The 40,673-nt window shown below is 67.2% G+C and carries 41 protein-coding genes; 17 read left to right on the forward strand and 24 right to left on the reverse strand.

Features of this window, described 5'->3' with window-relative positions; genetic code table 11:
- The 4 genes from TF1_RS13365 to TF1_RS13380 all read right to left on the reverse strand — a co-directional run.
- On the reverse strand, window positions 1–731 hold a 731-nt coding region (locus TF1_RS13365; RefSeq protein ID WP_156482507.1), incomplete at its 3' end, for an aminotransferase class III-fold pyridoxal phosphate-dependent enzyme.
- Window positions 728–1,531: a daptide-type RiPP biosynthesis methyltransferase gene (gene mpaM, locus TF1_RS13370; protein WP_011290652.1), complete on the reverse strand. Its 804-nt coding sequence runs from the start codon at window positions 1,529–1,531 to the stop codon at window positions 728–730. The genes TF1_RS13365 and mpaM, both read right to left, overlap by 4 nt.
- Window positions 1,531–2,634 carry a daptide biosynthesis RiPP recognition protein gene (mpaB, locus tag TF1_RS13375; RefSeq protein ID WP_227480981.1) on the reverse strand — a complete coding sequence of 368 codons (1,104 nt, stop codon included), beginning with the start codon at window positions 2,632–2,634 and terminating at the stop codon, window positions 1,531–1,533. The genes mpaM and mpaB overlap by 1 nt, the downstream gene beginning before the upstream one ends.
- Complete coding sequence (locus TF1_RS13380; RefSeq protein WP_011290650.1) at window positions 2,631–3,593, reverse strand: LLM class flavin-dependent oxidoreductase; 963 nt, start codon at window positions 3,591–3,593, stop codon at window positions 2,631–2,633. The genes mpaB and TF1_RS13380 overlap by 4 nt, the downstream gene beginning before the upstream one ends.
- A gap of 336 nt (window positions 3,594–3,929) precedes the next feature.
- Here TF1_RS13380 and TF1_RS13385 point away from each other — a divergent pair, with 336 nt between their 5' ends.
- Entirely contained in the window at window positions 3,930–4,493 is a 564-nt protein-coding gene (locus TF1_RS13385; protein ID WP_011290649.1) for a hypothetical protein, read from the forward strand.
- Between the two features lie 254 nt (window positions 4,494–4,747).
- Here the strand turns inward: TF1_RS13385 and TF1_RS13390 are convergent, their stop codons facing one another.
- The 6 genes from TF1_RS13390 to dnaK all read right to left on the reverse strand — a co-directional run bounded on the left by TF1_RS13390 (window position 4,748) and on the right by dnaK (window position 12,279).
- Window positions 4,748–4,942, reverse strand: a complete 195-nt coding sequence (locus tag TF1_RS13390; RefSeq protein ID WP_011290648.1) for a hypothetical protein — start codon at window positions 4,940–4,942, stop codon at window positions 4,748–4,750.
- A gap of 283 nt (window positions 4,943–5,225) precedes the next feature.
- Window positions 5,226–7,829, reverse strand: a complete 2,604-nt coding sequence (gene clpB, locus TF1_RS13395) for an ATP-dependent chaperone ClpB (protein ID WP_011290647.1) — start codon at window positions 7,827–7,829, stop codon at window positions 5,226–5,228.
- Window positions 7,830–7,925: 96 nt separating this feature from the next.
- Entirely contained in the window at window positions 7,926–8,369 is a 444-nt protein-coding gene (locus TF1_RS13400; RefSeq protein ID WP_011290646.1) for a heat shock protein transcriptional repressor HspR, read from the reverse strand.
- Between the two features lie 5 nt (window positions 8,370–8,374).
- A complete protein-coding gene (dnaJ, locus tag TF1_RS13405; protein WP_016188055.1) occupies window positions 8,375–9,511 on the reverse strand; it encodes a molecular chaperone DnaJ in 1,137 nt (378 codons plus the stop codon).
- 98 nt (window positions 9,512–9,609) lie between these two features.
- Entirely contained in the window at window positions 9,610–10,404 is a 795-nt protein-coding gene (gene grpE, locus TF1_RS13410; RefSeq protein WP_011290644.1) for a nucleotide exchange factor GrpE, read from the reverse strand.
- Between the two features lie 33 nt (window positions 10,405–10,437).
- On the reverse strand, window positions 10,438–12,279 hold the full coding sequence (dnaK, locus tag TF1_RS13415; RefSeq protein ID WP_011290643.1) for a molecular chaperone DnaK: 1,842 nt from the start codon (window positions 12,277–12,279) through the stop codon (window positions 10,438–10,440).
- Between the two features lie 440 nt (window positions 12,280–12,719).
- Here dnaK and TF1_RS13420 point away from each other — a divergent pair, with 440 nt between their 5' ends.
- Complete coding sequence (locus tag TF1_RS13420) at window positions 12,720–14,870, forward strand: (Fe-S)-binding protein (RefSeq protein WP_016188054.1); 2,151 nt, start codon at window positions 12,720–12,722, stop codon at window positions 14,868–14,870.
- A gap of 438 nt (window positions 14,871–15,308) precedes the next feature.
- Here the strand turns inward: TF1_RS13420 and TF1_RS13425 are convergent, their stop codons facing one another.
- Both TF1_RS13425 and TF1_RS13430 read right to left on the reverse strand, forming a co-directional pair.
- Entirely contained in the window at window positions 15,309–15,533 is a 225-nt protein-coding gene (locus TF1_RS13425; protein WP_011290641.1) for a hypothetical protein, read from the reverse strand.
- Window positions 15,534–17,169: 1,636 nt separating this feature from the next.
- On the reverse strand, window positions 17,170–17,709 hold the full coding sequence (locus tag TF1_RS13430; protein WP_061783939.1) for a gamma carbonic anhydrase family protein: 540 nt from the start codon (window positions 17,707–17,709) through the stop codon (window positions 17,170–17,172).
- A 339-nt stretch (window positions 17,710–18,048) separates the two neighbouring features.
- On the opposite strand from TF1_RS13430, the gene TF1_RS13435 reads away from it, so the two are divergent.
- Window positions 18,049–19,215: a hypothetical protein gene (locus TF1_RS13435; RefSeq protein ID WP_011290639.1), complete on the forward strand. Its 1,167-nt coding sequence runs from the start codon at window positions 18,049–18,051 to the stop codon at window positions 19,213–19,215.
- Between the two features lie 74 nt (window positions 19,216–19,289).
- Here the strand turns inward: TF1_RS13435 and TF1_RS13440 are convergent, their stop codons facing one another.
- Window positions 19,290–19,739: a GNAT family N-acetyltransferase gene (locus TF1_RS13440; RefSeq protein WP_016188052.1), complete on the reverse strand. Its 450-nt coding sequence runs from the start codon at window positions 19,737–19,739 to the stop codon at window positions 19,290–19,292.
- An 891-nt stretch (window positions 19,740–20,630) separates the two neighbouring features.
- Here TF1_RS13440 and TF1_RS13445 point away from each other — a divergent pair.
- The 3 genes from TF1_RS13445 to TF1_RS13455 all read left to right on the forward strand — a co-directional run bounded on the left by TF1_RS13445 (window position 20,631) and on the right by TF1_RS13455 (window position 23,028).
- Entirely contained in the window at window positions 20,631–21,209 is a 579-nt protein-coding gene (locus TF1_RS13445; RefSeq protein ID WP_016188051.1) for a C40 family peptidase, read from the forward strand.
- A 162-nt stretch (window positions 21,210–21,371) separates the two neighbouring features.
- Complete coding sequence (locus TF1_RS13450) at window positions 21,372–22,391, forward strand: sugar kinase (protein ID WP_011290636.1); 1,020 nt, start codon at window positions 21,372–21,374, stop codon at window positions 22,389–22,391.
- 4 nt (window positions 22,392–22,395) lie between these two features.
- Window positions 22,396–23,028: a bifunctional 4-hydroxy-2-oxoglutarate aldolase/2-dehydro-3-deoxy-phosphogluconate aldolase gene (locus TF1_RS13455; RefSeq protein WP_011290635.1), complete on the forward strand. Its 633-nt coding sequence runs from the start codon at window positions 22,396–22,398 to the stop codon at window positions 23,026–23,028.
- Here the strand turns inward: TF1_RS13455 and TF1_RS13460 are convergent.
- The gene (locus TF1_RS13460; RefSeq protein WP_016188049.1) at window positions 23,025–23,387 is read right to left on the reverse strand and encodes a hypothetical protein; all 363 of its coding nucleotides are present in this window, start codon (window positions 23,385–23,387) and stop codon (window positions 23,025–23,027) included. The two genes, TF1_RS13455 and TF1_RS13460, sit on opposite strands and share 4 nt — an antisense overlap.
- A gap of 241 nt (window positions 23,388–23,628) precedes the next feature.
- Between TF1_RS13460 and TF1_RS13465 the strand changes: the two genes are divergently transcribed.
- Entirely contained in the window at window positions 23,629–23,916 is a 288-nt protein-coding gene (locus TF1_RS13465; protein ID WP_016188048.1) for a DUF6412 domain-containing protein, read from the forward strand.
- A 108-nt stretch (window positions 23,917–24,024) separates the two neighbouring features.
- On the forward strand, window positions 24,025–24,750 hold the full coding sequence (locus TF1_RS13470; RefSeq protein ID WP_011290632.1) for a YidC/Oxa1 family membrane protein insertase: 726 nt from the start codon (window positions 24,025–24,027) through the stop codon (window positions 24,748–24,750).
- Window positions 24,751–24,805: 55 nt separating this feature from the next.
- On the opposite strand, the gene TF1_RS13475 is transcribed toward TF1_RS13470, so the two are convergent.
- Both TF1_RS13475 and TF1_RS13480 read right to left on the reverse strand, forming a co-directional pair.
- A complete protein-coding gene (locus TF1_RS13475) occupies window positions 24,806–26,566 on the reverse strand; it encodes a BCCT family transporter (RefSeq protein ID WP_169803324.1) in 1,761 nt (586 codons plus the stop codon).
- A 116-nt stretch (window positions 26,567–26,682) separates the two neighbouring features.
- The gene (locus TF1_RS13480) at window positions 26,683–27,435 is read right to left on the reverse strand and encodes a 3'-5' exonuclease (RefSeq protein ID WP_011290630.1); all 753 of its coding nucleotides are present in this window, start codon (window positions 27,433–27,435) and stop codon (window positions 26,683–26,685) included.
- Between the two features lie 124 nt (window positions 27,436–27,559).
- Between TF1_RS13480 and TF1_RS13485 the strand changes: the two genes are divergently transcribed.
- Window positions 27,560–27,778 carry a hypothetical protein gene (locus tag TF1_RS13485; protein WP_016188046.1) on the forward strand — a complete coding sequence of 73 codons (219 nt, stop codon included), beginning with the start codon at window positions 27,560–27,562 and terminating at the stop codon, window positions 27,776–27,778.
- 89 nt (window positions 27,779–27,867) lie between these two features.
- Here TF1_RS13485 and TF1_RS13490 read toward each other — a convergent pair whose 3' ends face one another.
- The 4 genes from TF1_RS13490 to TF1_RS13505 form a co-directional block, all read right to left on the reverse strand.
- Window positions 27,868–29,208 (reverse strand): dihydrolipoamide acetyltransferase family protein, encoded by a 1,341-nt coding sequence (locus TF1_RS13490; RefSeq protein ID WP_016188045.1) that lies wholly within the window; start codon window positions 29,206–29,208, stop codon window positions 27,868–27,870.
- Window positions 29,209–29,218: 10 nt separating this feature from the next.
- Window positions 29,219–30,202 (reverse strand): alpha-ketoacid dehydrogenase subunit beta, encoded by a 984-nt coding sequence (locus TF1_RS13495; RefSeq protein ID WP_011290628.1) that lies wholly within the window; start codon window positions 30,200–30,202, stop codon window positions 29,219–29,221.
- Window positions 30,199–31,311: a pyruvate dehydrogenase (acetyl-transferring) E1 component subunit alpha gene (gene pdhA, locus TF1_RS13500; RefSeq protein WP_016188044.1), complete on the reverse strand. Its 1,113-nt coding sequence runs from the start codon at window positions 31,309–31,311 to the stop codon at window positions 30,199–30,201. Before pdhA ends, TF1_RS13495 begins: the two co-directional genes overlap by 4 nt.
- Window positions 31,312–31,683: 372 nt before the next feature.
- The gene (locus TF1_RS13505; protein WP_011290626.1) at window positions 31,684–32,283 is read right to left on the reverse strand and encodes a sigma-70 family RNA polymerase sigma factor; all 600 of its coding nucleotides are present in this window, start codon (window positions 32,281–32,283) and stop codon (window positions 31,684–31,686) included.
- A 452-nt stretch (window positions 32,284–32,735) separates the two neighbouring features.
- On the opposite strand from TF1_RS13505, the gene purS reads away from it, so the two are divergent.
- The 6 genes from purS to TF1_RS13535 all read left to right on the forward strand — a co-directional run bounded on the left by purS (window position 32,736) and on the right by TF1_RS13535 (window position 36,488).
- A complete protein-coding gene (purS, locus tag TF1_RS13510) occupies window positions 32,736–32,978 on the forward strand; it encodes a phosphoribosylformylglycinamidine synthase subunit PurS (protein WP_011290625.1) in 243 nt (80 codons plus the stop codon).
- Between the two features lie 109 nt (window positions 32,979–33,087).
- On the forward strand, window positions 33,088–33,531 hold the full coding sequence (locus TF1_RS13515) for an ATP-binding protein (RefSeq protein WP_082797717.1): 444 nt from the start codon (window positions 33,088–33,090) through the stop codon (window positions 33,529–33,531).
- 84 nt (window positions 33,532–33,615) lie between these two features.
- Complete coding sequence (locus TF1_RS13520; RefSeq protein ID WP_016188042.1) at window positions 33,616–34,443, forward strand: SDR family NAD(P)-dependent oxidoreductase; 828 nt, start codon at window positions 33,616–33,618, stop codon at window positions 34,441–34,443.
- A gap of 121 nt (window positions 34,444–34,564) precedes the next feature.
- Complete coding sequence (locus TF1_RS13525) at window positions 34,565–34,828, forward strand: phosphoribosyl-ATP diphosphatase (protein ID WP_011290622.1); 264 nt, start codon at window positions 34,565–34,567, stop codon at window positions 34,826–34,828.
- An 82-nt stretch (window positions 34,829–34,910) separates the two neighbouring features.
- The gene (hisG, locus tag TF1_RS13530) at window positions 34,911–35,765 is read left to right on the forward strand and encodes an ATP phosphoribosyltransferase (protein WP_011290621.1); all 855 of its coding nucleotides are present in this window, start codon (window positions 34,911–34,913) and stop codon (window positions 35,763–35,765) included.
- 6 nt (window positions 35,766–35,771) lie between these two features.
- Window positions 35,772–36,488, forward strand: coding sequence for a spermine/spermidine synthase domain-containing protein (locus TF1_RS13535; RefSeq protein WP_061783941.1), 717 nt, complete (start codon window positions 35,772–35,774; stop codon window positions 36,486–36,488).
- Between the two features lie 109 nt (window positions 36,489–36,597).
- Here the strand turns inward: TF1_RS13535 and trxA are convergent, their stop codons facing one another.
- Window positions 36,598–36,978: a thioredoxin gene (trxA, locus tag TF1_RS13540; RefSeq protein ID WP_016188041.1), complete on the reverse strand. Its 381-nt coding sequence runs from the start codon at window positions 36,976–36,978 to the stop codon at window positions 36,598–36,600.
- Between the two features lie 202 nt (window positions 36,979–37,180).
- On the opposite strand from trxA, the gene TF1_RS13545 reads away from it, so the two are divergent.
- Both TF1_RS13545 and TF1_RS13550 read left to right on the forward strand, forming a co-directional pair.
- Window positions 37,181–37,555, forward strand: coding sequence for a YidH family protein (locus tag TF1_RS13545; RefSeq protein ID WP_011290618.1), 375 nt, complete (start codon window positions 37,181–37,183; stop codon window positions 37,553–37,555).
- A complete protein-coding gene (locus TF1_RS13550) occupies window positions 37,552–37,905 on the forward strand; it encodes a DUF202 domain-containing protein (RefSeq protein ID WP_011290617.1) in 354 nt (117 codons plus the stop codon). The genes TF1_RS13545 and TF1_RS13550 overlap by 4 nt, the downstream gene beginning before the upstream one ends.
- A 48-nt stretch (window positions 37,906–37,953) precedes the next feature.
- Here the strand turns inward: TF1_RS13550 and TF1_RS13555 are convergent, their stop codons facing one another.
- The 3 genes from TF1_RS13555 to TF1_RS13565 form a co-directional block, all read right to left on the reverse strand.
- On the reverse strand, window positions 37,954–38,913 hold the full coding sequence (locus TF1_RS13555) for an NAD-dependent epimerase/dehydratase family protein (protein WP_011290616.1): 960 nt from the start codon (window positions 38,911–38,913) through the stop codon (window positions 37,954–37,956).
- 82 nt (window positions 38,914–38,995) lie between these two features.
- A complete protein-coding gene (locus tag TF1_RS13560) occupies window positions 38,996–39,709 on the reverse strand; it encodes a PIG-L deacetylase family protein (protein ID WP_011290615.1) in 714 nt (237 codons plus the stop codon).
- 93 nt (window positions 39,710–39,802) lie between these two features.
- The gene (locus tag TF1_RS13565) at window positions 39,803–40,510 is read right to left on the reverse strand and encodes a WbqC family protein (RefSeq protein ID WP_038043096.1); all 708 of its coding nucleotides are present in this window, start codon (window positions 40,508–40,510) and stop codon (window positions 39,803–39,805) included.
- Window positions 40,511–40,673 lie beyond the last annotated feature (163 nt).

The raw sequence follows: 40,673 nt of genomic DNA on the forward strand, positions 1-40,673 counted from the left end.
GCAAAGAAGCTGCCGGTCCGGCCGAACCCGGTGGCCACCTCGTCGGCGATGAGGAGGAAGCCGTGCTCGGCACGCAGCCGCAGGAGTTCCGCCACGTACTCGTCAGTGAGGGGGATCGTTCCCGTGCCTACGACCGGTTCGACGACCACGGCGGCGATCTGCTTGGCGGCGCGGGAGACCAGGGCGTTCAGTTCAGCGGTGTCGTTGGGCCGCACGTGGCGGACCAGCCGCTGGTCGACCCCGTAGAGCCGCTGCCCCAGGTCTTCGCCGGTGAGCGCGAAGCCGCCGAAGGTGAGGCCGTGGTAGCTGCCTCGCAGGCTGACGACGAGGGAGCGGCGGGTGCGGCCGAGGAGAGCGTGGTAGTGCCGGGCCACTTTCATGGCCGCGTCGTTGGCGGCGCCACCGGAGGAGGAGAACAGGACCCGGGAGTAGTGCTCGGGTCCGCTCACCTCGATCAGGTCGGCGGCGGCGCGGCGGGCGTAGACGTTCTCGTACCGGAAGGCGCTCAGGTAGGAGGCGTCGTGGAGGGCTTGGGCTACTGCTTGCGCGATCGCCGGGTTCCCGTAGCCGAGGTTGGCGTTCCACAGCCCGCTCGCCCCGCACAGCAGTTCGCGTCCGTCGGCGAAGCGCACCCGGTGGCCGCGGGCGGAGACCGCGCAGATGCTGTCGTCTCCGTGGGCGCTCGGCGGCAGCAGGTAGGGCCAGAGCGCGGTGCTGGTGGTGTGGCTCATCGCTGGATCTCCGCTTCGATCAGGGTCACCCGGTGCCGGCCTGCGTCTTCGAGCGGCGTGCGCCGCTGCTGGACGGTGAACCCGGCCTGGGTGAGCTCGGCGGCAAGGCGGTCTGGGGGGAGCACCCGGACGTGGCCGGTGCACACGGGCACTGGGCCGTCGGGCAGCTCGCTGGGGAGCACGGTGATGGTGCGGACGTCGGCACCGGCGGGCCAGTGTTCGTAGAGGCGGTAGGCGGTCCCGCTGGCCCCGGTTGCGGTGATCTCGACTTCCTCTTCGGGGGAGTCCGCGCCTCGGTCGAGGGTGGTGAGGAAGAACCGTCCGCCGTCGGCGAGGTGTTCGGCGACGCAGCGGTACAGTCCGGCGCGGCCCGCCCGGTCCAGCAGCGAGATCGAGGTGGTGCCGAGGACGATGACGGCGTAGCGGCGGGGGAGCCGGAAGTCCGCCATGTCGGCTTGGACCACCGTGCAGCGTTCCCGCAGGTGGGCGGGGGCGCGGTCGAGTTGCTGCCGGAGCAGCGCCAGCATGTCCGCGGACAGGTCCAACGCGGTGACCTCGCGGCCCAGGGCCAGGAGGGGCAGGGTGATCCGCCCCGATCCGGCGGCGAGGTCCAGCACCGGGCCCGGGTGGGGGCGGACCAGTCCAACCAGGTGGCGGACTTCGCCGGTGTCGCGGAGGGACATGTCGTGGTAGATGGGGGCCCCGTGCGGCCCGTACAGGTCGCACAGGCGGGCGCGGTCGCCGAGTTCGGCTACGAGCTGCCCGGCCCGGCCAGGGGGCAGGAGGGTGGTTGCAGCCATCACACAGCCACCTCCGATCCGATTCCGGTCAAGGTCACGCCGGATTCGGTGAAGAAGCGGTCCACGGCGGCCAGGCTGCGGGGCGACGCGTATTCGCTCGCCTGCTCTGCCGACCCGGTGACCAGGAGGGCTTCTACTGCTGTGGCGGCGGCCAGGTTGACCTGGAAGGTGCGTCCGCTGGCGGGTTCGTAGACGTATCCGCTCTCGTCGTTCCAGAACAGCAGGGGCGTGGCAGCGTCAGCCGAGTCGGGGTGGTGGTCGAGGGCGGGGTTGAGCCGCTGGCCGAACCCGGAGACGCGGAGTCCGACGATTTCGCGGGTGGCGAGCATCCGCAGGCCGTCGACAGCGGCCAGGTAGCGGCCGAGCCAGGGGCGGGCGAGCAGTTCCCGTGTGCGGTCTGCCTCGGGAAGGACGGCTCCGAGGCAGACCGCACACGGTGCGGTGCTTGCCGCGTTGCGCCGGTCCCAGTTCGCTCGCAGGGAGGCGAGCGTGTCGCCGACACGTCCGAGGCTGCAGCCACCGATCGAGGTGGAGATTTCGCCTTCGGCGTTGACGTAGAGGCGTAGCTGAGGACCGTCGACTCCCGGGCCTGCTCCCAGCCCGGGGAGGTCTGCGATGCGGACTGCGGGCACGACAGCGATGTCGGGAAAGACGCCTTCTTCGCGGGCCCGGTCGGCGTCGGCGAGGAAGAGTTCCAGGTCGTCGGGCCCGGTCACCCGGACCAGGGTCGGACCGAGGACCGACATGAACGGGCTGGTGGCGTAGTCCTGGGTTTGGAGGAAGAAGTCGTAGCCGATGGACATCTCGGCGTTGGGTTCGTCGAGCGTGCCCGCGAAGCCGACGACGCGGGAGGGGTCTGCTCCGTGCCCTTCGGGGGCGAGCACGACGGTGTTGTCGCCGACGAGGTCGGTGTCCAGGAGGTCTGCGAGGTGGGCCGGGTCGGCCACCACGATGGTCGAGCAGGAGTCCTGGTTGGCGGGGCCGACCTCGAACTGGCCGGTGCTCCAGGACATCAGGTGCCGCTTGATCCGCCGCAACTCGGTCTTGTCCATCATCGTGTTTCCCGTCGCTGTCGTGGGGTGGGTCGTCTGTGGGGTGGTCATCGCGTTACCGCCGCGAGGATCTGCTTGAGGTCGTCCATGGCTGCCTGGTGGCCGCACGCCTTGTACACGCCGGTCACGTTGAGGACGACCTCGTCCACGCCGGCTTCGCGGTAGCGGTCGAGTTCGGCGCAGACGGTGTCCAGGTCGCCGCTGACGAAGGCCCCGCCTTTGATCAGGGCGCGGGCGGCGTCCTGCGGGCTGCTGCCGTGGACGTGGACTCCGGCGCGGCGCAGCATGTCGAGGTAGTGGGGTCCTTGCAGGTGCGCGGCGTTGCTGGCGAGAGCTACCTCGGCGGGATCGGTGCCGGGCCGCTCCAAGGCCACCGGGACGATCGCGGTGACGGTCGGTGCGGGACGTCCGGCCTCCACCGCGCTCTTGCGGATGGCGGGCAGGAGGGTGTCCCTGATGTAGGCGGCGGGAGTGAGCCAGGTGATCGCCACGTCGGCGAGTTCTCCGGCGACTCCGGCCATTCCCGGCCGCAGCACGCCGAGGCCGAGCTTGACCTCGGGAGCTGCCGCGGGGGGCAGTTGGGCGTGGACGGTGAAGTATTCGCCGTCGAGCCGGACCACTTTCCCGGAGAGGAGAGCGCGGACCGCGGTGAGGTATTCGCGTGCCGCGGTCAGCGGACTGCGGTAGGGGGCGCCCAGGATGCCCTGCTGGAGGCTGCGCGCTCCCGGTCCGAAGCCGGCGATGGCGGGGTGCCCGGTGGCCATGGCCAGGGATCGGGCTTGGAGGGCCGCCTCGTAGGGGTGGCGGAAGGGCATCAGGGTGACGCCTAATCCGGCGGGGACGCGGAAGCCTGCCCCGGCCGCGTAGGCGAATCCCTGGTGGGGTTCGATCAGCAGGGCCTGCCCTTGCCACAGGCGCTCCGCACGGGTCCAGTTCACCAGCGCGGCGTAGGGCAGCAGTTGCTCCGGGCGGCGTGGGAGGAACGGGACGAGTACCGAATAGTCGGTCATGCGAGGCTCCTTGGTGTGGGCGGGCTGCCATAGCCCCGGGTTTCGTGGATCCGGCTGTGTGCCGTCTCCGGTGGACGGCACTGAATCTGTCAGTCGGCGATCGCCCGGGCTTCACACCGCTGTCGCACCCGCAGAATTTTTTGCTTTTCTCCGTTGTGCCAGGTCAAAGGGGGACTATCCGGGCGATGTCCTGTGGGGCTGGTGGTGCAGGCGGGAGTGATAGCCCGTGGATAGGCAGTGGATGCTGCTGCGCGGCACCGTGGTCCGTGGAGCCGACTTCGAGTGGCCTTCGCCGGGGCTGTGTCCCGGCGGCTTCCACGGATGCGAGGTGTGACGATGAACGATGCACGCGTAGTGGAGACGCTTGGCGGATGCCGGGTGGACGGGGTCCCGGTACGGCACGGCCGGGCGTTGGAGCTCGTGGCGGTGCTGGCGTTGGCGAAGGGGTCGGCGCCGCGGGACTGGCTGCTGTCCACTCTGTTCGAAGGCGACCCCGCCCCGTCGAGTTTGCCGACGCTGGCGCTGCGGGCCCGCAAACTCGGCATCGACGTGCGCTACGACCGCGACCGCTGCTGCTATCTGCTGGCGGGTGAGGTGCGCTGCGACGTTGTCGAAGTGCTGGAGCTGGTGGAAGAGGGCCGGCTGGCTGAGGCGGTCGCCCGTTACCGGGGGCCGTTCCTGCCGAAAAGCTACAGCCCGTTCGCGGTGCAGATGCGGGCGAGTCTGGAGGAGCGGCTGGTCCGCGCGGCTCTGCTCAGCGACGATGTCGCGTTGATGGCGTCGGTGGACCGGGTGGTCAAGCACCCGGAGCTCAGCCAGGAGCTGGTGCGCCGGGGAGGCGACGCCGTGGTGGTCTCGCTCAGCCGGTCGTGGCTGGCCGGTCTCGAAGCCGCGATCTAGGGGGGATGGCTGTGACGGCGCGGAGCCGTCCCCTACGCCGCGAGGGCGGCCGGAGTGCTCCGGCCGCCCTCGCGGCGTAGGGACTGGTGAAGGAAGCGGACGGTTTTTTCGGAAATCTGGAAAAGACTTCGGCCACTCAGGTCCGCGGCGTGATCTTGTTCCGGGTTCTCGGCATTGCTGAGTACGGCCGCTTCCTGCAGAAAGGGATTCCGCGGGATCCAGTGGCTGGAGTCCGCGAAGGCTCCGCTGTGCGCTCAGGCGCGTCCGGCCTTCTTATTGGACGCCATCTGGTAGACGGCCCATCCGACAATGATCACGGTCAGCACGAGGACGACGATTTTGACGGTGTCGCCGAAAAAGAGACCGGCAACACCGTTGGCCACGGCAACAAAGCCGAGGAGACCTGCGAGGTTGGTGTTGTTGTGGTGCCAGGAACCGTTCTTCGCCATCACTATCCCCTTCGTATCACTCCGGCGTTCTCACAACAGAAAAGACTGTATTCAATTTATCACTTTCCGTGTCCTTGCAGAGATATGTCCGATGATCCCCTGAAAATGGGTTTTCGGCCCCATCCGAAGGAAAATGCGACGTCACAGCTATTTCGGATTCCTTGGCGCCGAATATCTCCCCTGCACAAACCGCGCCGCGGTGGGCCGTTCTGGAAACCGGGGCAGAAAAAACAACCGGGGGCGGTGACAACGGCATGTCACCGCCCCCGGTTACGGTCACCGCTTATGCGGCGGACGCGGGCTCCTTCACCGGACCCACTGTCAACGAATCCTTGGACTCGTCCACATCCACCCGGACTGTGTCGCCCTCAACGAGGTTGCCCGCCAGCAGTTCCCGGGCCAGCGGGTCGCCGATCGCGGTCTGCACCAGCCGCCGCAGCGGACGCGCACCGTAGACCGGGTCGTAGCCGGCCAGCGCCAGCCACTCGCGGGCAGCCGGAGTGACCTCCAGCTTGAGCCTCCGGTCCGCCAGCCGCCGGGCCAGCCGATCCACCTGCAGGTCGACGATCTTGGTCAGGTCGTCGGTGGACAGCGCGTCGAACACGATCACGTCGTCCAACCGGTTCAAGAACTCCGGTTTGAAGGTGTTCCGCACCACCTGCATGACCTTCTCGTGCCGCTGGGCGTCGTCCAGCGTGGGGTCGATGAGGAACTGCGACCCCAGGTTGGAGGTCAGGATCAGCAGCGTGTTGCGGAAGTCCACCTGGCGGCCCTGCCCGTCGGTGAGCCGCCCGTCGTCCAAGACCTGCAGCAGGGTGTCGAAGACCTCGATGTGGGCCTTCTCCACCTCGTCGAGCAGCACCACCGTGTAGGGGCGCCGCCGCACCGCCTCGGTGAGCTGGCCGCCCTCCTCGTAGCCGACGTAGCCGGGGGGCGCACCGACCAGCCGGGCCACCGAGTGCTTCTCGGAGTACTCGCTCATGTCGAGGCGCACAATCGCGCGCTCGTCGTCGAACAGGAACTCGGCGAGCGCCTTCGCCAGCTCCGTCTTACCCACGCCGGTGGGGCCGAGGAACAGGAAGGAGCCGGTCGGCCGGTCAGGGTCGGAGATCCCCGCGCGGGCCCGCCGCACCGCATCGGAGACGGCGGCCACAGCGCGCCGCTGCCCGATCAGGCGCTTTCCGATCTCCTCCTCCATCCGGAGCAGCTTGGCGCTCTCCCCCTCCATGAGCCGCCCCACGGGGATACCGGTCCACGACGACACCACATCGGCCACGTCGTCGGCGCCGACCTCCTCCTTGACCATGGTGGCGTGCTCGGCCGAGTCTTCCTCGGAGAGAGCCTCCTCCAACTGCCGCTCCAGTTGCGGGATCTCCCCGTACATCAACCGGGAGGCTTCCTCGAAGTCGCCGTCGCGCTGGGCGCGTTCGGCCTGGCCCCGCAGCTCATCCAGCTTCTCCTTGAGCTCACCGACCCGGTTGAGCCCGGCCTTCTCCTGCTCCCAGCGGGCGATGAGCGCATTGAGCTGCTCCTCCTTGTCGGCGAGGTCGGCGCGCAGCCGTTCCAGCCGCTGCTTGGAGGCGGCGTCGGACTCCTTGCTCAACGCCATCTCCTCCATCTTGAGCCGGTCGACCACGCGCTGCAGTTCGTCGATCTCCACCGGCTGGGAGTCGATCTCCATGCGCAGCCGGGACGCTGCCTCGTCGATCAAGTCGATGGCCTTGTCCGGCAGGAACCGGGCAGTGATGTACCGATCGGACAGGGTCGCCGCCGCCACCAGCGCCGAGTCGGCGATCTGCACCTTGTGGTGCGCCTCGTAACGGCCCTTGAGGCCGCGCAGGATCGCGATCGTGTCGGCCGCGGACGGCTCGTTCACCATCACCTGCTGGAACCGCCGCTCCAGCGCCGGGTCCTTCTCGATGCGTTCGCGGTACTCGTCGAGCGTGGTCGCCCCGACCATGCGCAGTTCGCCTCGGGCCAGCATGGGCTTGAGCATGTTGCCCGCGTCCATCGCCCCCTCGGCCGCACCCGCGCCGACCACGGTGTGCAGCTCGTCGATGAACGTGATGATCTGCCCTTCGCTCTGCTTGATCTCGTTGAGGACCGCTTTGAGCCGCTCCTCGAACTCGCCCCGGTACTTGGCACCCGCCACCATCGCGGGCAAGTCCAGCGAGATCAGCCGCTTGTCGCGCAGCGACTCGGGGACGTCGCCGGCGACAATACGCTGGGCGAGGCCCTCGACCACCGCGGTCTTGCCGACACCCGGTTCACCAATGAGCACCGGGTTGTTCTTGGTGCGCCGGGACAGCACCTGGATCACCCTGCGGATCTCCGCGTCTCTGCCGATAACCGGGTCCAGTTTGCCTTCGCGGGCCCGCTGGGTGAGGTCCACCCCGTACTTCTCGAGCGCCTGGTAGGTGTCTTCCGGGGTCTCCGAAGTGACACGGGCGCTGCCCCGCACCCGGCTGAACGCGTCCAGCAGCGCTTCCGGTGTCGCGCCTGCCTCCCGCAGCAGGGTGGCTGCCGTCCCCCCGTCCGCGGCCAGCCCGACCAGCAGGTGCTCGGTGGAGACGTACTCGTCCTCCATTTGCTTGGCGCGCTGGGCCGCCGTGTTCAGCGAAATGATGAGCTGCCGGGAGCTCGCCGGCGCGTTGACCGTACTCCCCGACGCGCGAGGCAGTCGGGCGATCTCCTCTTCCACCTTGGTGCTGAGCCTGCCTGGATCGGCCCCCACCTCTTTGAGCAGGGGCCGGACGACTCCTTCAGCCTGGCCGATCAGGGCAGACAGCAGGTGCACCGGTTCGACCTGGGGGTTACCGTCCGCGGTTGCCCTCCGGATTGCCGCGGACAACGCCTCCTGACTCTTCCTGGTGAGCTTATAATCCATGTCTCGCCGCCCCCTTCAAGGCACAGAACAGGTAAGACGAATGCGCTGCCCCGCCGGAGGCTCGAAGGAGCCCGGGGCCGGGGCGGCCCAGGGCTACTACTGCGACTCGGGGGGCTGGGTCGTGGTGCGGTTGAAAATAGTGATGCGAGTGCGGTGGACCGGGAGCAGTTCGCCGCCACTCCGGGATGAGGAGGAGTGGTCGCTGCTGGCCCGCCGGGCCGCCACCGCGGAGCGGGCTGCGTTCAGCTCGTTGTGCAAGTGGAAGATGTGCTCGCGCAGCTCCGCCACCTCGCGTTGCAGTTCGAGGATGCGTTTGATCCCGGCGAGGTTGATGCCCTCCTCCTGGGAGAGCCGCTGCACCTCGCGGAGCATCTGGATGTCGCGCATCGAGTACCGTCGGCCACGGCCCGGCGTCCGCCCCGGACGCACGAGCCCGAGCCGGTCGTATTGCCGCAGAGTCTGCGGGTGGAGCCCCGACAGTTCTGCCGCAACCGAAATGACGTAGACGGGAGTGTCCTCGCCGAACGTGGCGTCGTTCATGGTTCTCACGCCCCCTTCGCCCGGGCTTCCAGATCGGCGCGCGGGTTGTGGTCGGCTGTGGCGGCCTGGAATCGCTGCAACGCCTCCCGCGCCTCACTGTTGAGATTCTGCGGTACCGCCACCTCAACGGTCACTAGCAAGTCTCCAGTTGTGCCGTCCCGCCGGGTAGCCCCCTTGCCGCGGACCCGGAACACGCGCCCGTTGCGGGTGCCCGGCGGAATCCGCACGGTGACCGGTGGCCCGCTCAGGGTGGGCACGCGCACCTCCGCTCCGAACACGGCTTCGGGGAAGGTCACCGGGAGAGTGAGGGTCAGGTTGTCTCCGGACCGGCCGAACACGGGGTGCGGGGTGACCCGGACGGTCACGAACAGGTCGCCAGCGGGGCCGCCGCGTTCCCCTGGTTCGCCCTTGCCCCGCAGCCGAATCCGCTGGCCGTCGGACACTCCCGGGGGAATGCGGGCCTGCACGGTGCGAGTGCCCTTCACATTCCCCGTTCCGCTGCAGGTCAGACACGGGTCGTCGGCCAAGTAGCCGCGTCCCTTGCACAGAGCGCACGGTTCGGACAGGGAGAAGCCGCCAAGGTTGGTGCTCTCGTGCCCGGTCCCCGCACACCGGGGGCAGACCCGCGGGGTCGTTCCAGGCTTGGCCCCGCTGCCCCGGCAGGTGGGGCACGAGACGGTGGTCGTGAGCGTGAAGCTCTTCGTGGTGCCGGAGACCGCTTCGGTGAAGCTGAGCGTGGTCTCGGTTTCGAGGTCGGCGCCCCGCCGCGACTGGGTGGCGCGGCCGCGGCCGCCGAACAGTCCACCGAAGAGGTCGGTGAGCCGTTCACCCCCGGTCGTGGTGTGGCCGAACAGGTCGCCGAGGTTGAAGTCGCCGATACCGCCCCCGCCAGGCCGGTAGGCCCCGCCGAACAGCGACCGGGCCTCGTCGTACTCTTTGCGGCGCTTCTCGTCCGACAGGACGCTGTAGGCCTCAGAAATCTCCTTGAACTTCTTCTCGGCCTGCGCGTCGCCCTTGTTGGCGTCGGGGTGGTACTTGCGCGCGAGCTTGCGGTAGGCACTCCTGATCTCGTCCGCGGTGGCCGTCTTTGAGACTCCGAGGACCTTGTAATAGTCCTTCTCCAGGTAGTCCTTGGTGCTCATCGACGTCTGCTTCTCCCCGCTCGTGCTCTGTGCCCAGTGGTGACTGAGTCGGGTGTCCCAGGCCCGAGCCTGGGACACCCCTTCTCCTACCGCTCGCGCTACTGTTCGTCCGCGGTGTTCTTGTCCGCGGTGGCGTCAGACTGCTCCGTGGATTCCGCGGCCTCCGCCGACTCGGACGCTTCAGCAGGTTTCGCCTCGTCGTCTGATTCGGACGGTGCGGCAGCCTCCTCGGTTGCAGCCTCTTCCTTCTTCTCTTCTTCCGAGGCGGACGTGTCCTCCTCGGCTGGCCCTGCCACGACCACGCGGGCCGGACGGACCACCCGGTCACCGATGAGGTATCCGGGCTGGAACACCTCGATGACGGTCGGGACGGTCACGTCAGTCGAGGGCACCATGGACAGGGCTTCGTGCACGGTCGGGTCGAACTCGTCGCCCTTCTCGCCGTACTTCTTCAACCCCATCCGAGCGACCAAGGACTCCAGCGCCTCGCCCACGGACTTGAAGCCACCGACCAGTTCGTTGTGCTGCCGGGCTCGGCCGATGTCGTCCAAGATCGGCAGCAGCTCGGTGAGGACCTGGACGAGTGCCTGCTCCCGCATTGCGGCGCGGTCCCGGTCGACCCGCTTGCGGTAGTTGATGTACTCCGCCTGCAGCCGCTTGAGGTCGTCGGTGCGTTCCGCGACCTCTTGCCGCAGCCGGATCAGCTCCGCGTTCTCCTCGTCGGTTGGCTGTGCCGTCGTGGATTCGGCTGCCGCAGCCGCGGAGTCCTCAGAGGGCGACGCGGCCTCCCCCTCTGGAACGCGCGGCTGGCCGGTTTCGGGGTCGATCCGCCGCTTGTCGCGGATCACCGGCCCCTGCTTGTCCGTGCTGTGCTCGTTCTCCGGCACCGCCATTGAGTTACGCCTCCTCTATCCAGGGCCCGGTCTTCACGAGTTGCCTTCGCGCTTGGGCTCCTCGTCGACGATCTCCGCGTCCACGACCTCCGCGTCCTCGGCGTTCTGCTGGCCGCCCGCCGCTGCGCCGGAGGCCTGCTGGCTCTGGCTGTAGATGGCGGAGCCGATCTTCTGGCTGGCCAGGGCAACCTTCTCGCTGGCGCTGCGGATCGCCTCGATGTCGCTGCCTTCGAGCGCCTTCTTCAGCCCGTCCAGCGCCTCCTTGGTCTCGTTCTTGACGTCCTCGGGGATCTTGTCCTCGTTCTCGGAGATGACCTTCTCGGTCTGGTAGACCAGCGACTCGGCGTTGTTGCGGGTCTCCGCTTCCTCGCGGCGCTTGCGGTCCTGCTCGGCGTACTCCTCCGCCTCGCGGATCATCCGCTCGATGTCTTCCTTCGGCAGCGCGGAGCCACCGGTGATGGTGACCGACTGCTCCTTGCCGGTGCCGAGGTCCTTCGCGGTGACGTTGACGATGCCGTTGGCGTCGATGTCGAAGGTGACCTCGATCTGCGGCACACCGCGCGGCGCCGGCGGGATGCCGGTCAGGTCGAAGACGCCGAGCTTCTTGTTGTACTTAGCGATCTCCCGCTCACCCTGGTAGACCTGGATCTGCACCGACGGCTGGTTGTCCTCGGCCGTGGTGAAGATCTCCGAGCGCTTGGTCGGGATGGCCGTGTTGCGCTCGATGAGCTTGGTGAAGACACCGCCCTTGGTCTCGATGCCCAGCGACAGCGGGGTCACGTCGAGCAGCAGCACGTCCTTGACGTCACCCTTGAGCACACCGGCCTGCAGGGCCGCGCCGACCGCGACGACCTCGTCCGGGTTGACGCCCTTGTTGGGCTCCTTGCCGCCGGTCAGCTCGCGCACCAGGTCGACCACGGCGGGCATCCGGGTGGAGCCACCCACCAGGACCACGTGGTCAATCTGGTCGACGCTGATCCCAGCGTCCTTGATGACCTGGAAGAACGGGCCCTTGGTGCGCTCGAGCAGGTGCGACGTGAGCCGCTGGAACTCGGCGCGGGTGAGCTTCTCGTCCAGGTGCAGCGGACCCTCGGCGGAGGCGGTGATGTAGGGCAGGTTGATCGAGGTCTCCGTGGAGCTGGACAGCTCGATCTTGGCCTTCTCCGCGGCCTCGCGGAGCCGCTGCATCGCCATCTTGTCCTTGGACAGGTCGATGCCGTTGCTGCTCTTGAACCGCTCGACCAGCCAGTCCACGACGGCCTGGTCCCAGTCGTCACCACCGAGGTGGTTGTCACCGTGGGTGGCCTTCACCTCGACCACGCCGTCGCCGACGTCCAGCAGCGAGACGTCGAAGGTACCACCGCCGAGGTCGAAGACCAGGATGGTGGCCTCGCCCTCTTTCTCCAGGTGGTAGGCGAGCGCAGCGGACGTGGGCTCGTTGATGATGCGCAGGACGTTGAGGCCGGCGATCTTCCCTGCGTCCTTGGTGGCCTGCCGCTCAGCGTCGCTGAAGTAGGCCGGGACGGTGATGACGGCGTCGGTGACTTCCTCGCCGAGGTAGGCCTCCGCGTCCCTCTTCAGCTTCTGCAGCACGAAGGCGCTGATCTGCTGCGGGGTGAAGTCCTTGCCGTCGATGTGGGTCTTCCAGTCGGTGCCCATGTGGCGCTTGACCGAGCGGATGGTCCGCTCGACGTTGGTGACCGCCTGGCGCTTGGCGATCTCACCGACGAGCACCTCACCGTTCTTCGCGAAGGCGACGACGGACGGAGTGGTCCGAGCTCCTTCGGCGTTGGCGATAACCGTGGGTTCGCCGCCTTCCAGGACCGCGACGACAGAGTTTGTCGTACCAAGGTCGATGCCGACCGCACGTGCCATGAGTGCTTCCTCCGTCAAAGTTGAGTCTGCCTAACGCAATGTTGCTTCGTCACAGACTCACTGTCAAATCAATTGAGTCGCCTAGGCTCAAGTTTCTTTCGCGCTCATGACAACGCGGAAGACACATCGATTGTTCCCTGGCGACCGTCACTTCTGATCACGGTTCTTGAGAAGCCAGGGACATCCCAGGGAAGGCCCAGTACTCTCCTCCGGGAAGTCCCCGAGCCCGAGGCCCGCACCGCCATCCCCCGACCGGCTACCCAATGGAGATGACCACATACCCTCTTCACTAACCTTGACAACCAGCCATCCTGTCCAGTCGGTCAATGGGTGGGACCGGCGGAGCGTTGACCCGTCGGTTATTACTCGCTAGTAACATTGGGTGGACCCCTGGTGCGCCGTGCACCAGGACACGACAGCACGTTGGGAGGCCGCGGGCGATGCTCTACCTGATACTGGGGATCATCACGACCGCCTTCGCCGTGGTCGGGGTCGCCGTGTGGGCCTATGGCATCAGCCGGATGGTCCGCATCCTGCGCGTCGGCCGTCCGGTGGAAGCCGCTCGAAAGGCAGACTTCGGGCGACGCATCACGAACACGCTGATCGAGACACTCGGTCACACGCGCATGCTCAAGTGGCGCTGGATCGGCATTGCCCACTGGTTCATCATGGTGTCGTTCCCGGCCCTGGTCTTCACAGTGGCCGAAGCCCATGGTGAAGTGTGGGATCCCCACTTCCAGCTGCCGCTCATCCACGACTGGACGATCTACGGCCTGTTCATTGAGGCCATTGCCGCACTGAGCCTCGCGGGCATCGTCGGGCTCACCATCTACCGGCAGCTGCGTGGACCGCGTGTCCTCGGCCGCAAGTCCAGGTTCGCCAACTCCAAGCACTGGACCGCTTACTACGTCGAGGCCTACATCATCGCCCTGTTGGTCTCGATCTTTGTGATCCGTGGCGTCAAGGTCGCCATGGGTGACTTCCCCTTCCCGGTGTGGGCTACCCCGATCTCGCACGCCTTCGGCGCAATCCTCCCCGCCAACGAGTACCTACTGGCCTCTGTCGCGGCCTTCAAACTGATCATCTCTTGGCTGTTCTTCATCGCCATCGGCGTGTTCCTGACCATGGGCGTGGCCTGGCACCGCTTCACCGCGCCGGTCAACATCTTCTTCAAGCGCAACGCCGACGGCTCGGCCGCGCTCGGCCCGGCCAAGCAGATGCTCAACAAGGACGGCGAGCCGCTGGACTTCGAGGAAGCCGACCCGGACGAAGACCCCTTCGGTGTCGGCAAGATCGAAGACTTCACGTGGAAGGGCCTCCTCGACTTCACCACCTGCACCGAGTGCGGCCGCTGCCAGTCGCAGTGCCCGGCCTGGAACACGGGCAAGCCGCTGTCCCCCAAGAAGCTGGTCATGGACCTCCGGGAGCACGCCTACGCCAAGGCTCCCTACCTCATGCAAGGGATCACTGAGGAGACCCCGGACATCCACGAAGACGTGCTGGCCCTGCTCAGCCGCCCCCTCGTGGGCACGGAGGAGGAGAACGGCGTCATCCACCCCGACGTCCTGTGGTCCTGCACCAACTGCGGCGCCTGCGTCGAACAGTGCCCCGTGGACATCGAGCACATCGACCACATCCTCGACATGCGCCGCTACCAGGTCATGATCGAGTCCAGCTTCCCCTCCGAGGCCAACACCCTCCTCAAGAACCTGGAGAACAAGGGCAACCCGTGGGGGATGAGCGAGTCCAAGCGCATGGACTGGATCTCCGAAGTCGACTTCGAGGTCCCCGTTGTCGAGGACAAGCTCCCCGAAGGAACCGAGTACCTCTTCTGGGTGGGCTGCGCGGGCGCCCTGGAGGACCGGGCGAAGAAGACCACCAAGGCCGTTGCCGAACTCCTGCACATCGCCGGCGTCAAGTACGCCGTGCTCGGCGGGATGGAGACCTGCACCGGCGACTCGGCGCGCCGGCTGGGCATGGAGTTCATCTTCCAGATGCTCGCCCAGCAGAACATCGAGACGCTCAAGGAAGTCGGCGCGACCAAGATCGTGGTCACCTGCCCGCACTGCTTCAACACGATCGGCAACGAGTACCGGGACCTGGGCGGCGACTTCGAAGTGGTGCACCACACCAAGCTGCTCGCCCAGCTGGTCAAGGAAGGACGCCTGGCGCCGATCGAGCGGGTGGACCGGAACGTCACGTACCACGACCCGTGCTTCCTGGGCCGCCACAACAAGATCTACGAGCCGCCGCGTGAGCTGATCAACGGCGTGCCGGGAGTGTCCGCGACCGAGATGCCGCGCAACCGGGAGCGCAGCTTCTGCTGCGGTGCGGGTGGCGCGCGCATGTGGATGGAGGAGCGCATCGGCAAGCGCATCAACACCGAGCGCGTCGAAGAGGCGCTGTCCACCAAGGCGGACCTCATCGCTACCGGTTGCCCGTTCTGCCAGGTCATGGTGAGCGACGCCGTCAACGAGAAGAAGTCGAAGAAGGAAGCGGCCGAGTCCGTGGAAGTGATGGACGTCGCGCAGCTCCTGCTCCAGTCGGCGAAGCAGAAGGAAGAGGGAGAGGCCGCCAAGGAGACGGTCTAACCCTCCCGGTGCCACGGGCTTCCGGCACAACCGGATCGGGGCCGCGGCCGTCGGGGTGATCCGCCCCGGCGTCCGCGGCCCTTGTGCGCTACGGCGCCGGTGAGGAGGCATGGCGCAGGAAAGGCGCGGGCAGCCCCGAGAACAGGACCGCAGGGAGCGTCAGGAGCTCACCGCGGGGCAGCCGGGGCAGGCAGGGCCGGGCCCTCTCTTTGGGGCGCGTGGCGGCCGTGGCGTGATGCGGGGAGCGCCCCCGAACTGGCGCATCCGCGTCTCCCGCTCGCGCGCAGTGAGGTATGTGTCGTTCGCCGCGGGACAGCACGTCCGTATCCCGGTTGATGGACGCGGTCCAGAAGTGCTGGTCCGACCCAGTGTCCGCCCCGCACTGGATCGCGCAGCCGCGCTCGCGCCGCGGGTATCTCGTCCGACCGCGCCGGGCGGCTAGCAGGAGAGTTCAGGCGTTTCCTGGCTGACTGGCTCGTCGAGGACGAGCCGCATCGGGGAGGCGGACTGGGCGGTGCGGGGGCGCAGTCCCAGGACTCGGTCGAGTTCGTCGGTCGTGAGTGGGGCATCAGCTTCCCCCACCGCGGCCAGCACGTCGGTGTACAGGTCGATCTCCGCTAAAGCCACGGCGTCGTGGAGAGGTACGTGAGGATCGATGTCCATCCGTGTCACCTCCGGTCCGAGTCTGTCCTCAGAGCTTTCCTCGTTCCGGACATGTCCGGACGAGCCCTCCCCACCGTCTCACCCCAGATTACGTACCGGTAGCCGACAGACCATGGCCCATCGGGACCATTTTTCAACCGCGGAGCGATCTAGTTACTCAATGTCAGGGATTCCGTGTTTCCAATGACCGAACGGACTAGTTCAATCGCTCTTCTCTCCCCACCGGCCACTGCCCTCACATAAATATGACTTGAAAATGACTAATAACATTTTTGATCCACCTCCATAACAAAGAGAGAGCATCAGGAGGTTTCTCTGCACACCGCCCGCACCGCCCCTGCAGCCGCGCGGCGGCACGGCTCGGACCCCCCGCCGCCACCCCGGCTTCCCCACCCCGACCAGGCACTCTCCGCACCTGTCTACCAGGAGATAGTGACTCTTTGTGACGGCCCGGGGACCGCTGCTTTCCTCCTTGCACTGTCCTCAGCCTTCTGGCCGCACCTCCCCAGCCGCGAGGCGTTTTTACCGCCTTCCGGAACCCCGGGAAGGATATTTCCGAAGAGAAAAACAACTCCACTCAAGTGCTTTCTCGCCCCAGAGGCACACCCGAAATACAGGAAGATTTGCGGGACGGGATCTCTATTTTTTATGAACCGCCCCCGGACTGCACGAGTTCTCCGCACTCTTAGGAAAAAGCGTGGAAAAAATACGGAGAACACCCTCGGGAGTCCGCTATTTCTGCCGTCGCTTCGACGCGTAGCTCGGTGCCCGAGGTGCTCCCGCTCCGCGCCGCACCACGGCTGTTCCGCTTCTCCCGGGGCGCGCGGGCACGAGGCAGGTATGGCAGCGCGACAGCCGAGACTTATCGCAATCCTCTCCCGCCGACACCATGGGCGGAATATCCCCGGACAACGGCGAAGGAAACCGAACGCAAGCCGTGCCCTGCACCGTCTTCTTCCGGGGAAAACCGGAGTCCCGGGCAACCCCGGAAACCGTGACTGAAGCGGCAGAAAAGAAAACCGGAGCGAGAAGCCGCTAGTGGCATGGACCGGTGGCGCTCATGCCCCATCCAGACTTTTCTCCTCGCTTCACGCTTCGGAATAGATGCGTCACACAGGGAAACTGCACGAGATACGCTCCGTCGGCCTGCCCCGCCGGAGCGCCGCCTGGGTGTTCTGCCCGGCGCCGCGGCCCTGCGCCGTCGAGCGCACATCCGGCGCCGCCGGGTCACGGCTGCCCCGAAAGAAGATGCCAGTCGGTGACCTCATTGCCACGCTCAGGTGCGCCCTGCCCAGGCGGGGCGCAGTCCGCTACCGGATCGGTCTATGCCGGGGTAGCCCGTTGTGCCTAGGACCCCGCGGATGCGCGGATACTGCCTGCGCAGCACAGTCCGGCAGCTCCCGCATGGCAGCAGGGTCCCCGGCCGGGCAGTCCGCCGCCGAAGTCTGAGCAGATCCGGCCGTATCCGCAGCAGATGCACCACGGCACGCCTTCGAACCCGCGGTACCGGGGCCGGGACCGCGCACCAGCTATTCCCGAGCGCCGCCCCGCGAAGCCACGGTCCGAGCGCCGTCTCCCGCATGCGAGGGCTCAGCCACGCACACCCGCTCTCAGCGGGCAGCGCCCCTGGTGCGGCTCAACGCCACGTCACGCCGCGGTGCTGCGCGGCATACCCCACGTACCGTTCGGCGGTGCCCACCAGGTTCTCCCGCTCGACGTCGGTCAGCTCCCGGATGACTTTGCCTGGCACGCCCGCCCACAGGGTGCCTGCGGGCACCCGCCTCCCCGGCGGCACGAGGGCACCGGCAGCGACCAGCGCTCCCGCCTCCACGGTGGCCCCGCCCAGGACCACCGCGTTGATCCCGATCAGCGCGCCGTCCTCCACGACCGCGCCGTGCACCATCGCCTTGTGGCCGAGGCTCACCCCGTTACCGAGGATCGCAGGCTCTCCCGGGTCCGCGTGCAGGCAGCACAGGTCTTGAATGTTGCAGCGTTCCCCCACGATGATGTCCTCGGTGTCGGCGCGCAGCACTGAGCCGTACCAGACACTGCTGTGGGCCCCGATACGGACCCTGCCTACGACCACTGCTCCCGGCGCGATCCAAGCGTCGTGGTGGATCGTCGGCTCGCCGAACTCCGCAGAGCCGATGTGCGGTCGCTCTCCGCTACCGGACATGGCATCTCCTCCCACCCACAGGCACGTGCGGACAGCGAAGATGACCGATACCGTCCATGCACGGGCACAATCGCCCATACTTTAGTGGGATGGCTTCTGGGCGGCTCTGTGAGGTCGCCGCACGCCACTGCCGAGCGGGCCTCGGAACAATGTCACCACCGGGACGCGCCGCTGCCCCGGGGCCACCCCGCACACTGTCCGTTCCCCGCTCACCCCTCGCGTTCCCCCACCTCAGATGAGGATTCCCACATCTCGTTTCAGAGGTGTTATGGGAACGATAGACAAGAGCAAAAATCCATCCCTCCAGATCCGATCATTGTCGACCTGGTAACCGAGGACATGAACGAACGCATTCCTGAGATATTCCCGAACCTGCTGCGCGAAGACGCCTTCCCCACCGTCCGCAAGGGCGGCTACGACAAGCGTCAGGTCGACGACTTCGTCGTCCGCAACCACAACCAGCTCCGCGACCTCCAGGAGCGCCTCGCCCGCGCCCACGACGAGCTGGAGCAGTTGCGTCGCGAACTCGCCGAGGCCAAAGCCAAGGCCGCGGTCAAGCCGGAACACGAGCAGATCAGCGAGCGGCTGGCCAACATCCTGCGCATCGCGGAGGAAGAGGCCGCTGACAAGCGAGCTCAGGTCGACAAGGAAGTCAAGGAGATCCGGGCCAAGGCCGAGGAGGAGGCCAAGGCCAAGATCAAGAGCGCCCAGGAGCAGGCGGAGCGGATCGTCAACGGCGCTCGGGACGAAGCCAAGGAGCTGCTCACCTCCACCAAGCAGGAGGCCGAGCGGCTGCGCGAGGAGGCAGCCAAGGAAGCGGAGCGCAAGCTGAACGAGGCCGAGGCGCGGGCCAACAAGATCCACGATGTCGCGGACCGGCGGCTCAAGCGCCTGGTGGCCACGCACGGGGAGGCGGTGCGCCGCCTCAACGACATGCGCGACACCCTGGCGGAGCTCCTCAAAGCCGAAGCCAAGGCCGGTGCGCTGGACGCCGGGCTCAAACGGTCCGACTTCGAAGGCAGCACGGACAAGGAGTCGGCCTCCGCGGCCTCGAGCAAGCAGTCCTCCCCCCAGGCGGCGGAGCCCGAGGGTGCGGCCAACGCCCAGCGTCCCGCTTCCCCTGACAACGAGCCCACGGCCCGCCTCAACCCGGCCGACAAGGAGCCCACGGCCCGCCTCAACCCGGCGAGCAGCGGAGCCGCGGCGGATGGGAAGGCGGAGAACCAGGTGAAGAGCGCCCCGGCCGCGCAGGGAGCGCGTCCCATTCCCGGGCGTCCTCAAGGGTTTCGTTACGCGGGTCCAGCACCGACTGACGCGGGCAGCTCTCCTACGCCGCCGCCTCCGTCCACGGAACTGACCGGCGTGTACCAGGCGTCCGTGCCTGCAGACTCCGCCAGCTCTGCGGACTCGGGAAGCTCCGCCGGCTCCTCGAACGCGGGAAGCTCCGCGGGCTCCTCGGATTCGGGAAGCTCGGGAGGCTCAGACTCCTCCGGCGGCGGCTTCTAGCCGCGTGCCGTAACGCAGCACGGTGAGGGGGGTGGAACGTGCCATGTTCCACCCCCCTCACCGTTGGATGCGGCTTACAGGTAGCGGCGGAAGCCTTCGGTGGCGATAGTGAATCCCATTGCGCGGCAGAATTCGTAGGCGCTGCCCTGGCTTTCGTGGGTGAGCATTTCGATCTTGTAGCACCCGGCCTGGATGGCGCGGTTGATCGCCTCCTCCACCAGGGCCCGGCCGATTCCGGTGCGCCGGTAGGCCGCGTCCACCACCATGTTGTCGATCACCGCCCACGGCTGCGCGTCGTGGGTGAGGTTGGCGATCATGATGAGGTCGAGGGTGCCGATGATCTGTCCGCGGCGCTCGGCGACCAGCACGGTGCGCTCCGGGTCGTTCTCGATGCGCGTCCAGGCCCGGACTGTGGCTGAGGACATGCGAACGGTGCCACCCTGCGCTGGGGCCTCCTCCCCTAGTTCACGCAGGAGGCGCAGGATCGCACCGAGGTCAGACCGAGTGGCCTCACGGATAATCATGGCTTCCGAAATCGTAGCCCACAGCGGTGAAATACCGGACGATGCCCCATATTGGGGCATACACGGATAACGGTCTGTGCCGGTGGGGACAGTTCCGGTCATGCTCCTCGCCATGGAGTGTGCGGGGGAAATCCGCTGGACGGGTGCGCGTTCCCGGCCGCCGCGGCAGCGGCCCCTTCCAGGGTGGTGGAGAGGGGCGGCGCGTTTCCGCACCCTTGCCGGCTCCGCAGTTTTCGCCTGCGGCTCAGCCGCGCCTTTGCCCCGGTCCTCCGCTTCCCCCTGGACCCATGGGCGAACAATGCCGGTTCCGGCACGGAGCACTTTTGGAATCGGCTGAGACCACGGCCTTCTCCCGGCCATCCCGCACACGTTCCTCCCGGACTCCGCTAGTTGACAACCTTTTCTACGATTGCCGGAAATATCATTTCCCCTGGTTTTGTCGACGCCAAGAAGTAGTCAATAAATTCCAGAAAGCGATTTTTTCCGGCGCGCACCATCGACATCGATCTCGGGACTCCGGTGACAGATTCGGATCAGCCGACACGCACACAATTCATAGGATGATCGGATGTATAAAGTCTGCGTTAACTCTGCCCGTGACCTCTCCGTGACATCGCGGGATGTGCTTACTAGCAAGGCTTGCCCCGATAACGGACGAACCGGCTTCCCCTCCCCCTTCCCGACCGCCACGCCGCCTTCCCCGCGCCGCCACCCCCGACTCCCCGACGTTGCGATTCATTCGCCGACAGCCGTTTCCAGCAATTGATTCGGCGTGACACGCCGATCTGCTTTTTATATCCGTCGTCGCAGTGTCCTTGTGTTTCGGTTGGCAGCGTCATCCCCTTCCACACGACGAATGTGTCCTTTGTCTACATATCGAGGGAAGACACCATGCTCTGCAACGAGGGTTTCGGTCGGTCTCCACGAGGCAACGCTTCGCGTCTCATCGGCCGGGCCGCCACGGCCTTCTCCGCCCTGGCGTTGGCCGCCACGATCAGCGTCGCGAACGCCACCCCGGTCACCGGTGCCGCACACCGCGTGGACCCGGCAGCGGACTCCTCGCAGGAAGACCAGCACGTTCGCAGCGGGAAGGGCAGCGGGAAAGGCAGCCAGAGCATCGCCCAGGAGGCGGTGCGCTATGCCGAAAGCAAGATCGGCGCCCCCTATCGCTGGGGGGCAGCCGGCCCGGACGCTTTTGACTGTTCCGGCCTCGTGCAATGGTCATACAGACAGGTGGGGGTGACCCTCAAACGCACGACCTACGACCAGGCCACCCAGGGCAAACCGGTATCCCGTTCCCAGCTCCGCCCAGGTGACCTGGTCTTTTTCTACTCCGGGCCGAGCCATGTCGCCCTCTATGTCGGCGACAACCAGATCATCCACGCGCCCGGAAGCGGCAAGACCGTCCAGATCGTCTCCATGTCCGGCCACTACGAGGAGAACTTCAACTCCGCGCGCCGGGTCGTCTAAGCCACCCAGGAAAACGCCCGTCACCCCTGCATCCGAGCGTTGCCGAGTCGCCCGGAACAGCGGTTCCTCGACGGGCACCCCGCACCGCTGCCCGCCCCGCGCCGCCCGGCAAGGACACAAGGCGCTAATGTTGCGGGCAGCGGTGCGGAGGGTGGTGGTACGGTGACCGAAACCGATTCCTACGACGTGATCTGCATCGGCGAGACCATGGGACAGCTCTCTCCTGCCTCGGCAGTCCCGCTGGTCGAACAGCCGCCGCTGCTCCCGCGGATCGGCGGCGCAGAGTCCAACGTGGCCTGCGGCCTCGCCGGACTGGGCCACCGGGTCGCCTGGATGAGCCGGGTAGGAGACGACCCCTTCGGGGCGATCATCACACGGACCCTGGCCCGCTACGGGGTGGACACCAGTCTGGTTGAGGTCGACCAGGAGCGCCCCACCGGCCTCTACCTCAAAGACCCTGCGCCCAAAGGCACCCGGGTGTACTACTACCGGCGCGAATCTGCTGCCTCCGCGATCGGCCCCCGCCTGGCGGAACGGCCGGAGCTCCGCACCGCCCGGCTCCTCCACCTGTCCGGTATCACCCCGGCCCTCTCCACCAGTTGCGCCGCGTTCGTCCAGCGGCTCTTCGTCTCCCGGCCCGCGCACGGGCCGCTGCTCTCCTTCGACGTCAATTACCGTCCTGCCCTATGGCCGGCCGACGACGCTGCCCCCGTGCTCCTCGACCTGGCCCGCGCAGCCGACCTCGTCTTCGTCGGCCGCGACGAAGCGGAACAGCTCTGGCAGGCCTCCACCGCCGACCAGGTGCGGGCGCTCCTGCCAGACGTACCGCTCCTCGTCGTCAAAGACGCCGACGTGGGCGCCACCTCCTACACCGGGGCCCGGCGGGTCTTCGTTCCCGCGCCCCGCGTCGACGTGGTGGAAGCCGTCGGTGCCGGAGACGCCTTCGCGGCGGGCTTCCTCTCCGGTCTGCTGGACGACCGCACACCTGAGGAATGCCTGCGGCTAGGGCACATCATGGCCGCGGCCACCCTGCTCAGCGTCGCAGACCTGGCTCCGTTCCCGCCCCGGGAGGCTCGAGAGCGTCTGCTCGCCCTGTCCCCGGCCGCCTGGGCGGCCCTCTGCATCCCCGACCCGGACCTGTTCCCCCTCGACCCGTCCGACCCCCTCTTCTCCGGAGCGTGACCTCGTGGACTTCGCCGACCTCTTCGCCGGCCAGCAGGTCATGGCGATCCTGCGCGGCCTGTCCGCACAGGACACTGTCGCCCACGCCCACCGCGCTTGGGACCTGGGCATCGCCCTCGTGGAAGTTCCCATCCAATCCCCGGACGCGCTTCCCGCGCTGCGCGCCGCAGTCGCCGCGGGGCGCAGCCGCGGCCGCCCGGTGGGGGCAGGAACCGTGACCACCCCGGACCGGGTGGCAGCGGCCGCCGACGCAGGAGCCGCGTTCACCGTGGCCCCCGGCTTCGATGGAGAAGTCCTCGCCGCATCGTTGGCAGCAGGGCTGCCGCACCTGCCCGGCGTCGCAACCCCCAGCGAGATCCAGCAGGCGCTCCGCCACGGTGCCACCTGGCTCAAAGCGTTCCCGGCCACCGTGCTCGGCACGGGATGGTTCGCCGCGATGCGCGGTCCGTTCCCCGAGGTCAACTTGGTCGCCACAGGAGGGGTCTCCGCGCACAACGCCGCGGACTATCTGGCAGCGGGGGCCCGCGCCGTCGCTGTGGGCTCGGCTCTCGCCGACGAGACCCAGTGGGAGGCGCTCGCCGCCCTCGCCGCCTCCTCAACCGGACCGTGGGGAAGCGGGAGCGGACCGGCCGCTTAGCGGACGCGCAGCGGAATGCGGTCCGCGCGGGGCGCCGCATCCTCGATCAGAATCGTGGCCGCGCAGATCGGGGCGGCGAATTCTGTCCGCCCGCGGCCCGAGCCCACGGCCAGGGTCGGGTGGCAGGCCGTTCCCGCGTAGAGAACGAAGCCGGTATCCGCGCTGGTCTCTACCGCAACCACCCCGCCCTGGTCACGGCGGAGGCGGTGGGCGGGGGCCGCACACACCTGCCGGTGGCCCGACTCGTAGCAGATCGTCACCGGCCTTACTGTCCGCCCAGCAGTCCGGTGCACAGCAGTGTCCACGGTCGGCGCGAGAGTGGCGAACATGACGGTGAGATGGTGCGGGCGCAACGGCACGGCTTGTTTCCTACCTCCTGAAACACAAGACCCCACCAATAGTCACCGGTTGGAAACCCCGTGTAAATGAAGGTGGGGGCGGCGTGTCTCCTGTTCTTCCCGACCGGGGCGGCAGGCCCGCAGCCTGTCCCGGCCCCGTCCTCAGAACAACCGTCCGCCGGCGGGAACTCTCTCCCCGTCCCGTGCGTCTGTGTCAACGGACCGACAGAAAGATCCGGTGCGGATACCGACGGGAGGTGCTGTGGCGTTCCTGATCTTCCTCGCCCAGTCCTTCCTGGTCGGGGTGGACAGTGTCCCACTGGACCCGGCTTCGCTCACCGTGGCGGCCACACTGGCCGTGGGCGCGGCCCTCCTGTGGCTGGCCCTTCCCGCGCGCCCGGTCCGGACCGAATCCGCAACCGAACCCTATGCCCGGACGAGTGCCCTGCGCCGCTGGCAGCAGCGCGTCGGCGTGGTCGTCTCCGCGGCTCCTAACGTGCCCGGTAAACCCCGGTCTCGGGCTCCCGGCGCGGCCGCTACGGCCGCGTGACCGCACCGCCCTTCCTTCTCTTCTTCCGGGGACAGGGCTGCTGTCTCCTGCCTCGCGCGGCCTTTCGCTGATCACCCGTCTCCTTCTCACGAAAGGCCCTGGTTCACTGTGTTCGGTCTGTTCTCTGCGTTCCTTGCCGCTGCCCACGCCTTGACCATGGCGGTCCACAGCACCCTGGCCGTGTTCCTCGGTCCGGTGTCCGCCGCAGCAACGATTGCCTTCCTGACCCTCGCCGCCCGCGTACTCACGCTTCCCCTCAGCTACCTCCAGGTGCGCGGGGAGAAAATCCGCGCCCGCCTGGCGCCCCAGCTTTACGCGCTTCGGGAGCGTTACGGCCACAACCCGGAGCGCCTCGTCGCGAAGACCCGGGAACTCTACGCCCGCGAAGGCGCCTCACCGTTCGCCGGATGCCTGCCTGCGCTCGCCCAAGCACCGATGTTCACCCTGCTCTACACCCTGTTCACGGTTCCGGAGATCGACGGCTCCGCCAACGCGCTCCTCGCGCTGCCGTTCGCGGGAACCCCGCTGGGGTCGACCCTGCCGCGCATCCTCGCGTCCGGTGACCTCGGAGCTCTCCCCGTGTTCGCTGCGCTGCTCGCCGCACTGGCCGCGGTGGCGTGGGCCAACCGACGGTGGTTGACCCTGCCCGCACTCTCCGCTGCCCCGGCTGCGGGACAGCCCACCCCCGTGCCGGCGTTCGTCACCTACCTGCCGTTCCTGACCGTGGTCATCGCCGCGTTCGTCCCCTTGGCCTCCGGGATCTACCTGGTGACCTCGACCACGTGGACAGTGGTGGAACGCCTCACGCTGCGCCGTCTCGTCCGCGTTGACTAGGCGCGGCACGAAGGTTCAGCGCTGCATGCCGCTCCCGGCGTCCTTGAGGCGGCGACTACGTTTCGGAGGCGTCCCCGTCACCCTTCCGCGGCGGCGGTGGCGCCTCCTCCCGCCGCGCCGGCGCCACCGGGAACTGGAACCCGCTCTCCCCGTAGGTGCGGGCCCCGGTGATGACCGCCTCGTCCATGAGCTCCCTGGCTTTGCGCTCCCGCACCGCCAGAGGATCCCGCCGCAGCCCTTTCAGCAAGGCCACACACAGCAGGAGCATGACGATCGCCCACGGAGCAGCCCCGAGGATGGTGATGTTCTGCAGCCCGTCGATCGCGGTGCTGCCGCCCTCGCCGACGAGCAGCATGATCGCGGCCACCGCCGCGATGAGCATCCCCCACAGCACGGTCATGGCCAGCCGCGGCTTGTCCACTCCGCCTTGGGTGAGCGTGCCCATGACAATGGATGCCGAGTCCGCGCCGGTGATGAAGAAGATCGCGACCAGCACGGCGAGCACCACGTTCACCACGCCGCTCCACGGCAGGTTCTGCAGCATCCCGTAGAACTGCGCCTCGATCTGGTTGGACGCGGCTAGATCAACCCCCGACTGCTGGAAATGGATCGCCGTGCACCCGAAGATGACGAACCAGATCAGGCTGACCACGCTCGGCACCACGATGACACCGGCCACGAACTCCCTGATCGTGCGGCCGCGGCTGATCTTGGCGATGAACAGCCCCACGAACGGGGTCCACGAGATCCACCAGGCCCAGTAGAACACGGTCCATGTTGACAGCCACTCCGCGGTGTTGCCGCCGACCGCCTGAGTGCGTCCCGCCATCTCAAAAAAGTCCTGGAAGAACGTGGCCACCGCGCCCGGCACGAGGTCCAGGATGTACACGGTCGGCCCGGTGACCAGCACGAAGACGAGCAGCAGCACGGCCATCACCATGTTGGTGTTGGACAGCCACTTGATCCCCCGCGCGATTCCGGAGACCGCGGAGACCAGGTAGCAGGCCATGATGGCCGCGATGATCAGAAACAGCAGGCCGAACGTCGTCTGGCTCGTCCACCCCAGGGTCTGGAACCCTCCCGCGATCTGCAGCGCCCCCAGCCCCAGCGAGCAGGCAGACCCGAACAGGGTGGCCAGGATCGCGATCACGTCGACCGCCTTGCCGAGCGGCCCTTTTGCGGCCCTCTCCCCGAACAGCGGGATGAACGCGGCGCTGATGAGCTGGCTGTGCCCCCGGCGGAAGGTGGTGTATGCGATCGCTAAGCCGACCACCGCGTAGATGCCCCACGGATACAGGGTCCAGTGGAACAAGGTGGTGGCGATCGCGGTGAGAGTCCGCTGCGATTCACTCGCGGCATCCGTGCCCGGTGGGGGAGTGACGTAGTGGGCCAAGGGTTCTGCCACCCCGTAGAACACCAGCCCGATCCCCATACCGGTGGCGAACATCATGGCGACCCACGACACCGTCGTGTACTGGGGCTCCTCCCCCTCCCGGCCGAGGGGGATCTGCCCGTACTTGCTGAAGGCCAGCCACAGCGCGAACACCACGAACACTCCGGCGACCAGCACAAACGCCCAGCCGCCGTAGCGCATCAACCCGGCCAGCAGGTTCTCGGCGACCTGGGCCAGCGTCTCATCAGAGATCGCCCCCCACGCGACGAAGGCCAGGGTGAACGCTGCTGCGGTGAGGAACACTGCCCAGTCCGTCCGCGGCGGCCGCTCCGCTTCGAGGACGGGAGGCGGTTCCCACAGCAGGTCTTGGTTGTCGGCCGAGTTGGTGGTCGTATCGGATGATCCGTGAGTTGGTCGTACCACGACGTCTTGGCGCGGAGTCGCGCCACCCCCCTCTACAAGCACGGTGCACGACGAGTGTGCACCTTTCTGTTTCCGCAGCGGGGGGGTTCATGCGTTCCGTCGGGGTTTTCTCCAGGTCAGATGAGCTTCGGCTGCGTGCCAGGGACGGGAACCAGAGGCCATGCCCGGGTGACCCTCTCCGGACTCAGTCCTTTCCTGCGGAGGAACGCCGCCAAAGACTCGGCCTGCTGGGCAGCTGCGGTCACCTGCAGTTCGTGGAGCTCCCGAGGGGACAGGGCAGCCACGTGCGCCGCGGCGTGCCCGATCCCCCGGGCCACTGCTGCAGCTGCTACCGCGTCCGCGCTCGCCTCATGTGAACCGTCGTACGGGACCCCGTAGTGGGCGCAGAGCGCTTCCAGAGTGCGTTTCCCCCTGCGGTAGCGGTCGATGTGCCGGTCCAGGATCAGGGGGTCGATGACCGGGGCGACCGTGTCAAGCCGCTCCGACAGCGGCACCACCCCGTAGCGGCGGCACTCCCGGTCGAGGATGGTGAGGTCGAAGGGAGCGTTCATGATGACCAGCGGCGTTCCCGACTGGAGTACCTGCTCCAGCAGGTCGGTGATCTCCGCTACGGCAACGGGGGCGGGGATTCCGTCGGCCACCGCCAGTTCGGTGCTGATGCCGTGGATCGCCACGGCCTCGGGGGGAATCTCGACTCCGGGGTTGACGAGCCAGGTCCGCCGGGTCCGCTGGGAGCCGTCAGCAGCCGTTTCGATGATCGCGGCAGTGACGACACGGTCCTGTTCCAGGTTGATGCCGGTCGTCTCGATGTCGAAGCCGACCAGCGGGCCGAGGTGCCAACCGGGAGCGGCTGCACGGTTATCCGTCATACCGCGACTCTACTGGCCTGCACTGACGAAACCCCTGTTCACCTTGGCCAGGCGGGGGCACGCTACATACACGGGACGGTCGGTGCTGTCCCGCCCACCGCAGGAACCAATCCCAGGGGGAGTCATGCACGTCGGGATTCAAGAGGCGCTCCGCCAGCTCCAGCAGGCGATCCACGACGCTCGAGTGTCGTTTGACTGTATTGCGCTGGAGGACTTGGAGCGCGCCCACATCCACGCGATTACCGCCCGGACTGCGCTCGACGCTGCGGAAAACGCCATCCGGACTGCCTTGGACGAGCAACAACGCCCTGAGGCGTCTACCGACGACAGCAGCCCCTCCTGACCCTCGAGCACGCTGAATCGGAATAAGAGACCGGCCCTGGGCACTGGAGGACCTCCAGTGCCCAGGGCCTCACGCACCGGCAAGGTCGATCAGCCCCATGCCAGCACCATCTCCTCGGGGTCTTCCAGGATAGTGGCGACGTCGCGCAGCACTTTCGATCCCAGTTCCCCGTCGACCAGCCGGTGGTCGAAGGAGAGCGACAGTGTCGTCACTTTGCGGATCTTGATCTTGCCCTTGTGCACCCACGGCATGTCGCGGATCTGCCCCAGGGCCAGGATCGCAGCCTCTCCCCGGTTGAGGATGGGGGTTCCGCCGTCGATCCCGAAGACGCCGATGTTGGTGATGGTGATGGTGCCGCCGGTCAAGTCCGCGGGGGCGGTCTGTCCCGCCCGCGCCTTCTCGGTGAGGTCGGTCAACGCCCGCGCCAAGTCAGGCAGCGGCAGCCGGTCGGCGTCCTTGATGTTGGGCACCACCAGGCCCCGATCCGTGGCCGCCGCGATGCCCAGGTTCACGTAGTGTTTGACGACGACTTCCTGGTTGGCCTCGTCCCAGGACGCGTTGATCCGCGGGTGCCGCCGCACCGCGATAAGCAGTGCCCGGGCGACCAGCAGCAGCGGGGAGACCTTCACGTCCGCGAACTCCGGCCGCTGTCGGAGCTTCTGCACGACCTTCACGGTCTTGGTGACGTCCACCTGCAGAAACTCGGTGACGTGCGGTGCGGTGAACGCGCTGTCGACCATCGCCGCCGCCATGTGCTTGAGCACCCCCTTGACCGGGATGCGCTCTTCCCGCACGTCCCGCTCGGGAGCAGGCGACGCAGCCGGTGCGGGCGCCGCCGGCTCGGGCACGCGGGGCGCTGAGGGCTGCGGCTGGTTCTGCTCGGCGTGGCGCCGCACATCGTCTCGGGTGATGACCCCGTTCGGCCCGCTGGGCACGACCGTACGCAGGTCCACCCCCAGGTCTTTCGCCAGTTTGCGCACTGGAGGCTTGGCGAGCACCACGGTGCGCTGGCCGACGGTCTGCGCCGGCACGGCCGAAGGGGTGCGGCGGCGGGCCCGGCGCTTGGTGGCCCCGCTTTTGACGCCGTAGCCGACGAGGACCGGTTCCCGCTTCTCCTCCGCTGGCGGTTCCGCCGGGGCTGCGGCGGGAGCAGGCTCAGGCCGCGGCTCGCCCGCGGCACCGCCGGTGTCCACCGCGATGATCGGAGTTCCGACCGGGACGGTCTCCCCGGCCTCGACCAGCAGCGCCTCGACGCGACCCGCAAACGGGCTGGGGAGTTCCACGACGGCCTTGGCCGTTTCGATCTCGCAGATGACCTGGTTGACGTCAACCTGGTCCCCTGGCTGCACGTGCCAGGTGAGGATCTCGGCCTCGGTGAGGCCTTCGCCCACGTCGGGCAGCACAAACTGTTGGATTCCTTGGTGAGTCATGCCCAGCCCTCTAGTACGCGAACGTGCGGTCGACACCGTCGAGGACCCGGTCCAGGTCCGGGAGGTAGTACTCCTCCAACCGGGACGGCGGATAGGGGGTGTCGAATCCGCCGACGCGAATGACCGGGGCTTCCAGGTGGTAGAAGCAGGCCTCGGTGACCCGGGCAGCGATTTCCGCGCCCAGTCCGCTGGTCACCGGGGCTTCGTGGGTGACGACGAGCCGTCCGGTGCGGCGGACCGACTCGTAGACGGTGTCGTAGTCCACGGGAGAGAGCGACCGCAGGTCGATGACCTCGATGGACCGCTCGGTGTCCGCTTCAGCGGCGTGGAGCGCGACCTTGACCATCGGCCCGTAGGCCACCAGGGTCACGTCGGTACCGGGGCGGACGATCCGCGCTTCCCCCATCGGGGTGGCGGTGTCCACGCTGCCGTCCGTGCGGACGGGGGCCTTGTCCCAGTAGCGGCGTTTCGGTTCGAGGAAGACCACCGGGTCCGGGCAGGCGATGGCCTGCTGGATCATCCAGTAGGCGTCCTCGGGGGTGGCTACGGTGACCACCCGCAGGCCGGCAGTGTGGGTGAAGTAGGCCTCGGGCGACTCACTGTGGTGTTCCACCGCACCGATCCCGCCGCCGTAGGGGATGCGGATCACGACGGGGAGGCTCAGCCGTCCCTCGGAGCGGGCCCGCAGTTTCGCGAGCTGGGTGAAGGTCTGGTCGGCGGCGGGGAAGAAGAACCCGTCGAACTGGATCTCGCAGACCGGGCGGTAGCCGCGGAGCGCCAGGCCGATCGCGGTGCCGATGATGCCGGATTCTGCGAGCGGGGTGTCAATGACCCGGTCTGCGCCGAAGTCCTTGTACAGGCCGTCGGTGACGCGGAAGACCCCGCCGAGCCGTCCGACGTCCTCCCCCATCACCAGGACTTTCGGGTCGTTCTCCATGGCGCGGCGCAGTCCCGCGTTGATGGCCTTGCCCAGGGTGAGTTCGGTTCCGCTCATCGGGCCGCTCCCTCCGCCCCCTCAAACGACGCCAGGTAGTCCGCGAATTCGGCGCGCTGCCGGTCGAGCTCGCGGTGCGGTTCCGCGTAGACCTCGCGGAAGATGTCCAGCGGTGCAGGGTCGGGCAGGGCGCGGCATTCGGCGCGGACCTGCTCCCCGAGCTTCTCCGCCTCGGCTTCTACCGCGTCGAAGAAGCCGTCGTCGGCTTTGCCTTCGCGAACCAGGTAGGCCCGCAGCCGGGCGATGGGGTCCTTGCGGCGCCACTCTTCGATCTCTGCGGACGTCCGGTAGCGGGTGGGGTCGTCGGAGGTGGTGTGCGCGCCCATCCGGTAGGTGAACGCTTCGATCAGGGTGGGGCCTTGCCCTTCGCGGGCGTGCTGCAAGGCTTTGCGGGTCACCGCCAGGCAGGCGAAGACGTCGTTGCCGTCCACGCGAATCCCGGGGAAGCCGAAGCCGGCGGCCCGCTGGTAGATCGGCGCTTTGCTCTGGCGGTCGTTGGGCTCGGAGATGGCCCACTGGTTGTTCTGGCAGAAGAACACGACCGGGGCATTGTTGACCGCGGCGTAGTTGAAGGCTTCGTTGGTGTCGCCCTGGCTGGTGGCTCCGTCGCCGAAGTAGGTGATGACAGCGGTGCCGTCTTCACCGAGTGCCCCGTCCCGCTGCACACCCATCGCATACCCGGTGGCGTGCAGCGTCTGGCTGCCGATGACGATCGTGTAGAGGTGGAAGTTGTGCTCGTACGGGTCCCAGCCCCCGTTGGTGACGCCGCGGAACATGGCCAGTAGGTCCCGGGGGCGGACTCCCCGGCACCAGGCCACCCCGTGCTCCCGGTAGGACGGGAAGGCCATGTCTTGCGGTTCGAGGGCGCGGGCTGAACCGATCTGCGCGGCCTCCTGGCCCAGGAGGGAGGCCCACAGGCCCAGTTCGCCTTGGCGTTGCAGGGCCACGGCTTCGGCGTCGAGGCGCCGCACGAGGACGAGGTCGCGGTAGAGGTCGCGGACCTGTGCCGTGGCGGGTTCGAACGGGTAGTCAGGGTGCGGGACGTACTCTCCGTCGGGGGTCAAGAGCTGGATCAGCTCAGGCTCTTCACGAACGGTGCTGTCGGACACCTGTCGCTCCTCGGTCTCGGGGCCGACTGACGGGGTACCGCTGGTCGGCCTGTTGCCTGCCCGACCCGTCCCGGGGTAACGGGTGGGGTCGAACAGCCCTACCACCCATCGTGACAGATATCACTATGGGCAGCGCAAGACCCTGCGACACCTCACGTCGTCCGACTCATCATCCCGCAGAAAAAGAAAAACCCCAAGTACCAGGACTTCCTAGAAAATACAAGGGGTTCCAAGTAAAAATTAGGCCACCCTAGTACTTTTTCTCCGCCGCCGTCGGAGAAGACAGACCGCACTGCCGCGCATCAGCGCAGCATGCTTCAGCCACCGGGTGCCCAGGAGGGTGCGCGGGCGTGCAGGGGACCGGGCACGCGGTCAGTCCGCGTACAGGCCACGCTCCTTGGCGTAGTCCGCGAGCAGCACGCGAAGCTGCCGGCGTGCCCGGTGCAGCCGCGACATCACCGTTCCCAACGGGGTGTCCATCTGCTCCGCCACTTCCTTGTAGGAGAAGCCCTCGACGTCGATCAGGTAGATGACCATGCGGAACTCTTCCGGCAGCTGGGCGAGCGCGGTGCGTATCGCGGAATCCGGCAGCCGGTCGAGGACTTCGGCCTCCGCCGACCGCGACCCGGTGGACGAGTGCGCGTCGGCCGCCGCCAACTGCCAGTCCTTGATCTCGTCGGTGACTTCCTGGCGCGGCTCCCGCTGCTTCTTGCGGTAGCCGTTGATGAAGGTGTTGGTGAGAATCCGGTAGAGCCAGGCGCGCAGGTTCGTGCCCGCACGGAACTGGTGGAAGTTAGCGAACGCCTTGGTGAAGGTCTCTTGAACCAAGTCTTCGGCATCCGCCGAATTCCTCGTCATCCGCAGGGCTGCCGGGTAGAGCTGGTCGGCGTACGGCCTGACTGCCTCTGCAAAGTCGAGACCCTCCGCAGTGACGGTGGTCTCTGCGGGACGGTCGAGTTCAATGGTCGCCAAAATTTCCCCCTCAGGACGACCGGGGATACTGCTACTTGGTGAGACGCATGCCAAGTCGATTCACGATGCATAGTCATGAGGTGATTAAGGACACGAATCCCCCTCTCCGGGTGTGGTTTACAGCAAGGGTCGGGTAAAAAGAAGAATTTTGCTTTCGTCTCTTCCAAAGTGATCCGCGGCGTCGCCACCGCCGCGACGCCCCGGAAGGCCTTATCCGTAGCGGCCCGGGACGTTACGGTTCCGCTTCCCCACACGGCGCGTCGCACACATCACCGGCCTCGGGAACAGCCGGTTTCCTCCCCGCGTGGCCGGTACCGTACGCTCTGGACTGTCCGGCTGGCGCCGAGCCGCGGCCAGGCCCCTGGCTGCGCTCGCCCCGGCCCTGCGTCCCGTGTCCGCCTGGACACCAGCGACGTCGTCACCACCGGTGCGGTACAACTCTGGAGGACCCCGTGGCCCGCGTCATCGTCGATGTCATGCTCAAGCCCGAGATCCTGGACCCCCAGGGCCAGGCCATCCTGGGCGCCTGCGAACGGCTTGGCTTCTCCGGGGTGACCCAAGTCCGTCAGGGCAAGCGCTTCGAGATCGACCTCGAGGGCGAAGCCGACGAGGCCCGTCTCGCCGAAATCCGCAAGCTCGCCGAGACCCTGCTCGCCAACCCGGTTATCGAGGATTTCTCACTCCGCGTAGAGTAATGAAGCACCACGAGGCCCCATAACCGGGACCCGTCCGAAATCGCGCGGTTTCGCGTGAATAGCCTCGGGAAGGTTTTTAACGGTACCGAGGTTCGGGGGGCTGACTCTGATGGAAAGGCGATTCCAGGTCGCACTGCCGAGGGCGGCGTACACGGTCCCCGTTCTGCGTAGCTTCCTAGGCTGTGCCCTGCACGTCCACGGTGTCTGCCCCGAATGCCAGCGCGACATCCTGGTGGCGGCCTCGGAAGCCTGCGCGAATGTGATCGACCACGGCGCTCCGGCATCCGGCTACCAGGTCTCGGTCAGCATTGAGCAGGCCTGCTGCGTCATCCGCATCACTCATAACGGCCGGCATTTCACTCCGACGATCGCCCCGCCCCGCCCTGCTCCAGATTCTGAGTCAGGTCGGGGTATTTTCCTCATGCACGTCCTCATGGACGAGGTCGTGTTCGACGTCGAGCCCGACGGGCGGACCACGGTACTGCTCGTCAAACGGCTCTGCCTGCTGCCGGCGGCGAAACGCCCGCTCACCCCGGCCGTGGCCAGCGGGTGAGGCAGCCGCCCGCCCCGCTGACCTTCCCGGCCTTCGGGACATCCACCTCGCTTCGGGGGCGAGGCGGCGATACCATCCGGGACCATGAGCGACCACCACGCACACCCCCGTACCGCCCTCATCACCGGCGCGTCCACGGGAATCGGAGAAGAATACGCCCGGCAACTGGCCGAACGCGGCTACTCTCTGGTGCTGGTGGCGCGCAGTGCCGACCGGCTCGCCGCGCTCGCCGCGGAGCTCACCGACCGCTACGGCGTGCCCGCGCAGTGCCTGCCCGCCGATCTCACCGACGACAAGGACCTCGCCACGGTCGAAGAGCGGCTGCGAGTCACCGGTGACACCGCTGACGCCCCGATCGACCTGCTGGTCAACAATGCCGGACAGGCGCACGGCGGCGATTTCGCGACGATTCCGGTCAGCGCGATCGAGGACACGCTCGCACTGAACATCCGTGCGCTCACCCGGCTGGCGCACGCGGTACTCCCCGTGCAGATCGAACGGGCCCGCCAGCTCCGCGAGGCAGGGAGCTCCCGACCGCTCGGCATGATCAACGTGGCGTCCATGGCCGGACTGCTGCCGGCCGCTCCCGGCGGCGCGGTCTACTCCGCGTCCAAGGCCTATGTGCTCTCCCTCACCGACACGCTCGCGGTCGAAGCGGCCCGGCACGGCGTGCGGGTGACCGCGGTCCTCCCCGGCTACGTCCGCACCGATATGACCCGGTCCTTGCAGGAGAAAGGGGCGCCCGATATCGCGTTCGTCCCGCGGGAGCGCGTGGTGACCGACTCGCTGCGCGGCTGGGCTTCGGGCCGGACCCGAGTCGTGCCGGGCGCCCAGTACAAGGCGGTCAACGCCCTGCTCCATGCCCTTCCCCCAGGGCTGTTCCACGCGGTCGCAAAACGCACCAGTGCGTGACCACCCGCGGCACGCCCCGGACAGCTCCCCGCAGTGTTCACTTCCGCTTCGACCGCCTCCACTTTCCGTCTCCGACCGGCTGCGCCTACCCTAGGAGAGCACGCAGTCAAGGAAAGAGATCATGAAGACCTTCGAAGAGCTGTTCACCGAGCTGTCCGAGAAGGCGCGGACCCGCCCGGCAGGATCGAGGACGGTCGCCCAACTGGACGCCGGGGTGCATGCGATCGGCAAGAAGGTCGTCGAGGAAGCGGCTGAAGTCTGGATGGCCGCCGAATACCAGAGCGACGAAGAAACCGCCGAAGAGATCTCCCAGCTCCTCTACCACGTCCAAGTTCTGATGCTGGCGCGCGGCCTCCGTCTGGAAGACGTCTACCGGCATCTCTAGGTCGGTTCCCGCGTCGTCACGCACGCGAGACCGACCTGTCCCGACGTCCCATGCCGGAATCCGTGAGCCGAGGAAGCATCCCATGACCGATCTGCTGCGCATCGCCGTGCCCAACAAGGGCCAGTTGTCCGAGCCTGCCATCGCCATGCTGCGCGAGGCCGGGTACCGCCAGCGCAAAGATTCCCGCGACCTGGTCCTGCTCGACCCCGACAACGGAGCCGAGTTCTTCTTCCTGCGCCCCAAGGACATCGCCGTCTACGTCGGTGAAGGCATCCTCCACGTGGGAATCACCGGCCGCGACATGCTCATCGACTCCGGCGCCCCCGTCGAAGAAGTGCTGGCGTTGGGCTTCGGCAATTCCACGTTCCGCTTCGCCGCGCGCAACGGCTCCTCGATGACGGTGGAAGACCTCGCTGGGAAGCGGATCGCCACCTCCTACGAAGGGCTGCTCACGTCCTATTTGAAGAAGCGCGGCATCGAAGCCCGGGTCATCCACCTCGACGGCGCTGTGGAGAGCTCGATCCAGCTGGGTGTGGCCGACGCGGTCGCTGACGTCGTGTCCACGGGCACGACCCTGCGCCAGGCCGGACTGGAGCCGTTCGGGGAGCCCATTCTGGAATCCGAGGCGGTCGTCATCCGTCGCAAAGGGGAACCGGACGACCCGAAAGTCGAGCAGTTGCTGCGCCGGCTGCGCGGTGTGCTCGTCGCCCGCGACTACGTGATGATGGACTACGACGTGCACGCCGAGCACTTGGAGGAGGCCATCGCTCTCACCCCCGGCATGGAGGGGCCCACCGTCTCGCCCCTGCACCGGGAAGGCTGGGTGGCGGTCCGGGCCATGGTGCCGCGCCGCGACGCCCAGCGGATCATGGACGACTTGTGGGAGATCGGGGCCCGCGCCATCCTCGTCACCGATATCTACGCCTGCCGACTCTGAAGCACGATGGACAGGTCCGCACAAGGAGTACCGGGGTTCTCTGACACCGCTGCGCCCGTGGTGGTCGACCGGACCCAGGGGGTCAGCGGCGGGGACCTGGTGCTGCGGCGGGTCGGCACCGACTACGAGATCATCAGCAACGGCGTGTTCCTCATGGACACCCGGGACGGCCGCTCCGAACGTGAACTGGTCCGCGCCTGCCTGCGTGTCCTGCCCGCGGACCAGACTGGACTGCGGGTCCTCGTCGGCGGGCTCGGGGTGGGATTCTCCGCGGCGGAGGCGCTGGCCAGTCCACGGGTCGCCCACGTGCGGGTGATCGAAGTGGAGCCGGCGGTCATCGCCTGGCATTCCGGTCCGCTGGGCGAGGCCGCGGGGCGTCCCACTGACGATCCGCGCTGCCAGGTGGTCTGCGCTGACCTGGTGGAATGGTTGGCTGAAACAGCGGAGACCTTCGACGCGGTGTGTCTGGACATCGACAACGGTCCCGACTGGACCGTGGTGGACAGCAACCGCCGGTTGTACAGCCCGGACGGTCTGGACCGGTTGGCGCAGCTCACCGCTCCGGGCGGGGCCTTGGCCGTGTGGAGTGCAATGCCCGCCCCCGACTTCGCCCTGCTGCTTGACCGCCGATTCGGCGCGGTCAAGGAGATCCGGGTGCCCGTGCGGCGGGGCGCTCCCGACGTGGTGTACCTGGCGCGCCCCCACGGCCCACACCGCCAGTGACCGGCGCCCTGCGGGACAACCGCGGGCTGTGGCGGCCGCTCCACGACGAAGGGTGGCGAGGATCACCGCGGTACGGCCCCCTCACCGCCCTCACCGGTCAGCCTGAGGTCTACTCCGACGCTTGGCCGTTGCCCTGCTGCTCGGCGATCTGCCGGCGCACTTCGTCCATGTCGAGGTCGCGGGCCTGCTGGATCAGGTCCTCCAGGGCCGCTTCCGGCAGCGCGCCCGGCTGGGCGTAGAGCACAGTCCGATCCCGCACGATCATGAGCGTCGGAATCGACTGGATGTTGAAGCTCGCGGCCAGCTCCTGCTGGGCCTCGGTGTCGACCTTGGCGAACACCAGGTCCTTGTGCCGTTCTGACGCCCGCTCAAAGATCGGAGCGAACATCTTGCACGGCCCGCACCAGGAGGCCCAAAAGTCGATGAGGACGAAGTCGTTCTCTTCGAGCGTCTGATTGAAGTTGTCCTTGGTCAGTTCGATAGTGGCCACAGGCTCTCCTGATCGTGGCGTCAGCAACGGTCTTCTCCCTTGTACAGCGGTTGAGGCCGCTGCTTTGTTCCGCATTCGGGGCATCGATGCGTCCACCCCTCCCCAACACTCGACAAAATCCCAGTTCAATACCGGTTTGTACGGAAAAAACGTTCGTCCGTAGATTCGTGAGGGAAGCAGTGTCACCGGGGAAGGGGGGACCGTGGGCGCACTGTCCAGAGCGAAACGGCGGGCCAACGACGGCGGGGACGGGAAAGAACCGGACTACCGTTTCACTCTCGCCAACGAGCGCACGTTCCTGGCCTGGATCCGCACCGCGCTCGCGCTGGTAGCGGGTGCGGTCGCAGTGCTGCACCTGGTTCCGCTGCGGTGGCATGGCGGCACCCAACTCTCCGTGGGGCTGGCCCTGGCCGCCCTGGCCGTGGTGATCACCTGCTACGCCCCCATCCGGTGGATGCGGGTCCAGCGGGCGATGCGGCACGACCAGCCGCTGCCGACCACCCCGCTGCCGCTGATCACAGCGCTCGGTATCGGACTGATCTGCCTGGCCGTGGTGGTGGGGAACTACCTGCCATGAGCGGCCCCCGCGAACGCGACCCGGGCTTGCAGCCGGAACGGACCCTGCTGTCCTGGCAGCGCACTCTGTTCCTGCTCGCTGTGGTGACCCTGCTGTATCTGCGGGTCCCGCCCGAGGACACGCTGGCCGGTACGGTCGGCCAGCTCATCGCGGTGGGCATCCTGTTCGGCACGTCCACCGTACTCGCCGTGCACCTGCAGAAACGCTGGCGGCAGACCGACCACGGCCGGCGTGCCGACGGCTCCTTGCGACCGCCCGCGCCCCTGGCCCGCCCGTGGGCGCTCGTCGCCGTGAGCCTCGCCGTCCTGGGGATCAGCGTGATCGCCATCGTCTCTGCTTTTCCCGCGTAACCGGCGGTGGCCCCTGGAAGTTCCAGGGGCCACCGTGGTCTCTGCCGGTCAGGCCTGCTTGGCTTCGATGATGGAGTTGATGATGTCGTCGAGGCGGCGCGTCGGCTCGTAGCCGATGAGCTTCTTGGCGAGCGACGTGTCCGGCATGCGGCGGCGCATGTCCTCGTACCCTTCGCCGTACGCCTTCTCGTACGGGATGTACTCGATCGTGCTGCTCGAACCGGTCAGTTCGATGACCCGTTCCGCCAGGCCGCGAATGGAGATCTCCTCCATACCGCCCAGGTTGACCGCCTGGTTGTAGGCGGCCGGGGTGTCCATGAGTTTCACCACGGCCGGAACCACGTCGAAGACCGAGCCGAAGCACCGCCGCTGCGTGCCGTCACCGTAGACGGTGATCGGCTCGTTGGCCAGCGCCTGGCTGACGAACCGCGGCACCACCATGCCGTAGCGTCCGGTCTGCCGCGGGCCGACGATGTTGAAGAACCGGACGATGACCGTCGGGATCCCGGTCTCCTTGCCGTAGACGTAGGCGACCAGTTCGTCCAGTCCTTTCGCCGCCGCATACGACCAGCGGCTCTTCAGCGGGGAGCCGAGGATGCGGTCGGCGTCTTCGGTGAGACCATCCGCGTCGTTCTTGCCGTACACCTCGCTCGTGGAGGCCACCATGATGCGGGCCCCGTGCCGGGCCGCGGCTTCCACCACGTTCTCGGTGCCGTGCAGGTTCACCCGCAGGGACTCCAAGGGCTTGTCCACAATGGTGTGCACCCCGACCGCGGCAGCCAGGTGGAACACGGTGTCGCAGGAGCCGACCAGCTTGTCGACCAGCGCGGTGTCCAGAATGGAGCCCTCGACGAACTCGAAGTTAGGGGCGGCAGCAAGCTGCGCCAGATTCTCCTTGGAGCCGGTGGACAGGTCATCGAGCACCGTGACCTGGTGGCCTTGGGACGTCAGGTAGTCGCACAAATGGGATCCGATAAATCCGGCGCCCCCCGTAACCAGGGCTTTCACGCTGTTTCTCCTTTGCAAAGACACGGCCGCAGAAGGGCTCGGGTGTTCCTGTTTGCTGCGTGACGGCACCGCGCCTGGAAGGTCAGGCGAGCCACCGCATCATGTGGTAGGCCTCTGCGTAGGGCACTCCGGCGTGCATGCCGCGCAGGGTGGCCAGGCTGCGCAGCGTCTCGTCGGAGCGGGTGTGCGGGTGGTCGTGGCTCTGGGTTCCGTACAGGTGCATCGCGTGGATCTTGGCGTCCACCTGCTCTTTGGTGAGTTCGACGAAGAAGTTGGGCGACGGTGCGGCGTCGTAGCGCCACTGGTCGGCGGCCTGCTCGTAGGCGAGGACCAGGCGCGGGTGGTGGCGCCGTTGGGTGTTGGACGGCCGTAGCGCGGTGTGCAGCGCTTCAGCGGTGATCTGGTGGTCCTGGTTGTAGCTGGTGCGGTGCGGCGCGATCACCGTGGTCGGTTTGAGCTTGGCGATGGACAGCGGGCTGCCGCGCTCGATCGCGTTGGTGAGCTCAAAGCGGGGCACCGCGTCCAGTTTGAGGTGGTACGCGTCACCGGGAAAGGCAAAATGCCAGTCGTCCCAGCCGTAGAATTCCGCGACTTCTTTGACTTCTTGGTAGCGCTCTTCGGCGGTGGACAGTCCTTTAGGCGAGTTGTCAGCGGTGTCCCCCACGGTCATGAACTGGATGTAGACCTCGGCCCCCGCATCCTTGGCTTTGCGCATGAGCCCTCCGCAGCCGAGCGTCTCATCGTCAGGGTGCGGTGCGAGGATGAGGATCCGCTCGCGAGACCAGTCGATCATCATTGGATGTCCTCGATTCAGTAGGGCCTGAGGCAGCACCGAGCCGCTTCAGGCAGGTCGCAGCGTTTCGGTTCTAGGGAAGAGCGTGCGGGCCGGTCAGTCGGCGATGCGCGCCTGGCGCACCAGGTCCATTCCTTCGGGGCCGACGTTGAGCAGCAGGTCTATGGCTGCCATGCGGGGCAGGAATTCCTGTCCTTTCCGGTTGTGCTGCGGGTACTCCGGGTGTTGGAAGTTCTGCCACTCGACGGCGATCCCGTACCGGTCGAACACGTCCTTGTCGAGGTAGGCGCGGGCACCATCGCCGGAGAGCATGGTGGTCGCCCCCACTTTGGCGCTGATCTGCGCGAGCAGTTCACTCTTCTGTACGGTGAACTCGCCCAGTTCGCTCGAGCGCACCATGGGAGTGGTGATTCCGAACGCGTTGAGCACGAACTCGGTGGTCGCTAGAGAAAGGTCGACCAGTTGTTCCCACCGGCGTTCGTAGATGGCTGTGATTTCAGCGCCGAACTCGTCCCAAAAAGGTGCCTTACGGTAACAGTGTTGCGCCAGTGTTCTACTGTGTTTCTCCCACCACGGTGAACTATTGTTCACCGATTTGTCCATGATCCGCTCGTCCCGGCTGCGCTGCACCACCGGAACGGTCAGCAGGACCGGACCATTCTTCGATGCCACATAGTTACGGTGCTGCCACCCTTTCCTCTCAAACTGGACATGATCGAGGACAACAAACAAGTCACAGCGGTCGATCTTGTCCAGTAGGCCCAGCCATGGCAGGTAGTGCGGCTGGTGCATGGCAACACGCACAGTCAATTCCCCTTCACGCAAACGGTCGAGCGCCGTGGTTCCTGGTTGAGGGTACGAGATTCCTCCTCCGGCCGTCCTCTTCTTGACCGGACTCAGGCTCTTTCATCGATCAAGTCATATATTCGTAACCTGAACGATAGCCACCTCCCCAATTACGACGATG

Origin of the sequence: Thermobifida fusca NBRC 14071 = JCM 3263 (assembly GCF_001592045.1) — a bacterium.
GTDB classification, from domain to species: Bacteria; Actinomycetota; Actinomycetes; order Streptosporangiales; family Streptosporangiaceae; genus Thermobifida; species Thermobifida fusca.

Coding starts and splice junctions, on each gene's coding strand:
- mpaM (WP_011290652.1), bottom strand. CDS start 1,531: ATGGCTGCAACCACCCTCCTGCCCCCTGGCCGGGCCGGGCAGCTCGTA.
- mpaB (WP_227480981.1), bottom strand. CDS start 2,634: ATGACCACCCCACAGACGACCCACCCCACGACAGCGACGGGAAACACG.
- TF1_RS13380 (WP_011290650.1), bottom strand. CDS start 3,593: ATGACCGACTATTCGGTACTCGTCCCGTTCCTCCCACGCCGCCCGGAG.
- TF1_RS13385 (WP_011290649.1), top strand. CDS start 3,930: ATGAACGATGCACGCGTAGTGGAGACGCTTGGCGGATGCCGGGTGGAC.
- TF1_RS13390 (WP_011290648.1), bottom strand. CDS start 4,942: ATGGCGAAGAACGGTTCCTGGCACCACAACAACACCAACCTCGCAGGT.
- clpB (WP_011290647.1), bottom strand. CDS start 7,829: ATGGATTATAAGCTCACCAGGAAGAGTCAGGAGGCGTTGTCCGCGGCA.
- TF1_RS13400 (WP_011290646.1), bottom strand. CDS start 8,369: ATGAACGACGCCACGTTCGGCGAGGACACTCCCGTCTACGTCATTTCG.
- dnaJ (WP_016188055.1), bottom strand. CDS start 9,511: ATGAGCACCAAGGACTACCTGGAGAAGGACTATTACAAGGTCCTCGGA.
- grpE (WP_011290644.1), bottom strand. CDS start 10,404: ATGGCGGTGCCGGAGAACGAGCACAGCACGGACAAGCAGGGGCCGGTG.
- dnaK (WP_011290643.1), bottom strand. CDS start 12,279: ATGGCACGTGCGGTCGGCATCGACCTTGGTACGACAAACTCTGTCGTC.
- TF1_RS13420 (WP_016188054.1), top strand. CDS start 12,720: ATGCTCTACCTGATACTGGGGATCATCACGACCGCCTTCGCCGTGGTC.
- TF1_RS13425 (WP_011290641.1), bottom strand. CDS start 15,533: ATGGACATCGATCCTCACGTACCTCTCCACGACGCCGTGGCTTTAGCG.
- TF1_RS13430 (WP_061783939.1), bottom strand. CDS start 17,709: ATGTCCGGTAGCGGAGAGCGACCGCACATCGGCTCTGCGGAGTTCGGC.
- TF1_RS13435 (WP_011290639.1), top strand. CDS start 18,049: ATGAACGAACGCATTCCTGAGATATTCCCGAACCTGCTGCGCGAAGAC.
- TF1_RS13440 (WP_016188052.1), bottom strand. CDS start 19,739: ATGATTATCCGTGAGGCCACTCGGTCTGACCTCGGTGCGATCCTGCGC.
- TF1_RS13445 (WP_016188051.1), top strand. CDS start 20,631: ATGCTCTGCAACGAGGGTTTCGGTCGGTCTCCACGAGGCAACGCTTCG.
- TF1_RS13480 (WP_011290630.1), bottom strand. CDS start 27,435: ATGACGGATAACCGTGCAGCCGCTCCCGGTTGGCACCTCGGCCCGCTG.
- TF1_RS13485 (WP_016188046.1), top strand. CDS start 27,560: ATGCACGTCGGGATTCAAGAGGCGCTCCGCCAGCTCCAGCAGGCGATC.
- TF1_RS13490 (WP_016188045.1), bottom strand. CDS start 29,208: ATGACTCACCAAGGAATCCAACAGTTTGTGCTGCCCGACGTGGGCGAA.
- TF1_RS13495 (WP_011290628.1), bottom strand. CDS start 30,202: ATGAGCGGAACCGAACTCACCCTGGGCAAGGCCATCAACGCGGGACTG.
- TF1_RS13515 (WP_082797717.1), top strand. CDS start 33,088: ATGGAAAGGCGATTCCAGGTCGCACTGCCGAGGGCGGCGTACACGGTC.
- TF1_RS13520 (WP_016188042.1), top strand. CDS start 33,616: ATGAGCGACCACCACGCACACCCCCGTACCGCCCTCATCACCGGCGCG.
- TF1_RS13525 (WP_011290622.1), top strand. CDS start 34,565: ATGAAGACCTTCGAAGAGCTGTTCACCGAGCTGTCCGAGAAGGCGCGG.
- hisG (WP_011290621.1), top strand. CDS start 34,911: ATGACCGATCTGCTGCGCATCGCCGTGCCCAACAAGGGCCAGTTGTCC.
- TF1_RS13535 (WP_061783941.1), top strand. CDS start 35,772: ATGGACAGGTCCGCACAAGGAGTACCGGGGTTCTCTGACACCGCTGCG.
- TF1_RS13550 (WP_011290617.1), top strand. CDS start 37,552: ATGAGCGGCCCCCGCGAACGCGACCCGGGCTTGCAGCCGGAACGGACC.
- TF1_RS13560 (WP_011290615.1), bottom strand. CDS start 39,709: ATGATGATCGACTGGTCTCGCGAGCGGATCCTCATCCTCGCACCGCAC.